This is a genomic window from Streptomyces sp. NPDC007907, assembly GCF_042959365.1.
GTDB lineage: Bacteria > Actinomycetota > Actinomycetes > Streptomycetales > Streptomycetaceae > Streptomyces > Streptomyces indiaensis.
In genome coordinates this window covers 160,981-216,968 of sequence record NZ_JBIBKR010000008.1, presented here as the reverse complement: position 1 = coordinate 216,968, position 55,988 = coordinate 160,981, and the positions used below count along the sequence as shown (strand labels likewise).

Genomic DNA, 55,988 nt, shown 5'->3' with positions numbered 1-55,988 from the left:
GCAGCCGGTGCAGCCACTTCGGCAGGTACCAGTTGCGCTCGCCGAGCAGCGCCATCACGGCCGGCAGCAGCACGCCCCGGATGATCGTCGCGTCGATGAGCACCGCGGCCGCCAGGCCGACGCCCATCTGCTTCATGGACTGCATGGACAGCGTCCCGAAGATCGCGAACACGGCGACCATGATGACCGCGGCGCTGGTGACCACCCCCGCCGTGGTGACCACGCCGTGCCGGATCGCGTCCTTCGTCGTCAGGCCCCGCAGCCGCGCCTCACGGATCCGGGAGACCACGAACACGTGGTAGTCCATCGACAGGCCGAACAGGATCACGAAGAGGAACAGCGGCAGCCAGGTGATGATCGCGCCGACGCCCTCCGCGCCCACCAGGGACGCGCCCCAGCCGTGCTGGAAGACGGCGACGAGAATGCCGTACGCGGCGCCCACCGACAGCAGGTTCAGCACGATCGAGGTGACCGCGATGGTCAGGGAGCGGAACGACAGCAGCATCAGCGCGAAGGCGAAGACCACGACGAACGCGAACACCGGGACCACGGCGCCGGCCAACTGGTCGTTGAAGTCCTGGGAGCCGGCCACCTGCCCGGTGATCGGCGCCTCCACCCCGTCGACCTTGCCCAGCGTGGCCGGCCGCACCTCGTCGCGCAGCTTGTCCAGGCTCGCGCCCGCCTTGTCCAGGTCGGAGCCGCCGATCAGCGGGACGTAGACGAAGGCGACGTTCTGCGCGTCGTGCAGCTTGATCTCCACCGGGCCGCGCGAGGCACCCGAACTGATCGCCCGGTCACGGAAGTCGGCGAGCGCGGACTTCACCTCCGGCGCGTTGATGTCACGCGCCCTGACGATCACCTCGGCGGGCTCGGAACCCCCGGGGAAGGCGTCGTTGAGCCGGTTGTACGTCTGCACGATCGGCAGCGAGTCGCCGAACTCCTGGTCCAGGGTCAGTTGCTGGGTCTTCATGCCGAGCGCGGGGGCCGTGATGGCCAGCAGCGCACCGGCCGCCACGACCACGGCGACCACCGGCTTGGCGAGGACCCGCCGCAGCACCGCCGTCCAGAACCGGCTGTCCTGACCGCCGCTGCCGCCGCCCCGCCTGCGCCGCCGCAGGAACGGAATGCGGCCCTTCTCGACGCGCCCGCCCAGCAGCGACAGCAGCGCGGGCAGCACGGTCACGGACCCCACCATCGCCACGGCCACCACCATCAGCGAGGCCAGGCCCATCGCCTCGAACTCGGCGAGACCCGTGAAGAGCATGCCCGCCATGGCCACGCACACCGTGACACCCGAGACCACGATCGCCCGGCCACTGGTCGCCGCGGCGATCCGCAGGGCCGTCTGCGCGTCCCGTCCGGCCTCGCGCTCCTCGCGCTCGCGGCGCAGGTAGAACAGGCAGTAGTCGACACCGACCGCCATGCCGACCAGCAGCATCACGGAGTTGGCCGTCTCACTCATCGGCTGGAAGTGGCTGACGACGCCCATCAGACCCATGGTCGCCATGATCGCGGTGATCGCCAGCGCCACCGGCAGCAGCGCCGCGACCAGCGCGCCGAACGCGATGAGCAGGATGCCGAACGCCACGGGCACCGCGGAGTACTCGGCCTTCTTGAAGTCGTCGCCGAACGCGTCGTCGAACGTCTTCATCATGCTGGCGCCGCCGATCTCCTCGATCCGCAGCGCCTCGTGGTCCTGCTGGACGCCCTCGACGGCCTTCAGCACCGGCTCGATCCGCTCGCCTGCGGTGTCCGGCTCACCGCGCACGTCGAACTGCACGAGCGCGCTGCGGCCGTCCTTCGAGATCGTCTTCGTGTCGTACGGCGAGGTCACCTCGCTGACCCGGCCGGTCCCCTCGACCGCTCGCACGACGGCCTCGACGGCGTCCCGGAACTTTCCGTCCGTCGCCTTGAGATCACCGCCCCTGGCCTGGATGAGCACCGTCTCACTGGCCGGCTCGTCGATCCCGGCGTCCTCGATGATCCGCGCGGCGGTGTGCGTCTCGCCCTTCAGCTGGTCGCTGTCCTTGACGTCGACCCGGCCCGCCGCCGAACCGAGCCCCATCGCCAGGACGACGAACAGCACCCAGATACCGACGGCAGCCCATCGGTGCCGGGCGCTCCAGCCGCCGGCCCGGGCGGCGAGACCCCGCACCCGTATGTCTCCGTTCCCCATGACGGGCTTGCCCCCTCGTGATGCGGCGACGGCCCCTGCCGCCCCCTTCCGCTTCGAAGGTATGGGCCGGATAAAGCCATCTCGTCGTGCTGTCCGGTGAAGTGATGGGGCCGGAACTCATCCCCATGGAGCGACGCCTCTCCCCACTGGGGAGGACTCCGCGGGATGTGGCCCCTTACACCTATCGCCCGACATTTCGGGCTCCCTGGGTGTGTGGATCCTGAGCAGACGGTTGTGCCCCGCAACGACCGGTGAGTAATTTACGGGGCCGGGCAGCTGTCCGGAGCGGCCGTCGTGCCCACCCCCACGGGGCACGACGGCCGCCTTATCGTGTGCGGATGACCACGACATACGCGGCCCTGCTGCGCGGCATCAACGTGGGCGGCAGCAGGAAGATCCCCATGGCCGACCTGCGCACGCTCCTGACGGACCTCGGCCACGACGACGTCCGCACCTATCTGCAGAGCGGCCAGGCCGTGTTCTCCTCCGGCCGCGGCGGCGAGGACGCGCTGGCTGCCGAGATCGCGCAGGCCCTCGAGAAGCGCTTCGGCTTCGGCGTCGACGTGATCGTGCGCGACCACGCCTACCTCAGGGCGATCGCCGACGCCTGCCCCTTCCCGGCCGCCGACCTGGAGCCCAAGCAGCTCCACGTCACCTACTTCTCCGCCCCCGTCACCCCCGACCGTTTCGCGGAGATCGACCAGGACGCCTGCCTCCCCGAGGAGTTCCGCCTCGGCGACCGGGCCCTGTACCTGTACGCCCCGAACGGCCTGGGCCGCTCCAAGCTGGCCGAACTCCTGGCGAAGCCACGCGTCAACAAGGGCGTGATCGCCACGACCCGCAACTGGAACACCGTCGTCAAGCTCGTGGAGATGACGGGTGCCTGACCACAACCCCGCCGTCGAGGCCGCGATGGAGGGCGAACTCGCCCTGCTCACCCCGGAGATCCGCTGCTCGCCCGAGCGGGTCGGGGCGCTGCTCCACCCCGAGTTCCACGAGTTCGGCGCGTCGGGCCGGCACTGGGGCCGGGCCGCCATCATCGCCTCCCTGGCCGCCACCACCGAGCAGGGGGCCCGCCCCGTGGCCGTCTCCGCCCTGCGCGGCGTCCAGCTCGCCCCGGACTGCGTCCACCTCACGTACGACACGGAGTACGACGGCAGCCGCGCACACCGCAGTTCGCTGTGGCGGCGCACGGAGGGCCGCTGGCTGCTCTGGTTCCACCAGGCGACCCCGTTCAGCGAGCGGCTCACCTAGGCCGAACCGGCGCGCCTTCACATGAACACCACCGACGCCCCCTGCGTACCTAGGGACGGACGGCACGAGAACGGAGTCTCGCGAGGAATCGCACGGTCACCGACAGGAGCCCGCAGTCATGAGTGACACGAACCTCGTCTACGCCTACGCGGTCCTGCGCCGCACCCCCGAAGCCGCGGCGGCCGCGGCCCACCTGCGCGGCGTCGCCGGAGAAGCGATCCATCTGGTCGCCCCGGCGGTCACCGGCTCCCAGCTCGCCTTCGCCATCGGCCACGTCCCGCCCGGGGACTACGACGACATCCCCCTCCAGGCCCATCTCCACGACGTGGACTGGCTGGAGTCCACGGTGCGTTCCCACCACGCCGTGGTGGCCGCCCTGGTCGCCTCCGGCGCCCCCGTGCTGCCGCTGCGCCTGGCCACCGTCTACCGCGACGAGGACCGCGCCCGCCAGGCCCTGGACACCCGTCGTGGCTACTTCCTGTCCCTGCTCGACCGCCTCACGGGCCACGTCGAACTCGGCGTCAAGATCTACGCCGCCCCGGACATCACCCCGCCCGACACGGTCACGGAGCCCGCCCCGGACCCGGTCACGGGCCTCGGGGTCGGCCGTGCCTACCAGGTCATCCGCCGCCGCAGACAACGCAGGAACGAGGAGGCCTGGCACACGGTCGTGCAGGCCGCCGCCCGCCTCACCGACACGGCCGGCACGCTCGCCGTGGGCCGCGTCGCCCACACCCCCGAACGTGGCAGCCTGGCGGGCTCGTCCCCCGGCACCAACATCGGCAACGACGCCTACCTCGTCCCGGCCGACCGCGTCCAGGCCTTCCGCACCGGAATCCTCGCGACCGCAGAAGGCGTCCCCGGCCTCCGCGTGGAGATCAGCGGCCCCTGGGCCCCGTACTCCTTCGCCCTCCAGCCGGAACCCCACGAGGAACCGGCCGCGTGAGGCGCACCGCGCCCCGCTGAGTCAGGCGCTCGCCGCCGCGGGCAGTGGCATCCGGGCCGCCTCGTACCGCTCCAGCACCACCCGCGCCACCTCCGGCGCCGCCCCCAGGACGTCCGCCAGCACGTCTGCCTGAGCCGCGCCGCGGGCGATGCGGTCCGGGAGGAAGCCGGGGGCCAGGACGTACGGGGCGACGGCGACCCGGGAGCAGCCGAGAGCGCGCAGTTCGCGGACGGCGTCCTCGGTGCGGGGGAGGGATGCGGAGGCGAACGCAGGCCGCACGGCGCACCAGCCGGTGTGCCGCCACTCCCGCGCGATTTCTGCGATCACTGCGATCGCCTCCGGGTCGGTGGACCCCGCCGAGGCCAGGACGACCCCGGTCGAGGACTTGTCGGCGGGGGTCAGGCCCGCCTCGTACAGGCGCCGTTCCAGCGCCGCCATGAGCAGCGGGGAGGGGCCGAGGACGTCCGCCTGGTGGATGCGCAGCTGCGGCGGCGCGTCGGCGAGGACCGCGGGGATGTCCGCCTTCGCGTGGAACGCCCGGGTGAGGAGGAGGGGCAGGGCGACGACGTCCCGGACGCCCTGCACCGCCAGGGACTCCAGGACCCCCTGCACCGAGGGGACGTTGAAGTCCAGGAAGCCCGTCTCCACCCGTACGTCGGGGCGCGTCGCGCGCACCCGGCGTACCAGGGCGTGCACCGTCGCGGCGTGCCGCGGGTCGCGGCTGCCGTGGGCGATGACGAGGAGGACGGGCTTGTTCGTCATGGGAGTCAGTTCTTCACCAGCAGGCCGCGGCTGCGCAGCACCCACCGCTCCAGCGGACTGAAGATCAGCAGGTCGATGGCGATGCCGACGATCAGGATCAGCAGGATGGCCTCGAACACCATGGCCATGTCGCTGGCGTTGCGGCCGTTCTCCAGCAACTGGCCGAGGCCCACGCCCAGGTCGGGGAAGGACGCGATGATCTCGGCGGCCATCAGCGAACGCCAGGAGAAGGCCCAGCCCTGCTTCAGGCCCGCCACGTAGCCGGGCAGGGCGGCGGGCAGGACGATGTGCCAGGTGCCCTTCAGACCCGTCGCGCCGAGCGTGCGGCCCGCCCGCAGGAACAGCGGCGGCACCTGGTCGACGCCGGAGACCAGACCGTTGGCGATCGAGGGGACCGCGCCGAGCAGGATCACCGCGTACATCATCGAGTTGTTCAGGCCCAGCCAGATCACCGCGGGCGGCACCCAGGCGACCGACGGCAGGGACTGCAGGCCCGACAGGATCGGGCCGATCGCCGCGCGGACGAACTTCACCCGGGCCACGATCAGGCCCAGCGGCGTGCCGATCAGCAGGGCGAAGAGGAACCCGAGCAGACCGCGCGAGACGCTGGTCCAGATGTAGCCGAGCAGCTCGCCCTGGAGCCACGCGGTCTGGACGACGTCCCACACCGCGGAGGGCGCGGGCAGCTTGCTCGGGTCGTCGACGACCTTGAACGAGACGAGCGCCTGCCAGACCGCCAGCACCAGGACCACGGCGAGGACCGGCGGCAGGATCTTCTCGGTGAAGGTCTGCCGGAACGGGGTCCGGCCCGTCTGCCGCGTCTCCAACGCGTCGAGGCCCGCCTCCAGCCCGGCGAGATCGTTGCCGTCCTTGGCGACGGTCGTCGAATCAGTGCTGGCCATGACGGCGGATCTCCCCACGCAGTTCTTCGGTGATCTCGACGGACAGCTCCGCCACGGCGGTGTCCTCGATACGGCGCGGATGCGGGATGCCGACGGTCCACTCCCGGGCGATCCGCCCGGGGCGGGACGACAGCAGCACCACACGCTGTGCGAGCCGGACCGCCTCGCGTACGTTGTGCGTGACGAACAGGACGGACACCTGCGTCTCGCGCCAGATGCGGGTCAGCTCGTCGTGCAGCACGTCCCGCGTGATGGCGTCCAGCGCCGCGAACGGCTCGTCCATCAGCAGCAGCTTGCTCTCCTGCGCGAGCGCACGCGCCAGCGCGACCCGCTGACGCATACCGCCCGACAGCTCGTGCACCCGCTTGCCGTGCGCACCCTTCAGCCGGACCAGTTCGAGCAGTTCCCCGGCCCGCTCCCGGCGCTCGGCCTTCGGCACGCCCCGCAGCTTCAGGGCGAGTTCGATGTTCTTGCCCGCGGTCAGCCACGGGAACAGCGCGTGCTCCTGGAACATCAGCGCCGGGCGGCCGTCCGTGGCGATCTCGCCGGCGGAGGGCCGGTCCAGGCCCGCCACCAGGTTGAGCAGGGTGGATTTGCCGCAGCCCGAGGCCCCCAGGAGGGTGACGAACTCTCCGGGCGCGACATCGAGGGTGATGTCGTCCAGGACGAGCTGCTGCCCGGCGGGTCCCGGATACGACTTCGACACGTGCTGGATCCGGGCGGCGTGCGTGAGCGACGCGGTGCCGTCGGCGGCCTTGGCGAGGGTCGTGGCCATGGTCGTCACCTCCTGGGAACTCTTCACAATGCGGCTTCGGTTGCGGGCTTACTTCGCGCCGAGACCGGCGTCGTCGACGGCGGGCTCACCCTCGGACTTGAGGACCTTGTTCAGCGGAACGAGGTCGTAGATGCCCTTCAGGTTCGGCTTGTCCAGCAGTCCCGCCTTGACCGCGTGCTCCGCCTCGGTGTTGAGGGTGGAGGCCAGCGGGTCGTCGGTGAACCGGATCGACTTCCACGCCGGGTCCAGCACGTCGGCCGGCAGCGCCTTGCCGGTTTCCTGCTCCAGCAGCTTGTTCGCCGCTTCCTTCGCCGCGTCCGGGTTGGCGTTGATCCACTTGTTGGTCTCGACCGAGCCCTTGAGCACGGCTTCGACGACCTTCGGGTGCTCCTTGAGGAAGTCCTGCCGCACGATGATGTTCGTGATCACGAACTTCTTGTCCGGCCACAGCGTCGACTCGTCGAGCAGCACCTTGCCGCCCTCGGCGACCAGCTTCGACGCGGTCGGCTCCGGCACCCACGCGCCGTCGATCGACCCGGCCTTGAAGGCGTCCGGGGTGACCTTGTTGTCGCTGCGGACGACCGTGACGTCGCCCTTGCCGCTCTGCGGGTCGACCTTCCAGCCCTGGTCCGCGGCCCAGTTGAGGAACGCCACGTCCTGCGTGTTGCCCAGCTGCGGAGTGGCGATCCGCTTGCCCTTGACGTCCTTCAGCGACTTGACCTTGTCCGGGTTGACCACCAGCTTCACGCCGCCGGACGCCGAACCGCCGATGATGCGCAGGTTCTTGCCCGCGGACTTGGTGTAGCCGTTGATCGCCGGGGACGGGCCGATCCAGCCGATGTCGATGGACTTGGAGTTGAGCGCCTCGATCTCCGAGGGACCGGCGTTGAAGACGGCCGGCTCGACCTTGGTGGCGCCCAGGGCCTTCTGGAAGAAGCCCTTCTGCAGGCCCACCAGCGCGGTGCCGTGCGTGAGGTTGCCGAAGTAGCCGATCTTGACGGTGTCGAGACCCTCGATCTTCTTGGCACCGGCGGCGACCTTGGCGGCGCCGTCGTCCTCGGCCTCGGAGCCGTAGCCGCAGGCGGCCAGCGTGAGCAGGGGAAGTGCGGCGATGACCGCGAAACCGCGGCGAAGAGCGGATGAAGCAGGCACGGGAGGTGGTCCTCTCGCCAGGCCCGGCGGTCACGGTCTTTCAGGTCGTGGCCGGGAGGTCGGCAGGTTTTCGTCTACGGCGGTGGGGGGTGAGGGCGCGCAGGCAGTGCGCGTACGTCAGCGCACACATCGCGCCACTCCGCCCTGCCCGCTGCCGAGAGCACCGCTGCCGACGCGGCCGCCCTCCTTGGCGAACGTGGAGTAGAAGTCGGGGGAGGTCATGTCAGAAGTCCCACCCGTCGTCCTCGGACTCGTCCTTGACCGGCTCGGGGGCCGCGAAGGACTCGCCGACCATGCCGGCGGTGAGGGTCTGGCCGTCGTTCGGGTCGATCAGGATGAACGAGCCGGTGCGGCGCGAGTCGGCGTAGGAGTCGACCGGCAGCGGCTCGGCGGTACGGACCTTCACCCGGCCGATGTCGTTGGCGACGAGCTGTCCCGGGTGCGGGTGCAGGGACAGGTCGTCGAGCGTGAGGCGGGACGGGATGTCCTTGACGATCGCCTTGACCGTGCGGGTGCCGTGCTTGAGGAGCACCCGGTGGCCCACCGTCAGCGGGGCGTCGGCGACATGGCAGACCGTCGCCTCGATGTCCTGCGTGGTCGCGGGCGCGTCCTTGCTCGGCACGATCAGGTCGCCGCGCGAGATGTCGATGTCGTCCTCCAGCAGGAGGGTCACCGACTGCGTCGTCCACGCCACGTCGACCGGCTCGCCCAGCAGGTCGATGCCGGAGATCTTCGAGGCGCGGCCCGACGGCAGCACCGTGACGGATTCGCCGACGCGGAAGGAACCCGCCGCGATCTGACCGGCGTAGCCCCGGTAGTCCGGGTGCTCCGGGCCCTGGGGGCGGATCACGTACTGCACGGGCAGCCGCGCGTGGCAGTGGCTCAGGTCGTGGCTGACCGGCACCGTCTCCAGGTGCTCCAGCACGGTGGGGCCGCCGTACCAGTCCATGGTGGCGGAGGGCTCCACCACGTTGTCGCCGACGAGCGCCGAGATCGGGATCGCGGTGACCTCGGGGACGCCCAGCTCGGTCGCGTACGCCGTGAACTCCTCGGCTATGCCGGCGAACACCTTCTCCTCGTAGCCGACGAGGTCCATCTTGTTGACGGCGAGGACCACGTGCGGCACGCGCAGCAGGGCGGCGATGGCCGCGTGCCGGCGGGTCTGCTCGACCACGCCGTTGCGGGCGTCGACCAGGACCACCGTCAGCTCGGCGGTCGAGGCACCGGTGACCATGTTCCGCGTGTACTGCACGTGGCCGGGGGTGTCGGCCAGGATGAACCGCCGCCGGGGCGTGGCGAAGTAGCGGTAGGCCACGTCGATGGTGATGCCCTGCTCCCGCTCGGCCCGCAGACCGTCGGTGAGCAGCGCGAGATCCGGCGCCTCCTGGCCGCGGCTCGCGGAGACCCGCTCCACGGCCTCCAGCTGGTCGGTGAGGACCGACTTGGAGTCGTGCAGCAGCCGCCCGACGAGGGTGGACTTGCCGTCGTCGACGGAGCCGGCGGTGGCGAACCGCAGCAGGGTCGTCTCCGCGAGTTCCTCGGTGGTGATCGTGCTCATCTCTAGAAGTACCCCTCGCGCTTGCGGTCTTCCATCGCGGCCTCGGACATCTTGTCGTCGGCGCGAGTGGCGCCGCGCTCGGTGAGCCGGGAGGCGGCGATCTCCACGATCACCTTCTCGATGGTGTCGGCGTCGGAGTCCACCGCGCCGGTGCAGGACATGTCACCCACGGTCCGGTAGCGCACCAGGCGCTTCTCGACGGTCTCGCCGTCCTTCGGCCCGCCCCACTCGCCGGCGGTCAGCCACATGCCGCCGCGGGAGAACACCTCACGCTCGTGCGCGTAGTAGATCTCCGGCAGTTCGATGCCCTCGCGGGCGATGTACTGCCACACGTCCAGCTCGGTCCAGTTGGACAGCGGGAAGACGCGGACGTGCTCGCCGGGCGCGTGCCGGCCGTTGTACAGGTTCCACAGCTCCGGGCGCTGCCGGCGCGGGTCCCACTGGGAGAACTCGTCGCGCAGGGAGAACACCCGCTCCTTGGCCCGGGCCTTCTCCTCGTCGCGGCGGCCGCCGCCGAAGACGGCGTCGAACTTCTCCGCCTGGATCTTCTCGGTCAGCGGCAGCGTCTGCAGCGGGTTGCGGGTGCCGTCCGGGCGCTCCTTGAGGACCCCGCGGTCGATGTAGTCCTGCACGGAGGCGACGTGCAGCCGCAGCCCGTGCCTGGCCACCGTGCGGTCGCGGTAGTCGAGGACCTCCGGGAAGTTGTGCCCGGTGTCCACGTGCAGCAGCGAGAACGGCACCGCCGCCGGCCGGAAGGCCTTCAGCGCCAGGTGCAGCATGACGATGGAGTCCTTGCCGCCGGAGAACAGGATCACCGGCCGCTCGAACTCGCCCGCCACCTCGCGGAAGATGTGCACCGCCTCGGACTCGAGGGCGTCGAGGTGGGAGAGCGCGTACGGGCTTTCGGTCCCCTCGGAAACGGTGGCGACGGTCGTCGTCATGCCAGTCCCCTTTCGCTGAGCAGGGCGTACACGGACGCCGCGGACTCCTGCACGGTCTGGTTCTGCGACTCGATGCGCAGGTCGGGCGCCTCGGGCGCCTCGTACGGGTCGTCGACGCCGGTGAGCCCCGTGAGCTCGCCCGCGGCCTGCTTGGCGTACAGGCCCTTCACGTCACGCTCGCTGCACACCTCGACCGGCGTGGCCACGTGCACCTCGACGTACGCGGTGCCGTTCGCCTGGTGGCGCTTGCGCACCGCCTCGCGGCTGTCCTGGTACGGCGCGATGACCGGGACGAGGGCCAGCACGCCGTTGCGTGCGAGCAGTTCGGCGACGAAGCCGATGCGCTGCACGTTGGTGTGCCGGTCCTCGCGGCTGAAGCCGAGGCCCGCCGAGATGAACTCGCGGATCTCGTCGCCGTCGAGCACCTCGACCCGGTGGCCCTCCCCGCGGAGGCGGCCGGCCAGTTCGTGGGCGATCGTGGTCTTGCCGGCGCTCGGCAGACCCGTGAGCCAGACGGTGGCTCCGGTCGTCACGTCACTCTCCTGAATCGTCGTCGTCATCCGTGCAGCCCGCACTCCGTCTTGCTGCGGCCCGCCCAGCGGCCGGCGCGCGCGTCCTCGCCCTGAAGGACCCGGCGGGTGCAGGGGGCGCAGCCGACGGAGGCGTAGCCGTCCATCAGCAGCGGGTTGGTGAGCACCCCGTGTTCGGTGACGTAGGCGTCCACGTCGTCCTGGGTCCAGCGGGCGATGGGGGAGATCTTGACCTTCTGCCGCTTCTCGTCCCAGCCGACCACCGGGGTGTTCGCCCGGGTCGGGGACTCGTCGCGGCGCAGCCCGGTCGCCCAGGCCTGGTAGTCCTTCAGGCCCTCTTCCAGCGGCTGCACCTTGCGCAGCTTGCAGCACAGGTCGGGGTTGCGGTCGTGCAGCTTGGGGCCGTACTCGGCGTCCTGCTCGGCGACCGTCCGGCGCGGGGTCAGGGTGATGACGTTGACGTCCATCACGGCGTCGACCGCGTCCCGGGTGCCGATGGTCTCCTCGAAGTGGTAGCCGGTGTCGAGGAAGACCACGTCGACGCCGGGCATCGCCCGGGAGGCGAGGTGGGCGACCACCGCGTCCTCCATCGACGAGGTGACGCAGAAGCGCTTGCCGAACGTCTCGGCCGCCCACGTGAGGATCTCCAGCGCGGAGGCGTCCTCCAGGTCGCGGCCCGCCTGCTCGGCGAGCTTCTTCAGGTCCTCGGCGGTGCGCTCTTGCTGAGCCGTCGTCATATCTGTGCCCCTCCGGAATCGGATCGCTTCAGTCCCTGGGCCAGCAGCCCGAGGAACTTCAGCGAGAAGGCCCGGCTGCACGCCGCGCATTCCCACGCGCCGTGCCTGCCCTCGGCGGCCTCGCTCGGACGCAGGTCCTCGTCGCCGCAGTAAGGGCAGTAGAACGGTGCCGCGCGCTCGCTCACGACAGCGCCTCCTCGCCGGCCCGGGCCGCCCAGGCGGCGAATCGCTCGCCGTCCTCGCGTTCGGCCTGGAACCGCTTCAGGACGCGCTCGATGTAGTCCGGCAGTTCGTCGGAGGTGACCTTCAGACCGCGCACCTTGCGGCCGAAACCGGCCTCCAGGCCCAGCGCGCCGCCCAGGTGCACCTGGTAGCCCTCGACCTGCTCGCCCTGGTCGTTGAGCATGAGCTGGCCCTTGAGACCGATGTCCGCCACCTGGATACGGGCGCAGGCGTTCGGGCAGCCGTTGAGGTTGATGGTGAGCGGCTCGTCGAAGTGCGGCAGGCGGCGCTCCAGTTCGTCGATCAGCTGCGCACCGCGCTGCTTGGTCTCGACGATGGCCAGCTTGCAGAACTCGATGCCGGTGCAGGCCATGGTGCCGCGCCGGAACGAGGAGGGCCGGGCGGTCAGGTCGAGGGCCTCCAGGGCCTCGACGAGCGAGTCGACCTTGTCCTCCTCGACATCGAGGACGATCATCTTCTGCTCGACGGTGGTGCGCACCCGGCCCGAGCCGTGGGCCTCGGCGAGGTCGGCGATCTTCGTGAGCGTCGCGCCGTCGACGCGTCCCACACGCGGGGCGAAACCGACGTAGAAGCGGCCGTCCTTCTGCCGGTGCACACCGATGTGGTCGCGCCACTGCTGGGACGGCTGCTCGGGGGCCGGGCCGTCGGTCAGCTTGCGCTTCAGGTACTCGTCCTCCAGGACCTGCCGGAACTTCTCCGCGCCCCAGTCGGCGACGAGGAACTTCAGGCGGGCGCGGTTGCGCAGCCGGCGGTAGCCGTAGTCGCGGAAGATCGAGATGACGCCCTCGTAGACGTCCGGAACGTCGTCGATCGACACCCAGGTGCCGAGCCGCACGCCCAGCTTGGGATTGGTGGACAGGCCGCCGCCGACCCACACGTCGAAGCCCGGGCCGTGCTCGGGGTGCTCGACGCCGACGAACGCGACGTCGTTGATCTCGTGGACCACGTCCAGCAGCGGCGAACCCGAGATGGCCGTCTTGAACTTCCGGGGGAGGTTCGAGTACGCCGGGTTGTTCAGGACGCGGCGCTTCATCTCCTCCAGGGCCGGGGTCGCGTCGATGATCTCGTCCTCGGCGATGCCTGCCACCGGCGAGCCGATCATCACACGCGGGGTGTCACCGCAGGCGGTGACCGTCGACAGGCCCACGCCCTCCAGCCGGTTCCAGATCTCGGGCACGTCCTCGATCCGGATCCAGTGGTACTGGACGTTCTGCCGGTCCGTGATGTCGGCGGTGCCGCGCGCGAACTCCTGCGAGACCTCGCCGATGACCCGCAGCTGCCGCGTGGTCAGGGCCCCGCCGTCGATCCGGACACGCAGCATGAAGTACTCGTCGTCCAGCTCCTCCGGCTCCAGGACGGCCGTCTTGCCGCCGTCGATGCCGGGCTTGCGCTGGGTGTACAGACCCCACCAGCGCATGCGGCCGCGCAGGTCGTTGGGGTCGATGGAGTCGAAGCCCCGCTTGGAGTAGATCGTCTCAATGCGTGTCCGCACATTGAGACCGTCGTCGTCCTTCTTGAACTGCTCGTTGCCGTTCAGCGGGGTGTGGTGCCCCACGGCCCACTGACCCTCACCGCGGTGACGGCTCACCTTGCGGCGGGGAGTCGCGGCAGCAGGGTTCTGCGGGGTGGCGGCCATGGTTGATACGTCCTTCGGGACAGGCGAGAATGCGGCTCTGACCTGCGCATGCGTGCGCATGGGCATAGGGCGCGTCATTGCGCAGGGGTGAGGCAGGAAAGGAAGATGTCGGGCGCGGGCTGAGTACGCTCAGTGCGCCGGACAGATGGCGCTGGACATGCGGCCGAGGTCGACGTGCCGCCGACTCACCAAGGCAATTCCAGTTCCAGACATGACGGAAGCGTGTCACGGCGATCTGGACACAGTCCAGCTTCGTCCAAGATGCGGACACCCTTGTCTCGCAGAGCGAGACAAGAGTGTCGTTGGTCACATCGGGCGTCGTTGAGGTGTCCGACCAGGTCAGACGGGGAACGCTCCAGGCCACGGTCCCGGAGCGGCGACTTCCGCCTCCTCCTCGACCTTGGTGTCGAACAGCTTGAAGCCTCGCCGCTGGTAGTTGTCCATCGCGTGCTCGCCGTCCTTGCTGCAGGTGTGCAGCCAGACCCGCTTGGTCGGGGTCAGTCCCGCCCAGCGGTCGGCGAGGTCCCAGGCCCGGGCCGTGCCGTACGACAGCAGGTGCCCGCCGATGCGCCGGCCGCGGAAGGCGGGGAGCAGTCCGAAGTAGACGATCTCCACGACGGCGTCGTCCTGCGCCTCCAGCTCCACGAACCCGGCCGGCGTGCCCCGGTCGTACGCCACCCATGTCTCCACGCCGGGCCGCTGAAGGTACTCCACCCACTGCGCGTAGGACCAGCCGAGCCGGTCCGTCCAGCGGATGTCGCCGCCCACCGACGCGTACAGGAACCGGCTGAACTCGGGCGAGGGCACCTCGGAGCGGACGACCCGGACGTCCCCGTCCGGCGCGAGGGCCGGCAGCAGGTCGGTCGGCGCGGTCTGCTCCAGGGACCAGGTGGTCACGGCGATGGTGGTCATACGGGTCAGAAAATCACCTGACCCACTCGTCTGTCGATCGTCGGCCCGCTCCGTGGACAGCGCCGGTCAGCGCAGCGCCCGGTCGACCGACGCCAGCGGCAGCGCGAACAGCATCCGCCCCGACTGGGACCAGACCTCGCCGGTCTCCTCCCAGTAGGACAGGGAACCCGACCCGCCGCTCCAGCACTGCCGCGTCTCGTCCGTACCGCACTCCGCGGCCCGCGCGCCCTCGGTGTCCTGGCGCCACAGCGTCCCGTGCCCGCCCTCGGTGCCCGCCGCCCGGTCCAGGTACCAGCCCGACCGGTACGCCAGCACGCCCCGCACCTCGGCCGTCTTCGTCTCGTACGCCTCCACCGGGGCCGCCCTCCCCGAGGAGTCGGTGGCGAGCAGACCGGACCGGGCCGGGTCCCGGCTCAGCGCGTAACGCCACAACCGGGTGCGCCGGTCGTCGTCCGCCGGTGCCCACGCGCTCGCGACCAGACTGTCGGGGGAGGTGCTGCGGTCCAGGGAGACGGTCGCCGGACGGGCGCCGCCCTCCCCGCCGGGCAGGGCGTACGCGCCGACGGCCGGCAGCACGAACCGGTAGCCGTGCGCCGCCCAGCCGCCCCGCACCCGGCCGACCGCGTCGGATTCGACGGTGGCGCGCTGGATGCGGTCCAGGTCGTACACGTACAGCGCGTCCCGGTCGCCCTCGCGGGTCGTCACCAGCAGCTTGTCCTGGTACCAGGCCATGCCCGACAACGGGGAGACCAGCCCCCGGTAGTCCCGCCCGCCGTCCACCGGGACGGCCAGCAGCGCCCAGGTGTAGCGCGGCGCGCGGGGGTCGTTCGCGTCGACGAAAGCGACCTTGGCCAGGCCCTGCCCGGGGGCCGGGCCGTCCAGGGAGCCGCCCTCGGCGCCCCGGGTCCAGCCGGAGAGGATCACGCGGTTGCCACCCCAGCGGCCGTCGTCGTCCGCGTCGCCCGACGTCGTGACCGCGCCGGCGCGCCAGCCCCGGGTGTCGGAGCCGCTGAAGCAGTACGCGCGCGTGGCCGCCGGTTCCACCGGCAGGCTGTGCCGGTCGGCGGCCGGGCAGCCGGCCGCGTCCCGCAGCGGGAGGTCGGCGCCCTCCAGCACCGCGCTCACGCCGACCGGCCGGCCCATCTTCGAAGCGAGCCGGTCCAGCCACCGCCCGGGCACCCGGTGCTCGGCCAGCGCCGGCTGCCCGGCCCCGTCGGACGCGGCGACCTGCTTGAGAGCCCCGGGGGCGTCGGCGACGGTGGCCTGCGAGGCGCTGATCAGGGTGGCTGCGGCGGTGAGCGCGAGGGCCGTCCCGGCGAGGGTCGCGCGCAGCGCCCTGCCCCGTCTGCGCCGCCGGTGTCTGCCGCGATGCTTCATAACGTCCTCCCGGTACGGACCAACTGCGCCTGTTGATCCGCACGTTGACGGAGGAGCAGGTGGGGTGGTCCGTAGAGGGATGCTACGGCAGGTGAGGGGTGCCGCGGACGAAGACCCCGCAAATATGCGAAAGATGCACCCCTGAGGGCGTCGATGCGGCTTGTGCGGCAGGCGCGGTGAACTTCAGGGCGGCTTGTGCGGCACGCGCGGTGAACCTCAGGGCGTCGGTGCGGCTCTGCGTTGTCTGCTCACCGCCGGCGCGGTCGAGTGGGGCAGCAGGTCCCGGGGATCGTCCGGAAGCAGCACCTCGACCTCGGCCTCCTCGGCGAACCGGTACGGCCGGTGCTCCAGGAACGCCCCGAGATACCGCCGTACCCGCGACATCTCGGCCCGTATCGTCACCGTGCGGGCCGGATCCCCGAACACGTCCGCCGCCAGGCCCGAGGCGCTGCGGCCGGAGCGGTGGAGGGCGAGGAGGTACAGCAACTCCGCGTGCCGGGGACTCACTTCCCGGGTCCAGGAGCCCGCCCCGCCGTGCACCTGCACCGACCAGTGCCGCGCAGGCCGAAGGTCCAGCACGATCCGGGCCGGGCCGTGCGGCACCGGCTCGTCGGCGACCGCCCGCACCAGCCAGCCCCCGCCCAGCGGCTCCAGCGTGCACGGCCCGAGCGCCGGCAGCCGCGCCGGGCCCGCCGACAGCGACTTCGGCAGGGCCACGCGCCGCACGTACGGCATCCCGCTGACCGCCGCCGTCCAGCCGTCCGGGTCGACGACCAGGGCACGGCCGCCCAGCCGGGCCAGCACCGGCGCCGCCACCGCCCGCAGCCGCTCCAGCGACTCCACGTGCATCTCCCGCAGCCGGGCCTCGGCCAGTTTGGCCACCGAACCGACCCAGGCGAGCGTGGCCGGGTGCATCGTCTCCAGTGGCCCGCTCACGTCCACCACACCGAGCAGCCGGCCGTCCCGCGGATCCGTCAGGGGAGCGCCCGCACAGGTCCAGCCGGCCTGGGAGCGCACGAAGTGCTCCGAGGCGAAGACCTGCACCGGCCGGCGCACCACGGCCGGGGTGCCCACGCCGTTCGTGCCGACGACGTCCTCACGCCAGTCAGCGCCCAGTTCGAAGCCGAGCCCGTCCGCCTTGCGCAGCACCGGCGGGCTGCCCTCGCGCCACAGCACCCGGCCGTCCTCGTCGGCCACCACCATGATGTGGTGGGCGACGTCCGCCGCCGCCAGCAGACCCTCCCGCAGCACCGGCAGCACATGGCGCAATACCGACGTCTCGCGCCGCCGCTGCACCTCCTCACGGGAGAGCGGGTCCATCCGCACGTCGTGGTCCGGGTCGATGCCGCCGCGCAGCATCCGCTCCCAGGACCGCTCGATCACCGGACGCGGTGACACCGGGGCGGGCTGCCCGGACAGCCGCGCGGCGCGGACCTCGCTGAGGACCCGGGCCGCCCGGGTGCTGTCGACGGCGGCCAAGTGCGTGACGTCCATGCGCGTGCGCCCCCCCGGAGTCGCTTTTGACTGTCCGTCTCATAGTGCCGCCTGCGCCGTGAGGGCGTGCACAGTCCGCACACAGTCAGCAGCAACTTGCAACCCCCTGCAACCCTGGTGGACGGCCCGGCCGTGTCCGAAACTTGATCCGCGCCGTCCCGAGCGGCGTTCAGCGGCTCGAACGGGCCAGTACGGCGGGGGTGGTGCCGTGTCGGCGCAGCACCACCCCCGCTCCTCGCCCACACCGACCCCGCGCGTGCGCGCAGCGGCCTCCCGGGTCAGGACACCGGCCGGGCACGCTCCACCACGGAGGCCAGATCCAGCGTGTGCGGCAGCGTGCCGAACGCCGCGCCCCCGTCGCCGCCGAGCCGCCCCGCGCAGAACGCGTCGGCGACCTGCGGCGGCGCGAAACGCACCAGCAGCGACCCCTGGAGCACCAGCGCGAGCCGCTCCGCCAGCCGCCGCGCCCGCCCCTCCACGCCCTCCAGGTCGGCGAGTTCGGTCAGCAGGCTCTTGATGGCCCCGTCCAGCCGGTGATCGGCGCCGCGCGCCTGCCCGACCTCCCGCAGATAGGCGTCCAGCGCCCCCGGCTCCCGCTGCAGCGCCCGCAGCACGTCCAGCGCCTGGACGTTGCCCGCGCCCTCCCAGATCGAGTTGAGCGGCGACTCCCGCACCAGCCGTGGCATCTGGGACTCCTCGACGTACCCGTTGCCGCCCAGGCACTCCGCCGCCTCCACGGCGACGGGCGGGCACCGCTTGGTCACCCAGTACTTGGCGGCCGGCACCGCGATCCGCAGCAGCGCCCGCTCCTGCTCACCGCCGTCGTCGTAGGCCGCCGCCAGCCGCAGCGCCAGCGTCGTCGCCGCCTCCGACTCCAGCGCCAGATCGGCCAGCACGTTGCGCATCAGCGGCTTGTCGGCGAGCTTCCCGCCGAACGCCTCCCGGTACGTGCAGTGGTGCACCGCCTGCGCCACGGCCTGTCGCATCAGCCCCGCCGAGCCGAGCACGCAGTCGAGCCGGGTCGCCGCCACCATCTCGATGATGGTGCGCACCCCCCGCCCCTCCTCGCCGACCCGGCGCCCCCACGTCCCGTCGAACTCGACCTCGGCGGAGGCGTTCGACCGGTTGCCCAGCTTGTCCTTGAGACGCTGGATCCGGAACACGTTGCGCGTGCCGTCCCGCAGCACCCGCGGCACCAGGAAACAGGTGAGCCCGCCCGGCGCCTGCGCCAGCACCAGGAAGCCGTCGGACATGGGCGCCGAGCAGAACCACTTGTGGCCGGTCAGCTCGTACGTCCCGTCCTCGGCGAGGGGCCGTGCCGCCGTGGTGTTCGCCCGGACGTCGCTGCCGCCCTGCTTCTCCGTCATGCCCATCCCGAACAGCGCCCCGGCCTTGAGGCGCGCGGGCCGCAGCTCACGGTCGTAGATCATGGACGTCAGCCGGGGCTCCCACTCGGCCGCCAGGTCCGGGTCGGTGCGCAGGGCGGGCACCGCCGCGTGCGTCATCGACAGCGGGCAGCCGTTGCCCGCCTCGACCTGCGTCCACACCAGGAAGGCGGCGGCCCGCCGCAGATGCCCGGCCGGCCGGTCCCACGCGGCCGTCAGTCCCGCCGAGACGCCCTTGCCGAGCAGCCGGTGCCAGGAGGGGTGGAACTCGACCTCGTCGACGCGGTTGCCGTACCGGTCGTGCGTGAGCAGCCGCGGCGGGTTCTCGTTGGCCAGCCGCCCCCACTCCTGCACCTGGGCCGAGCCGGAGGCCCGGCCGAGTGCCGCCAGCTCGCCGAGGACGTCGTCGCGCAGTTCCGGATCGAGATGCCGGTCGACCGCGTCGGTCAGAGACCGGTCGGCGGAGAAGACGTCGTACCCGACCAGCGGCGGGACCTGGTTCGTCACGGTGTGGGTGCTGCCTGCCATGGTGCGAACGTACCCCGGGGTAGCACCTTGGCACCCGGTGAAACCGGACCGGTCGGCGAAGACCCGGCCTGTGGGTGAGTGGGCCCGGCCTCGGCGGATACCGTTAGGGGGTGCAGCCAGCAAGTGAAACCTCCGACACGCCGTCCGGGCGCCTCCACCGGGCGCGGGCCCTCTACCGGAACGTCTCCAAGCGCAGGACCGCCTGGCTGCTGGTCAAGGACACCGTCAACTCCTGCGTCGAGTACCGCATCCTGGGGCTGGCGGCCGAGGCCGCGTTCTTCACTCTGCTGTCGGTGCCGCCACTGCTGCTCAGCATGATCGGACTGCTCGGCTACGTCGACGCCTGGACCGGCGCCGACACCATCCAGAGCCTCCAGACCAACCTCCTGGAGGCCTCCCGCACGGTCCTGTCCGACCAGGGCGTCCGCGAGATCGCCCAGCCGATCCTGCACGACGTGACGAAGGGCGGCCGGCCCGACGTCATCTCCATCGGCTTCCTGTTCGCCCTGTGGTCGGGCTCCCGCGCGGTGAACGTCTTCATCGACACCATCACCGTGATGTACGGCCTCGACGGCGTCCGGGGCATCGTCAAGACCCGTCTGATGGCCTTCCTGCTGTTCATCGTGGCCCTGCTGATCGGCTCGGTCGCGCTGCCGCTGATGGTGGCCGGGCCGGACGCCGTGGTGCGGATCGTGCCGTGGTCGACGACGCTCGTCCAGATCCTCTACTGGCCCACGGTGATCCTCCTGTCGATCGCCTTCCTGACGACGCTGTACCACGTGTCCGTCCCGGTCCGCTCCCCGTGGATCGAGGACGTCCCCGGCGCTCTGGTCGCCCTCGGCATGTGGGTGCTCGGCAGCTTCCTGCTGCGGATCTACCTGACCAGCACGGTCGAGGGCCCCACGATCTACGGTTCCCTCGCCGCGCCCGTCGCCGTGCTGCTGTGGATCGGTGTGTCCGCGTTCGCCGTGCTCGTCGGGGCCGCGGTCAACGCCGCCATCGACCGGGTCTGGCCGGCCGCCGCGACGGCCGCGGCCCGCGAGGCCAACGAGCGGCTGCGGCAGGCCCAGGTGGCCGAGTACGTCGCCCGCGCCACCGCCACCGGCGAGTCCGACCCCGACATGCCCTCGGAGTTCCCCGAGCGCTGGTCCCGCTTCTTGCCCCCCGAGGACCTCTCTGCCCGGCTGCGCACCCATGTGAAGAGCACCCACGTGAAGCACAGCCACGTGAAGAGCACGCAGGTCAACGGGGAGGGGCAGCCGCCCGAGGAGAAGTGACCGCACGCGGCTCTCAGGCCGTCCAGGTCCCGGCCGCGGCCTCCTCGCGCACGAAGTCGCCGAAGTCCCTGGGCGCCCGGCCCAGCACCTCCCGCACCCCGTCACAGACGTACGCGTTGCGGCCGTCGAGCAGGGTGTCGAAGATCTCCGTCAAACCCGCCACCTCGTCCGGCGGCACACCGAAGCCCGCCAGTGCCTCTCCGTAGTCACGCGTCGAGACGGCCCGGTACACCAGCGGGCGCCCCGTCGCCCCGGCGATCTCCGCGACGGCCTCCCCGAAGGTCAGCAGCCGCGCCCCGGAGAGCGTCAGGGTCCGCCCCGTGTACCGGTCGCCGGACGTCAGCGCGGCCACCACCACGTCGGCGACGTCCCGCACGTCGAGGAACGGCTCGGGTACCTCGCCAGCCGGGAACACCAGCTCCCCGCGCTCCCGCAGCTCCGCCACCAGCGGCCCCTCGCTGAAGTTCTGCGCGAACCACGCGGCCCGTACGACCGTCCAGTCCGCGCCCGAGGCGTGCAGCGCCTCCTCGGTGGGCAGGGCCTGGTCCTCGCCCCGCGCCGACAGCAGCACCAGCCGTCGCACCCCGAGCCCGACCGCCTCACGCCCGAGCGCGGCGACCGCCTCCGCGGCGCCCGGAGCGCCGACGTCCGAGGGGACGGCCAGATAGGCGGCGTCCGCGCCGCGCAGGGTGTCCGTCCAGGTCGAGCGGTCCCACCAGTCGAACCCCGTGGCCCGTGACGCCGCCCGCACGGTCAGCCCGGCCGCCTCGGCGGCCCTCGCCACCCGGCTCCCGGTACGCCCCGAGGCACCCGTCACCACCACCGTCGCGGCCCGCGGGACCCGAGCGGACGTCGCTGTCGTGCTTTCTGTCGCGTTCTCTGTCGTGTTCTGCGCCGTGTTCGTCATGCCGTCGAGTCAACTGCCGTGCGCCGCACGGAACCATCGCTGAACGGCTCATTCCCATACGACCGCGTCTACGCTGGCCGCATGGACGCTCTCGCAGGTCTGCTGGAAGGTCCCCGCGCGCGGGGCGCGTTCATGATCAGGGCCTGCTTCGACCCGCCCTGGGCGGTGCGGGTGGAGGACCGGGCCCCGCTCACGGTGATGCTGGTCGTCCGCGGCGCGGCCTGGATCGTGCCGGACACCGGCGAGCACACGCGGCTGCGGGCCGGGGACCTCGCCATCGCCCGCGGCCCGGACCCCTACACCTGCGGCGACGCCCCCGGCACGGCACCGCAGGCGGTCATCCTGCCGAACCAGGAGTGCCGCTACCCCGACGGACGGCCCCTCAACGGCTCCATGGACCTGGGCGTCCGGACCTGGGGCGACCGGCTCGACGGGCAGACCGTGATGCTGATCGGCACCTACCCGGTGCAGGGCGAGGTCGGCGGGCGGCTGCTGGACGCCCTGCCCCCGCTGCTCAGCCTCCCGTCCGACGTGTGGCACTGCCCCTTCACGCCGTACGTCACCGAGGAGATCGTCCGGGACGAACCAGGGCAGGAGATCGTCCTGGACCGGCTGCTGGACCTGCTGGTCATCGCCGCGCTGCGGGCCTGGTTCGCTCGCCCCGAGGCGGAGGCACCGGCCTGGTACCGGGCCCTGGCCGACCCGGTCGTCGGTGGTGTCCTGCGGCTCCTCCAGGACGACCCGGCCCACCCCTGGACCGTCGCCGCGCTCGCCGCGAAGGCCGGGGTGTCCCGCGCCGCCCTCGCCCGCCGCTTCACCGCCCTGGTGGGCGAACCCCCGATGTCCTACCTCACCGGCTGGCGCCTCGCCCTCGCCGCCGACCGCCTGCGCGACTCCGCCGACACCCTCGACGCGGTTGCCCGCACGGTGGGCTACGGCAGCGCGTTCGCCTTGTCGACGGCGTTCAAGCGGGTGTACGGGGTGAGTCCGGTGGAGTACCGGGGGAGGGTGGCGTAGCGGCACCGGACTCCGGGCGGGCCGCAGCGGCGCGAGTACCGGACGGGCGGCACGGCGCGGCGCCGGCCCCGTGCCCGGTTCACACGACCTGGCCCCCTGCGCCTGGCCCTGCGCCCGGTCTGTGGGCCCGGCCCACGCGCCCGTCCCCGAACTCCGTGGCGCGGGGCCGGGAGCCCCGCGCCCGGCCCCCGCGCCCGGCCCTGCGCCCGGCCCTGCGCCCGGCCCTGCGCCCGGCCCTGCGCCCGGCCCTGCGCCCGGCCCTGCGCCCGCCCCTGCGCCCGGCCCTGCGCCCGCCCCTGCGCCCGGCCCCGCGCCCGGCCCCGCGCCCGGCCCCGCGCCCGGCCCCGCGCCCGGCCCCGCGCCCGGCCCCGCGCCCGGGCCGCAGCTCCGGCGTAGCCTGGCCCTCGTGTACGTGGAGCGGGCGTCGCGGCTGCCCGGGGCTGTGGCGTGGACCAACACCCCGTCCGGGGACGGGGTGGTCCGGGTGCTGCCCGACGGATGCATGGATCTGCTCTGGCACGACGGACGCCTGATGGTCGCCGGGCCCGACACCCGCGCCCACCTCCCGGACGGCGGGACGGGCCCCTGGGCCGGAGTCCGCTTCCCCCCGGGCACCGCCCCGGCGCTCCTCGGCGTACCGGCGCACGAGCTGCGTGACCGGCGCGTCGAGCTCGCCGACCTGTGGCCGGCCGCGCGGGTGCGGCGTCTGGCCGGCGCCGTGAACGCCGCCGCCGACCCGGCCGGCGGTCTGGAAGAGCTGGCGCTGCGGCGGGCGGGCGATGCCGACCCCCCGGACCCGCTGCTCCGGCAGGTCGTCACCGCCCTCGACGCGGGCCGCCCCGTGGCCGCGATCGCCGACGAACTCGGCTTCGGGTCACGGCAGTTGCACCGGCGCTCCCTGTCCGCGTTCGGCTACGGCCCGAAGACCCTGGCCCGCATCCTGCGGCTGCACCGGGCCCTGGCACTGGCTCGGGCCGGTGTGCCGTTCGCGGAGACGGCCGCCCGGGCCGGTTACGCCGACCAGGCCCATCTGGCCCGTGACGTGAGGGAGTTGTCGGGGCTTCCACTGGGGCGGCTACTCGCCGGCTAGCGGGGCGAACAGGTCCACCCCGTTGCCGTCCGGGTCGTGCACGACGGCGTACCGCTGCCCCCAGAAGGCGTCCCACGGCTTGAGTTCACCGTGGTACCCGGAGCCGACCAGCCGGTCGTACAACGCGTCCACCTCCTCCGGTCCGTCGCAGCGCAGGGCCAGCGAGGCCCGGCCCCCGTCCGCGGGCGGCCGCCACCCGGGCAGGAAGGAACGGACCGTCTCCTCGGTGTCGAACATCAGCCGCAGCCCGCCGGGCAGTGCGGCCTCGGTGTGCGGCTGCTCCTCGGCGCCGTGCGGGAAGACGAGCCCGAGCCGGCGGTAGAACGCGACGGAGGCGGCCATGTCGGAGACGACCAGGCCGATGGCATCGAATCGTGCAGTCATGGAGCCACCGTAGGGAGGACCACGAGGCCCGGTCTTGAAGAAAACGGACGCCGCACGCCCAGGACCCGATGGCCGGACGCCGGGCACCCGGCCGCCGTCACCGCCGGCCTCGCCCCGGGTGCTCGTCAAGGGAGCCGGCCCCGTGACCCGTGGCGGGCCCCGGTGACCCGGCCCCGGGCCGGGACGCCCGGAGCCCCGGGCGTGGACCGTCCCAGGACGGTCCGGGGACGCCGGAAAGGCTCGCCGCGGGCGCCTTGGGCCCCGAGGCTGTGCCGTGCCAGACGAGACGAGCCGCCCCAGGGGAAACCCGCCGGGGGACGGCGGTTCGGAAAGGACAACCGCATGAGCAAGCGCAATCGGGCCGTGGCGCTGATGACGGCCGTGATGCTGGGCGCCGGGGGGACCGGCATCGCCCTGGCACCGGCGGCGAACGCCGCGCCCGCCTACTTCGGTATCGACGGCAAGGGCGCCGTCGCCAACGACTGGGAGGACGAGGAGAACCTCGGCGTCGAGGCCTACGCCAGGGGCAACGCCGTCGCCCTGTGGGAGACCGTGCTGTGGGCGGACGGCGCCCAGTGGGAGGACGACGAGGGCGAGTGGCAGCCCTTCCGGAAGAGCCAGATCGACGGCTCCTTCGGACCGGAGACCGAGTCGGCCACCCAGTGGTGGCAGAGCCGGCACAACCTGCCCGAGACCGACGGCGTCGTCAACAGCGAGAGCTGGGACTTCGCCCAGACCCTGCTGCAGAGCCAGCCGGGCAACATCGTCCAGTACAAGGGCCTCGTGCGAAACGTCAACTTCAAGCGTGTGAGCGGCAAGTACCAGGTGAAGCTGCGGAACGTCGGGTCGTGGAAGTACGCCTACTACCGCACGCTCGGCTGAGCGACACCACCGCCGGGGAGCGGCCGGCCGTGACGGTCACCCGCTCCCCACCGGCAGCACCCACAACAGGCCGGCCAGCAGTACGGCGATGACGGCGAACGACACCAGGGCCGCCGCCCGCCAGCGCCGGTAGTCGGCACCGGCCGGCGGCGCGTGCGCCGCCGGCTCCGCCGGCCCGGCCGCCGCCCCGTGCGGCCATGTCAGGTCGGCCAGGTCCCACAGCGCCAGCAGCCGCGCCTGCTCCGTCCCCGCCATCCGGCACAGCGCCTGTACCGCACCGCGCGGTGGCTGTTTGGCCCCGCTGAGGTACCGCTGCCACGACGACTTGCTGTACGCGGTCCGCCGGGCCAGCTCCGCGAGGCTCCAACCGGTGCGGTCCTTCAGGGTCCGCAACTGCTCCACCAGGTCTCGTGCCTCCTTCGGCAGTGCGTCCGGAAGCGGCCGCCAGCGCGTCATGGTCGTCCCCCCACTGCTCGCCGAGCGCCCCGCCCCCGGACACCGGCCCCTCCCCACCGCATCGTTCGACGTCGGGCCGTCCCGGCTAGTTCCCCCCAATGGCGGGCGCGCGACGCGCACAAGGGGAGTGCGGCAAACTCCCGCACGACCCGACCGGTGGTCCGCGCGCCCCGGGGACATGGGGGAGACGTCTCGGCGTGCTCCGGGCCCTGAGAGGGCGTCCTCAGGGCGAGGGCGTGCCCCTCAGGCCGATCCGTCGGCCCCGGCCGGTCGCACCGCGACCGCGTCGACCTCGAACAGCATCCCCGGCAGCGCCAGCGAGGCGACCCCGCTCAGCGTCTGCGCCGGGAGCCGCTCCCCGAAGCGGGCGTGCAGGGCCCTGCCCAGAATCTCCAGCTTGCCCAGGTCGTGGTTCACGATGAACGTGCCGAGCCGTACGACGTGTTCATAGCCGAGACCGACCCCCTCCAGTGCCGCACGCAGCCGGTCGAAGGCCAGGTCCACCTGCGCGGCGAAGTCGCCCGCCACCGGCGCACCGCCGGCGTCCGAGGCGTACTGGCCACCGATGAAGACGGTCTCACCGGGGGCCGATACGGCGTGGCTGTAGCCGAAGGGCGTGGGGTCGTGGAGTGTGTCCGGGTTGGTGATCGTGCGCGAGTCGCGCGTCATGGCCGGCGGTCCTTTCGCGGAGTCGGCCCGCCCCCACACCGGCGGCGGTCATGGCACTCCGTCAACTCCCGTACGTATGAGCGCATTCCTCACCGCACCGACACAACTCCCGGTGCTAGAAGGCACCTTGGATGTCCGCCCCGCACCTTCTACGCGCGCGGCGCCGCCGTGCTCGCCCGTTCCACCAGCCGGGTCGACAGCTCCGTCCGTGTGCTCTCCGGGCGATGGCCGTCCATCAGGCGCAGCAGCGACCGCAGGGCCGTCGCGGCCATCTCGGACAGCGGCTGGCGCACGGTGGTCAGGCCGGGGGAGGCCCAGCGCGCCTCGGGCAGGTCGTCGAAGCCGACCACACTGATGTCGTCCGGCACCCTCAACCCCCTTTCGGCCAGGGCCTCGTAGACACCGAGCGCCATCCGGTCCGAGCAGACGAAGACAGCGGTCGGCGGCTCGGACAGGTCGAGGAGCTCCCGCATGCGGCGGTGGGCCACGCTCTCGTCGAAACCGGCGTACCGCACGTACTCGGGGCGGTGCCGGACCCCGGCCGACGCGAGGGCCGAGCGGTACCCGGCGACCCGCGCGCTGCTGCACAGCGTCCGCCGGGGGCCCGCGATGACGGCGATCCGCTCGTGACCGAGGGACAGCAGGTGTTCCGTGGCCGTCAGGCCGCCCCGCCAGTTCGCCGCCCCCACCGAGACCACGCCCGCCGGCGGTTCCTGCACCGGATCGATCATCACGAAGGGGATGCGGTGCTGTTCCAGCCACGCGTACTGCGAGTCGCTGAGCTCGGCCAGGTTGAACAGGACCCCGCAGGAGCCCCGGGCGACGAGTTTGTCGAGCCAGCCGCGCTCGGGGCGGCCTACGCGGGAGCGGACCAGCGCCGCCGACACCACGACCTCCAGGCCCGCGTCGTGCGCCGCCTCCTCCACGCCGTGCAGGACGGCACCGGACCAGGAGCTCTCCAGCGAGTGCACGACCAGATCGACCAGCCGGGGGGCCTTCGCCGCGTCGAAGCGGGGTCTGCGCACGTACCCGAGCCGGTCGAGCGCCTCGGTCACGCGGCGGCGGGTCTCGGGTGCCACGTCCTCGCGGCCGTTGACCACCTTCGAAGCGGTCGGCACCGACACCCCCGCCTCGCGCGCCACGACCGCCAGCGTCGGACCGGCCGCCACGTTCGCACTCGCCGTACGGACCATCGGGAACCCACCTCTCCGGCCCGTCCCAGGGCCGTGGAAAGTTTCGACCAACGCTGCACACGGCGGTCACGGTGCCCGGCCGGGCGGAAAGCGCTTCCTACTCTAGGTGGGGGCGCAGGGCGGCGGGAAGGAAAAGTGAATTCACCGTCGCCCGCCGGTCACACCTTTCGAAACCGCGAACAGCGCCCTCGACCGGATGCGCGGGCCGGTCGAAACCCGGAGAAGCCCGCCGTGAACGCCGTGCACGCGGCGTCGAGGCTCGGCTGCGGCAGCTGCGGCACGCCGACCGACGCCGAGTAACCCGAACGGACCTCACACCCGCCCCCGCACCGGAATAGCGGGCCAGAATGAGTTGCTCTGATCTTCACGGTGCACGAGCGCGGTGAGGAGGCTGGTGGACGTATGACGGCAGACCAGACGGGACCGCGGGCGGACCCCGTGGTGCGCACGCCCTACGGCGCCCTGCGGGGCCGGTACGAACGAGGCGTCGCGGTCTTCCGCGGCATCCCGTACGCCGCCCCTCCCTTCGGCCCCCGGCGCTTCCGGCCCCCCGTACCCCTGCCTCCCTGGGACGGTGTCCGTGACGCCGGTGAATTCGGCCCCACCTCGCCGAAACCGCCGTACTCGGACGCCTTCGCCCACTACCTGTCCGACCCCGTCGTGCCCGGCGACGACTGCCTCAACCTCAACGTGTGGACCCCGCAGCCCGACCCGCAGGCCCGCCTGCCCGTCCTCGTCTGGCTGCACGGCGGTGCCCTGACCAGGGGTTCCTCGGCCGTACCCGTGTACGACGGGCATGCCTTCGCCCGCGACGGCGTGGTCTGTGTCTCCCTCAACTACCGCCTGGGTGTCGAGGGCTACGGCCTGTTCCCGGACACACCCCCGAACCCGGGCCTGCGCGACCAGATAGCCGCCCTGACCTGGGTGCACGAGGCCATCGAGGCCTTCGGCGGCGACCCCAGCCGCATCACTCTCTTCGGTCAGTCGGCCGGGGCCATCAGCATCGGCGCCCTCATCGCCGCCCCGCAGACCCAGGGGCTGGTCCGGCGGGCCGTCCTGCAGAGCGGGCCGCCCGAGGCGTCCGAGCGGGCCAAGGTGCGGCGGATGGTCCGCCGCATGGCGTCCCGGCTGAAGATCCCCGCCACCGCCGAGGCCTTCGCCGCCGTCGACCGCGATCTGCTGCTGCGCACCCAGGCCGAGGTGGGCAAGCTGAGCAGCCCGGTGGTCGGCGGTCCCGCCTTCGGCCTCGTCATCGACGGCGACGTCGTCCCGCGCGACCCCCTGGAGGCCCTCACCGACGGCGGCGCGGCCCCCGGCGTCGAACTGCTGCTGGGCTGGACCCGCGACGAGTACCGGCTGTGGCTGGTGCCGGGCGGACTCCTGGAACGCGTCGACCGCCTCGGCGCCGTCGCCCTCGCCGGAGCCATGGCCCGCTGCCACTGCGGCAGCGAGGTCCCGCGCGGCTACCGCACCCTGCACCCCGAGGCAGGTACGGCGGAGACCGTCGGCCAGCTCGTCACCGACCACCTGCTCCGCATCCCCCTGCACCACCTGGCCGACGCCCGTACGGACCCCTCGTACGTCTACGAGTTCGCCTGGCCCTCCAACCTGCCCGGCCTCGGCGCCTGCCACGCCCTGGAGCTCGGCTTCGTCTTCGACACCGGAGACGTCCCCGAGTCCCGGAAACTCGCCGGGGAGGGCGCCCCGCAGGAACTGGCCGACGCGATGCACGGGGCATGGGTCCGCTTCGCCGCCGACGGCGACCCCGGCTGGCAGCGCTGGGACGAGACCCACCCGGTGCGCGTCTTCGGCGACCGGGCGCCGGAAGCCGAGGACAAGGTGGCCTACACGGCGTACGGACCCCGGGACCGTGAACTGGCCCTCTGGAAGACCGACTCCGCCGCACCCCCGGACACCGCACCCGCACCGGTCCCCGCGGAGGGATCACCCACGCGCAGCGCGGAACTCCGGTCCGCCGTACGCCGACTCCGCCGCTCCGGCGCGCTGCGCCACCACTGAGAACCGTCCGCGCCCTCCGGTCACGGGCTCAGGGCGTCGTCATGGAGGGTTCCACCGGCTCCCGGCCGGGCACCGTGACTGCCCGGTCCACCGTGTACGTCTGGCCGCCGCGCCCGATATTGGCCTGGGCGTGTTCGTCCGGGGTGCCGGGGCTGAGCTCCAGGGCCGTGTGGACCGCCGGGCTGTCCGGTTCCTCGTGGGGGACGGGGCCGGCTCCCGCGTCTGCCGCGTGATCCGAGGGGCGGGCCCTACGCCGCCCCCAGCGCCTCCGTGATGCCCGCGATGCCGTCCGGGCCCACCCGGCAGCAACCCCCGATCAACCGGGCTCCCGCCTGCTGCCAGCCCTTCACCTGGTCGGTGGTGAAAGTCGAACGGCCGGTCCAGGCGCGCGCCTCGGCGTCCCAGGTCTCGCCGCTGTTGGGATAGACGACGACCGGCTTGCCGGTGACCCGCGCCGCCGTCGCGGCCGCGGCGTCCACGTCCTGCGGCGCGCAGCAGTTCACACCGACCGCGATCACCTCGTCCGCCTCGGCGGCCAGTGCGAAGGCCTCCTCCAGCGGCTGTCCGGCACGAGTACGGCCCCCGGCGACGGAGTACGTCAGCCACGCCGGCACTCCGAGCCCGCGCACCGCCCGCAGCAGGGCCATGGCCTCGTCGGCGTCCGGGACCGTCTCCAGTGCGAGGACGTCCGGACGGGCCGCGGCCAGCACCTCCAGGCGCGGCCGGTGGAAACGCTCCAGCTCGTCGACGCTCAGTCCGTAGCGCCCCCGGTACTCCGAGCCGTCCGCGAGCATCGCTCCGTAGGGACCGGCCGAGGCGGCCACCCACAGGGGCCGCGGGGCATGGGCCCGACGGGCCGCCTCCCGAGCCAGATCCACGCTCAGCGCCATGAGTTCGGCAGCCCGGTCATGGTCGATCCCGCGCCCCGCGAACCCCTCGAACGTGGCCTGGTAACTGGACGTGATCGCCACGTCCGCCCCGGCCCGGAAGTAGGCGAGGTGTGCCTCGGTCACAGCCTCCGGCTGTTCGGCGAGCAGCCGCGCCGACCACAGCTCGTCGCTCAGGGCGTGCCCGGCCGACTCGAGCTGGTTGGACATGCCGCCGTCGAGGACGACCGTCCCGGCGGCGAGCGCTTCGGCGAGAGGGAGGGTGCTGGTCATGCCGACGACGGTAGTCGACGTTCCGCTTCCCGCCCCAGCCGCAACTACACGGCGGGACCGGACACCACGTTCCGCGTCCTCGTCCTGATCACCACCTTCACCGGCTGCGTGCCCTACCTGCTGTCGGCGGCGGCCCAGCTGTACTGGCCGGCCCGCGGCACCCGCAACCGGGTCCGCCCCGCCGGGCTGGCCCGTGACCTGAGCGTCGCCGTGCTCTCCTTCGGCGTCTCGTTCCGGCTGATCGCCGGCGCCGGGTATGCGGCCGTGTACCGGGGCGTGCTGTTCCTCTTCGCGGGGATCCCGGTGTACGTGTGGCTGCGGGGACGCAAGGACAGGGCCGGGGCGGAGGCATAGCATCGGGGGATGCCCGAGGTCGCCGCAGCGCATGCCGAAGTACGTGAGGTCCTGGGAGTTCCCACGGACCGGGCGGTGTTCGAGCCGCTCACCCACAACCCGGCGAACGGCGTCACGGCCGGCGTGTGGCGGGTTACCGGCGGCGACCGGTCGGCCGTCCTGAAGGTGCTGACGCGGACGCAGGAGACCGGCGTCGCCTGGTCGGCGTCCAACGACCCGCGTCACTGGAACTTCTGGCGCCGTGAGGCCTACGTCTACCGGACCGGGCTCGCCGGGGTGTGGCAGCGGCACGGCATCCGCGCCCCCCGGCTGCTGGAGTGCGTCGAACGCCCGGACGGTGACGTGGCGTTGTGGCTGGAGGACGTGCCGGGCCAGCCGGCCACCGCCTGGCCCCTCACCGGCCACGTCGACCACGCCCACCGCCTGGGCGCCGCCCAGGGCGCGGTCGGCCCGGGGGAGGACGCCCCCTGGCTGTCCCAGTCCTTCCTGCGGGACCGCACCTCGGGGAAGACGACCGGTGAGGAGCTGCTCGACGACGACGCGGCATGGCGACACCCGCTGATCCGGCGGCACTTCCCACCCGGCCTGCGCGAGGACATGCTCCGCCTCCACCTGGACCGCGAGTGGTTCCTCACGGTCATGGAGGCACTGCCCCGGGCCCTGTGCCACCTCGACCAGTGGCCCGCGAACGTCGTCTCCGGCGGTCCCGGCACCAGCGTCCTGCTCGACTGGGCTTTCGCCGGCGACGGCGCCCTCGGTGAGGATCTCGGCGCCTACCTCCCGGAGTGCGTCCTCGACCTGTTCGTCCCGGCCGCCGACCTGCCGGGCCTGGCCAAGGCGGCCTACGACGCCTACGTGCACGGGCTGCGCGGAAGCGGCTGGCGGGGCGACGAACGCCTCGTCCGGCTGGGGGTGTGCGCGTCCGCGGTGAAGTACGACCGGCTCACCGCGCTGATGCTGGCGCGGGCGGACGAGGAGCCGGTGGCCTACGGCGGTGAGGGCACGGTCCCGGCCGAACTCCGTTACCGGGAAGGGGGCCTGGCGCTGGCGTTCCTGGCCGAGTGGGCGGCCGAGGCGCGGATGCTGGCTCCCCTGCTCGGCTTTTCCGAAGCCCCCAGTGGCCGTTGAACCGCGGAACGGAACGAGAGGTCATGGCCCGGGTCGTCGAGCTGTCGTACTACCCCGTCAAGGGTTGCGCCGGTACGCCGGTACGCGAGGCGCTGCTGACGCCGGCCGGCCTGGCGCACGACCGCAGCTTCATGGTGGTCAGCGAGGAGGGCGTGTACCGGACGCAGCGCAGGGATCCGCTGCTGGCCGTCATCCGCCCCCGCGTCACGCCCGACGGTGACCACCTCACGCTCACCGCGCCCGGGACGGAGTCCCTCCACCTCCGGGTGGACACCTCCGGCACCCGGCGGAAGGTGGACCTGTTCGGAACCGCCTACCAGGGCATCGACCAGGGGGACGACGCAGCGGACTGGCTCTCGGACCTGCTCGGGGCCCCGAGCAGGCTGGTACGGGTCCCGCCGGAACACGACCGGGTGACCGACGGCCTGACCCCCGGCACCTCCGGCTACGCCGACAGCTGTGCCCTGCACGTCATCTCCCGCTCCACCCTCGACCTCCTCGACCGGCGGATGACCGAACGCGGTGCGGGCCCCCTGCCGCACGACCGCTTCCGCCCCAACCTCGTCGTCGACGGCTGGGACGACCCCCACACGGAGGACCGCGCACACCGCCTCCGCATCGGCGGAACGGAACTGGGCTTCGCCAAGCTCGCCCTTCGCTGCGCGGTCACCCTCGTCGACCAGCACACCGGCACCCGAGCGGGCCCGGAACCCCTCCGCACCCTCGCCACCTACCGCCGCACCCACCAGGGCGGCATCGCCTTCGGCACGAAGTACGCCGTCCTCCGACCCGGCACGGTGGCGGTGGGGGACGAGGTGGAGGTGGGGGTGTGGGGGGAGTCCGAGCTGTGAGGCCGGAGTTCAGGCCGACCGGGCGGGGTCGCCCCGGCGGACGGTCCGCACGGCGCACACCGGAGCGACGGGCTTGACCAGCTGCTCGACGGCCACCGCCGCAAGAGGGGCGGGGACCTCACCGTCCAGCAAGCCGCCGACGTAGGCGACGGCCTGGGCGGGAGACAGCGCCGGCACCGTCTCGCGCAAGGTGCGCACCGCACGCATCCGGCCGTCTGCGGCGGCAGTTTCGCGGATCTCGTCGTGCAGATCGTCCACGGCGGTCCTCACGGGCAGCCGACGGATGCGTGCGCGGTAGTCACGCTCCCACTGCCCGCCCAGCACGGATACACCGATCTGATGCAGCCCGCCGTCGACACGGTCGACCAGATAGGGGCCGTTGCCGCCGAGCGCGGCGACAGGGCTCCGGGTGCGGAGGCATGCCTCGGACGTCCAGGACACGATCCACACCAATTCGTGCTTTTGGACGGTTGCCACGACCATGCGGCTGAAAACCGTGCCGGCAGCCGACCTGACGGGGTAGGAGCGGTCCAGCTCGGCCTGGACGATGCGAACCGCCTCTTCTCGCTCGATCACACGTGCAGCATCCCCGAAGACACAGCAGCGGGCGAGTCACTTGCGTGCACCCCGCCCGCCCCCTCGCTCCCCCCGCCCGCCCCCGGTTCACCCTGGCCCCGCCCCCTCGGCGGCGCCGGTCTCGCGAGGCCGGTGATCTGGGCTGAGTCGGAAACGGTGAACTACTCGGCTCGTCAGACCCGTTGACCTCCTCGTGGCACACCCTTACCTTTTCGGCGTTCGTAATGACAGATGACGTTCGAGATATCGGACGGCGTGGTGTGTTCCCCCCACCCATGAGAGGCAGGCCGCATGAGCCGCGACCCTGTTCTGCCCGACTCCCCCCGCCGCAGACTGCTGCTGAAGGGCGCCGCAGCCGCCGGCGCCCTGGCCGCCGTCCCCGCCCTCCCCGGTGTCGCCCAGGCGGCACCCACGGCGGACACCGCTGCCGAAGCGCCCGGCAAGAGCCTGAAGCCCGCCCCCGTCGTCAACCCGCTGGTCCGCAACCGCGCCGACCCGCACATCAACCGTCACACGGACGGCTTCTACTACTTCACCGCCACCGCCCCCGAGTACGACCGCATCATCCTGCGCCGTTCCCGCACCCTGAACGGACTCGGCACGGCCGACGAGTCCGTCATCTGGCGCGCCCACGCCACCGGCCCCATGGGCGCCCACATCTGGGCGCCCGAACTGCACCGCATCGGCGGCAAGTGGTACATCTACTTCGCCTCCGCACCCGCCGAGGACGTCTGGGCGATCCGCATCTGGGTGCTGGAGAACGCCCACCCCAACCCCTTCCGCGGCACCTGGGTGGAGCGGGGCCAGATCAAGACGGCGTGGGAAACCTTCTCCCTCGATGCCACCACCTTCAGCCACCGGGGCAAGCGCTACCTCGTCTGGGCCCAGCACGAGCCCGGCCTGGACAACAACACCGGCATCTTCCTGTCCGAGATGGCGAACCCGTGGACCCTGAAGGGCCCGCAGGTGCGGCTGTCCACCCCGGAGTACGACTGGGAGTGCATCGGCTTCAAGGTCAACGAGGGCCCGTACATCCTCAAGCGCAACGGCCGCCTCTTCATGACGTACTCGGCCAGCGCCACCGACTTCCACTACTGCGTGGGCCTGCTGACCGCCGACGCCGACAGCCACCTCCTGGACCCGGTGAGCTGGACCAAGTCGCCGACCCCGGTCTTCACCAGCAACGACACGACCAAGCAGTACGGCCCCGGCCACAACTGCTTCACCGTCGCCGAGGACGGCCGCACCGACGTCCTCGTCTACCACGCCCGCCAGTACAAGGAGATCAACGGCGATCCCCTGAACGACCCCAACCGCCACACCCGTGTCCAGAAACTCGGCTGGAAGCCCGACGGCACCCCCGACTTCGGCATCCCGGTGGCCGACTCGGCAACGGCAGGGGCGTGACATGAGACGGGCCCACGCCGCCCTCCTCGCCCTGTGCCTCGCCCTGTTCGGCACCCTCGCCACCGCCGGGGCCGCCCAGGCCGCGCCCCGGACCGTCACCAACGGCACGCAGTTCACCGACACTTCGGGCAACCCCGTCCACGCGCACGGCGGCGGAGTCCTCAAGGTCGGTTCCTCTTACTACTGGTTCGGCGAGCACCGCAACGCCGACAACACCTTCCGCTACGTCGACGCCTACCGCTCGACCGACCTGAAGAACTGGGAGTTCCGCAACCACGTCCTCACCGAGGCGAGCGACCCGGAACTCGCGACCGCCAACATCGAGCGGCCGAAGGTGATGTACAACGCCGCCACCGGCATGTTCGTGATGTGGATGCACAAGGAGAACGGCACCGACTACAGCGAGGCCCGCGCCGCCGTAGCCGTCTCCGACACCGTCGACGGGAACTACACCTGGAAGGGCAGCTTCCGCCCGCTCGGCCGGCACATGTCCCGGGACATCACGGTCTTCACCGACACCGACGGCGCCGGGTACATGATCTCCGCCGCCCGCGAGAACTACGACCTCCAGATCTACCGCCTCACCGCCGACCACACCGGCGTCGCGAGCCTCCTCGCCAACCCCTGGCCCGGAGGTCAGCGCGAGGCCCCGGCCCTGTTCAAGCGCAACGGCGTGTACTTCATGCTGACCTCGGGCGCCACCGGCTGGAACCCGAACCAGCAGCAGTACGCGACGGCCACCAGCATCGCCGGACCCTGGTCGGCGATGAAGAACGTCGGTGACTCGACGGCGTACGGCTCGCAGACCGCGTTCGTCCTGCCCGTGCAGGGCACCTCGGGTACGTCGTACCTCTACCTCGGCGACCGCTGGGGCAACTCCTTCGGCGGCACCGTCGACGACTCGCGCTACGTGTGGCTGCCGCTGGCCTTCTCCGACGCGACCACCATGTCGATGTCCTGGTCGCCGGAGGTCACGGTCGACACGGCCGCCGGGACCGTCACCGGCACCGGCGCCACGTACAGCACGCTCATCGCCCGCCACTCCTCCAAGTGCGCTGACGTCACCAGCCAGTCGCTCTGGCCCGGGACCCAGATCAAGCAGTACGACTGCAACGGGGGCGCCAACCAGAAGTACTGGTTCAAGTCGGTCGGCAGCGGCTTCTACCAGCTCATGGTCAGGAACAGCAGCCTGTGCGTGCAGGAGAACGCGAGCACGATCACACAGGAGAACTGCGCTTCCTCCGCGACGGGCCAGCAGTGGTCACTGACCACCACCGGCTCGTACGTGCACGTGAAGTCCCGCGCGAGCGGCGGGTGCCTCGACGTGAACGGGGCGTCCACGGCCAACGGCGCCGCACTCATCACGTACACGTGCAACGGCGGCACCAACCAGCAGTGGAAGCTCGCTACTTGACCGGATCAGGCGTGCGAGACCGGCGTGCTCAAGGGACATGGCGTGTGCCGGGAGGAGCCGGGAGTGAGACGTTTCAGCATCGCCGTCGCCGCGGCGGTGGCCCTGGGGACCGCGCTGTCGTCCGCACCCGCCCACGCGGGCGGACGGCACGCGGCCCCGGCCCGGCCCGCCCGCCGGATCCTCCTGATCGGCGACTCCACCGTCTGCGCCAACTACGCCGATTCGGGGGAGAGTACGGTCACCTGTCCGGGGAACCCGCAGCTGTGGGCCACCGTACGGCCCCTGATCCGCCCCGGCGACCCGGTCCTGGTCCAGCTCGCCCACAACGACAAGACCACGGACGAGACCACCTACCGGGCCAACCTGGAAACCCTGGTGGAGGGTGTCCGGGAGCGGGGCGGACAGCCGGTCCTTGTCACTCCCTTCGTGCGGCGCTGGTTCACCACCGACGGCACGCTGAACAACGGAACGGCGCTCCTGGTCGACGGCCTCGGTGTCGACCACCCGGCCGTCATCCGCTCGGTCGCCGCGGCCCGGCGCGTCCCGCTGATCGACCTCACCGCGAAGACCAAGGCGCTGGTCGAATCCCTCGGCGTGGAAGGCTCCACGGCGCTCTACCTCACCCACGAGGCGCGGGACAACACGCACACGTCCGTGCGCGGGGCGACCGCCTACGCGGGCCTCGTCCGCGACGAACTCGTCCCCCGGCATCTGGTGCCCAAGGGCATCCTCCGGGTGGGATGAACCCCTGGGGCGCCCCGACCGGAACCGGGGCGCCTCAGGTCCGATCCGTTCCGACCGGCCTGAGCACGAAAGACACCCGATGCAGCTGCCCCCCGCCGACCGCACGACGTCCCCGATCACCGGTTACACCCGCGCCCACTGGGAGGCGGCGGCCGACTCCCTGCTCACCGCCGTCGAGCCGTACGCCACCGAGGACCGCGCGCTCTACCACCTGCCCGGCGACCGGGCCAGCTGGACGGGCCGCCTCTCCGACGGCCTGGAGGGCTACGCGCGCACCCTGCTGCTTGCCGCCTTCCGCCGCGACGAGAAAGCCCTGGAACGCTACGCGACCGGCCTCGCCGCAGGCGTCTCGGGCGTCTGGCCCCGCATCGAGGACCGCCACCAGTCCCTGGTGGAGGCGGCGTCCATCGCCCTGGCCCTGCGGCTCACCCGCGACCTGCTCTGGGACCGCCTGGACGAGGACGTACGCCATCGGACGGCCGCCTGGCTGTCCGACGCCCTCACGGCCGAACCCTGGCCCTGCAACTGGGAGCTGTTCCCGGTCACCGTGGGCGGCTTCCTGGCCGAGGTCGGCCACGAGCCGGAGGCTTCCCGCGCGGCGATCGACCGGGGCCTGGAACGCATCGAGCAGTGGTACGCCGGCGACGGCTGGTACACCGACGGCGACGGCCGCAAGTACGACTACTACAACGGCTGGGCGATGCACCTCTATCCGGTGCTGCACGCCTGGCTGGAGGGCGACGAGCGACTGCTGGCCCTGTACGGCGGCCGCCTCCACCGGCACCTCGGCGACTACGCCCGGCTGTTCGGCGGCGACGGCGCCCCGATGCACCAGGGCCGCTCCCTGACGTACCGCTTCGCCACGACGGCCCCGCTGTGGCTCGGCGCGCTGACCGGCCGTACGCCCCTGCCGCCCGGCGAGACCCGGCGCCTGGCCTCCGGTGCGCTGAAGTACTTCCTGGACCGGGGCGCGGTGGACGACCGGGGCCTGCTCTCCCTCGGCTGGCACGGCTACGACGAGTCCGTCCTGCAGGGCTACTCCGGCCCGGCCTCCCCCTACTGGGCGAGCAAGGGCTTCCTCGGTCTGCTCCTGCCGCCCGACCACGAGGTCTGGACGGCACCGGAGGAACCGGCCCCCGCCGAACGCGCGGACTTCGTCACCCCCGTCGGACCTCCCAACTGGCTGCTCCAGTCGACCCGTTCCGACGGTGTGGTCCGCCTCCACAACCACGGCAGCGAGGACGTCCGCTACGACCCGTACTACACGCGGCTGGCGTATTCCACCGCGACGACACCCGCGGCCTCGTACGACAACAGCGTCCTGGTCGGCGGCGATCCGAGCCGCACCGGCATCGAACCGCTCGGCGTGGGCGAGGGCTGGGCGGCCTCCCGGCACGACGCGGGCGGGGGAGCGCGGGTGACGAGTGTGGTGCTGGCGCGCGGGGCGGTGGAAGTGCGGGCGCATCTGGTCTCGGGGACGGAGCAGGGCACGGAGGTGCGCGTGACCGGCTGGGCCGCGCCGGAGGGTGCCCGGGCGGAACTGCTGCCCGCGCTCGGCCTCGACGACGACCTCACGGGCGTCACCGCGGGGGACTCCACCCTCTTCGTGGCCCTGGCCAGGCTCACCGCCGAGGCGGATCCGGTTCCGCTGACGGAAACGGTCTCGGTGACCGCTTCCGGGGAGGGGGAGCTGCGGGTGCGCTGGAGCGAGGGGCCTGAGGTGCGGGTCCGGCTGGACGCGTCGGGCGTGCACGTCGACTGAGGTATCCGCCGCGAGCCCGAACGAGTCGGCTGGGGCGGTCGCACTTCGGCCGACGCCGAAGCGAGTCGGGCCTAGCGTGGCGGGATGACCGCAGATCCGCAGCCGCTGCCTTCGTTTTCGCGGTCCCGGTGGGCCGCCACCGCCTTCGCCGCTCTTCACCACGGAGAGGAGCCCCTGCTCCTGCCCAACGCCTGGGACCACGCCTCCGCCCGGGCCCTCGCGGGGCAGGGCTTCCGGGCGGTCGGTACGACGAGCCTTGCCGTCGCCGCGGCGGCCGGTCTGCCCGACGGGGCGGCGGCGACCCGTGAGGAGACGCTGCGGCTGGCCAGGACTCTCGGGTCCGAGCCGTTCCTGTTGTCCGTCGACGCGGAGGCCGGATTCAGCAACTACCCGTACGAAGTGGGTGAGTTCGCATGTGAGTTGTGCGCGATCTGGCCGAGGGCGCCCCGGGTGACGGGTGCCATGGTCCAGGGGCCGGCGCCGAGGGAGTAGCGCTCGGCCATGACACCGGCGGCGTCATGGGGCGGGGTGTGTTCCGCCATCGGAAGTTCCTTCCTCTCCGGGCCAGTTCAACAGAAGCGCGTGCAGGGCGTCGATCGCTCTGTCCCAGGAAACCTGGACGTCCCGGGGCGCGCCGAAGGCACCGGTGGACTCCAGGGCGCAGTAGCCGTGGAAGGTGCTGCGCAGCAGGCGCACGGCGTCGGTGAGGTCGGGTTCTTCCAGGCCGTAGGCGCCGAGCATGCCGTAGGTGACGTCGGCCGTGCGGCGCATCGCGGGGGAGTCGGTGAGGAGTTCCTGGTCGATGCGGATCTGGGTCGCCGCGTACCGGCCGGGGTGTTCCAGGGCGTAGGCGCGGTAGGCGGAGGCGAAGGCGCCGAGCGTGTCCCTGCCGGCTTCCCGCCCCTCGACGGCTTCCGCGATCCGGTCGATCATCTCGCCACCGCAGAGCAGGGCCATACGGGTCCGCAGGTCCCTGAGGCCCCTGAGGTGCGTGTACAAACTGGCGTCCTTCACCCCGAAGCGACGGGCCAGGGCGGAGAGCGTGACGCCTTCGAAGCCGACCTCGTCGGCAAGCTCGACGGCGGCCACGACAAGACGCTCGGGGGTGAGACCGGCTCTGGGCATGGGAGTTCGGGTTACCTCTCGAAGAGAGCCGGGCGGGAGGCGGGGTCCCCCGCACGCACCGGGTGATCGTAGCCGCCGGTGCGCGCACGGCGGTGTCGTATCCCGTCGGTCACGTCAGCCCCCCGGCGACCGCCCGGCCCGTCTCGGAGGCCGTCAGGCAGCGCAGCGGCTGTGGGGGTTTCAGGCCGTCGTCGAGGGACTCGTCGACCACCGCGCCGAAGGTGATGTCGGAGACGGCGTGCTTGGCGACCCCTGCGGACCTCGATGGCGACACTCGACTGACCCACCGGCTTCCTTGCGGTGAACACAGCGGCGGCCGGTCGGCTGGGGGCCGACCGGCCGCGGATGACACTCCGCCAGTGTCGGAATGTCGATCAATCGGCCCATCGATTGATCAGTTTCCTACCTGGTGGACGAGAACACGAACGAGAACTCCGCCGGCTCCGCCTTCAGGAAGTACTGCGGGAGCGGACCCGGACCGCAGGACTGCGAGCCGATGCCGTGCAGCCCGTGGTCGAGGTTGACCCACACCGTGTCGCCGGCCGTGAGGTCGGTGCGGTGCCGGGCGGCGTCGAGCTGCTCGGTCGTCCAGCGCCGTGCCGTGAACCAGAATTCCGGCTCACCCTCGACCCGGAGACCGCCGAGCTCCACCCAGCGCACGTCGGCCCGGGCACCGTTCTCCTGCGGACGGACGTACGGCGTCTGCAGCCCGTCCACGGTCGACCGCCAGCGGCCCACCATGGACGCCGTCGCGGTGTCCGGGTACGCCTCGCCGGGACCGCCGCCGAACCACTCCACCGCGTCGGCCTGCGGCAGCCCGAAGCGCACGCCGAGCCGGGGCAGCGGCACCGTCCAGTCGCCCTCCGGCGTCACCGACACGCTCAGCCGCAGCCGCTCGCCGTCGGACGTCCAGCGGTACACCGTGTCCAGGCCCGCCTCACGGGCGGCGGGCGCCACCCGGGTGCGGACCATCAGCGCGTCGTCGCCGGCCTCGACCGAGACCAGGCGGTGCCGCATCCGGTGCAGGCCCAGCGTGCGCCACAGCACCCCGAAGCGGGTGTCGGTCTGCCATTCGGCGCCGTCGTCGTTGTCGGTCGTCGCCCGCCACACGTCCAGCCGCGGCGTCGCGCCGACCTCCACCCCGCCGATCGACAGCAGCGCACCGGTGCGGGCGTCGAACCGGGCCGGGCCGAGCGTGATCCGGTTCCCCTCCGGCACGGGCCGGTCGGTCGCCGGGAACGAAGGCAACGGCCGCGCCCCCACCGCGAACTGGCCCCAGGCCACCACGTGGCCCTTCGCGGCCCAGGACGTGTCGTCCGCGAGCAGGGCCCGCACCGTCCACTGCCGTTCGCCGCCCCGCCCGTCCGCGGGCGGCTCGGGCAGCTTGACCTCGGCGCTCTCGCCCGGCGCGAGCGCCGGTACCGCGAGCGAACCCGACTCGACGGTCTCGCCGTCCACCTGGCACGACCACTCGAAGGCCAGCGCCGACAGATCGGCGAAGTCCTGCTTGTTGGTGACGTGCACGGTGCCGTTGGCACCGTCGCCCTCGATCCGGACCGGCTCGATGACCTTCTTGTATTCGATCAGCCCCGGCGACGGCGTCCGGTCCGGGAAGACCAGCCCGTCGCACACGAAGTTGCCGTCGTGCAGCTCCTCGCCGAAGTCACCGCCGTAGGCGTAGCCCAGCTCGGCGTGCCGGACGCCGTGGTCGATCCACTCCCAGACGAAACCGCCCTGGAGTCTGTCGTACGTCTCGAACAGCTCCTGGTAGTCGGCGAGGCCGCCCGGGCCGTTGCCCATGGCGTGCGCGTACTCGCACTGGATGAACGGCAGCTCGCGGCGCTTGCGGGTGCCGCCGTCGAGCTGCCGGCCGATCTTCTCGACCTCGTCGTGGAAGGCGTACATCCGCGAGTACACGTCGGTGTCGCGGCAGTTCCAGTCGCCCTCGTAGTGCACCAGCCGCTCGGGGTCGCGGCCGTGGATCCACTCGGCCATGGCGGTCAGGCCGCGTCCGGTGCCGGCCTCGTTGCCCAGCGACCAGAACACGATCGACGGGTGGTTCTTGTCCCGCTCCACCATGCGCGCGGCGCGGTCCAGCAGGGCCGGGGTCCAGCGGTCGTCGTCGACCGGGTTGTCCCGCCAGTCCTGCTCGGTGAAGCCGTGGGTCTCCAGGTCGCACTCGTCGATGACCCACAGGCCGTACTCGTCGCACAGGTCCAGGAAGGCCGGGTGCGGCGGGTAGTGCGAGGTGCGCACGGCGTTGAGGTTGTGCCGCTTCATCAGCAGCACGTCCTCGCGCATGGTCTCCAGGTCCAGGGCACGGCCCTTCTCGGGGTGCCACTCGTGCCGGTTGACGCCCCTGAACAGGATCGCCTTGCCGTTGACCTTGATCAGCCCGTCCTCGAGGGCGACCGTGCGGAAACCGATCCGCAGCGGCACCCGCTCCCCGTCCGTGGCCAGTGCCCCGTCGTACAGTCTCGGCGTCTCCGCGGTCCACGGTTCGACGGCGACCGTGACCGGCTCACCGGTCGCGACATCGATGTCCAGGGCGGGTACGGTCACCCGCCCGGCGACGTCGGAGTCGACGCGCAGGGTGCCCTCGCCGGTGGCGTGGTCGTAGGAGGCGTGCACGAAGAAGTCGCCGACGCCGCCCGCCGGGCGGTGCAGCAGCGTCACGTCACGGAAGATGCCCGGCAGCCACCACTGGTCCTGGTCCTCCAGGTACGACCCGGCCGACCACTGGTGCACCCGCACCGCCAGCACGTTGCGGCCCGGCTTCAGCAGCTCGCCGACCGCGAACTCGTGCGCGAGGCGGGAGCCCTTGAACTCGCCGAGCTCCGTGCCGTTCAGCCAGACCCGGGCGCAGGACTCGACGCCGTCGAAGCGCAGCACCGCCCCGCCGTCCGACGGCCAGTCGGACGGCAGGTCGAAGACGCGCAGGTGGTCACCGGTCGGGTTCTCCGTCGGGACGTAGGGCGGGTCCACCGGGAAGGGATAGAGGTGGTTGGTGTAGATCGGGGAGCCGAACGCCCCGTCGCCCTGAAGGACCCAGTGCCCGGGGACCGTGACCTCGGCCCAGGTCCCGGCGTCGTGGCCCTCTTCGGCGAACGAGTCGTCCTCGGCGCCGGCGGTGGCCGAGAGCCGGAAGCGCCAGCGGCCGTTCAGCGACAGGGACCGCGCGTCCGAGGACGCGTACCAGGCGCGGGGCGGCAGGACACCGCTGCCCGGCGAGACGTCCTCGACGTAGTCGACGGATGGGGTCGTGCGCAATGACATCGGTCTCCTAGCTCAGCCCTTGATGCCGGTCTGTGCGATCCCCTGCACCAGCCAGCGCTGGAGGAAGAGGAAGACGAGGACCAAGGGCAGGATCGAGATGGCGGTGGCCATGAAGATCAGGTGGTAGTTGACGGTCTGGTTCGTCATGTACGACGACAGCGCCACCTGGACTGTCCAGGCACTCGGATCCTGTCCGATGACCAGGGGCCAGAGGAAGGCGTTCCAGCCGTTGATGAAGGTGATCGTGGCGATGGCCGCGAAGAAGTTCAGCGAGTTGGGTACGACGATCCGCCAGTACGCGCCCCAGTAGCCGAGCCCGTCCACCCGCGCCGCCTCCTCGAGCTCCTTCGGGAACCCCAGGAAGTACTGCCGGAACAGGAAGCAGGTGAAACCACTGAAGAGGCCCGGGATGATCAGCCCCCGGTAACTGTCGACCCATCCGAGGGACGAGACCAGCACGAAGCTCGGCACGAAGGTGACCGCCGTGGGAACCATCAGGGTCACCAGGACGGCGTAGAACACCGTGTTGGCGTGCTTGTACGGGATGCGGGCGAGGCCGTATCCGGCCATCGAGCAGACCAGCAGGATTCCGGCCGTGTGGAGGACGGCGACGACCACGGAGTTCCACAGGGACTGCGCGAAGTCGACGGTGACGTCGTCGAACGGCTCGGTGATGTTGCCCCACTGGATGGACGTGGGGAACCACTTCCACGTCTCGCCCGTGATCTCCGGGTCCGTCATCAGCGCGTTGCGGACGATCAGATAGAAGGGGATCAGGAAGAGGAGGGCGGCGACGCCGGTCGCGATGTACAGACCGGTGCTGCCCATGACGCCGCCGCGCCTGGCCTTGGCCGGTTTCGTCGCCTTGGTGATGTCGGGTGCCGTGGTGGTCACTTGGACTCCTCACCCCTTCCGAAGCCCATGATCTTGCCCTGGAGCAGGGTGACGACGCAGATGAGCAGGGTCAGCACGACCGCGCCCGCGCTGCCCGCGCCGTAGTTCTGGTTCTGGCCGAGGGCCATCTTGTAGAGCTCGACCAGCGGGGGCTGGCCCCACGTGGCCTTGCCCAGCAGGTTGAAGAACTCGTCAAAGGCCTGGTACGCGGCGACCAGCAGGAGCAGGATCACCGCGGTGGAGGTGGCCCTGAGCTGGGGCAGGGTGATGTGCCGGAAGGTCTGCCAGCCCGGCTTGGCGCCGTCGATGGAGGCGGCCTCGTACAGCTCCCGCGGGATGTTCTGCAGCGCCGCGATGAACAGGATCATGTAGAAGCCCGACTGGAGCCAGAGTCGGACGGTCACGATGACCAGCCAGTACCAGGGCGGATCGGGGTTGGCCAGCCAGGCGATGTTGTCGACGCCGAACCAGCCGAGGACGGTGTTGGCCAGACCGAAGCGCACGCCGTTGAAGAGGGACATCTTCCAGATCAGCGCGGCGGCGACATAGCTGACCGCGGTCGGCAGGAAGAACACCGACCGGAAGAACGCCCGCATGAACCGCAGCCGGTTGACCAGCAGCGCGAGACCCAGCGAGAGGGCCCAGGTGGCGGGCACGATGAACGCGGCGAACACAGTGAACGTGACCAGTGAGTTCCGGAAGTTCGCGTCCGTCAGGATCTGCTGGTAGTTGTCGAAGCCGACGAACTCGCTCGGCGTCACGGTGAAGCGCGCCTCGAAGAAGCTGAGCCAGATGCTCCAGCCGATCGGCACGAAGACGAAGATGATCAGGCCGATCAGGAACGGCCCTGTGAACAGCCAGAAGTTGAAGGTGCTGCTCGCCCTCAGGCTCCGCCGCGGCCGAGGCCGGGAGACCTTGGCCGGGGCGGGCTGGGCGACCCCGCGCGTAGTGGTGGTCGACATGTCGAGATCCGTCCGGTGGTCTATCCGAAGAGCTTCTTGAGTTCGGCGTCGACCTTCTTCTCACAGGCGTCGAGCTGGGCCTTCGGGTCACCGTCCTTGCGGACGGTGTTGGCGATCACGTCCCAGAACGCGGCGATCATGGCCTGGGTCCAGCCGATGTTGTCGAAGTGACCGAACTCGTTGAAGAGCTTGACGCCCTCGGCCGGCAGACCGGACTTCAGCTTGGTGGCGGACTGGGCGAGCGAGGTGCGCGGCGGGATGTGGAAGCCGTAGGAGGTGGCGAAGTCCTCCTGGTACTTCTTCTGGTCGATCCACAGCCACTTGACGTATTCCTTGGCCGCCTCGACGTTCTTGCTCTTGGCGTTGACGAACATCGACCAGCCGCCGTTGTAGACCGACTGCTTGCCGGCCGAACCGACCTTCGGGAAGGGGAAGATGCCGATGTCGTCGCCGAGCGCCTTCTGCATGGCGGGCATGGCCCACATGCCGCACCATTGGATCGCGGTCAGGCCCTGGATGAGGGCCGACGGGTCCCACGAGTCGGCGGGGGCGTCGAGCAGCAGGTTGCCACTGGTGAAGAGGCCACGCAGCTGCTTGAGGCCGTCGGCGACGGCGTTGGTGTTGAAGGCGGGCTTGTTGTCCGCGGTGAGGGTGTCGGCGCCGGCCGACCAGATCAGCGGGCGGTCGATCGAGGTCAGGTCGTTGCCGAGGAAGATGCCCTTGACCTTGCTGGTGGTCAGCTTGTCGGCGGCCTCGATCAGCTCTTCCAGCGTGGTCGGCACCTCGACTCCGGCCTTCTTGAACAGCGAGGGCCGGTAGAAGAGGAACTGCGGGTCGTCGATCATCCGGACGCCGTATATCTTGCCGTCGACCGTGTGCGACGTGATGTCGGCCTGGTTGAAGTCGTCCTTGACCGGCTCGATGATGTCGGTCAGATCGGCCACCTGACCGCTCTTGACGAGCTGGATCTGCGGGTGGAACTCGAAGACGTCGGGCGCGTTCTTGGTGAGCAGCGCGGCGAAGAGCTTCTGTTCGTAGTTGTTGCCGGTGATCCACTGCGTGGTGACGCCGGCGTCCTTGTACGCCTTCGCGTACCGCTTGAGCGCCTGCTCGACACCGGCCTCGCCGTACGCGTGGAAGTACTGGACGAGGCCGTCGCCGGACCCCCCGCCGCTGCGTCCGGTGTTGCTGCCGCACGCGGCGAGTCCGCCGGCGGCGGCCAGGCCCATCGCGGCCCGCAGTACGTTCCGGCGGTCCCAGTTCATGTTGCTCGATGCCGACATGCTGACGTCCTTGTCTCGAGTACGGCTGCGGCTCTGCGGCTCAGTGCCTGATGGCCCACGGCCCGTGGGCGCGCGCCAGGTGGCTCAAAGAGAGGTGCGGTGCGGGACGCTAGAGCTTCGGCTAAGGCTTCGGCAAGGGGTTGGACGAAGTCTGTACGAAGCGTTGTGCGCGGTTCGCCATTTCGAACACGCGGGCGGAGCGGAGGAGTTGGTTCCCGCTACGAGGGCGGGGTGGTGGTACGGCTCCTCACGGGGGTCGCGCGTTTGCCGCTCTTCTGCCCGACGGTCTGCAGCGCGCCTTCGAGCGCGAACGTCGCCGCGCCGAGGCACACCGGGTCGGTGGGGATCGGGGAGAGCACGACCTGCGTGGCGGCCAGCGGCCGTGGCAGCGCGTGCCGGGTCACGGCCTCGCGCACCTCGTGCAGCAGCGGCTCGCCCAGGGCGCGGGCGACCCAGCTGCTCAGCACGACGATCTCGGGGTTGAACAGGTTGACCAGGTCCGCGACGCCGGCGCCCAGATAGCGGGCGGTCTCGTGGACGACCCGGCGCGCCACGGGATCGTCCGCCGCGACCCCGCGGGCCAGGGCGTCGATGGTCGCGGTCTGGTCCTCGGCGTGCAGCAGCGCGCTGCCGGGGTCGAGTTCGCGCAGGTTCAGCATGATGCCGCGCGCGCCGACGTACGTCTCCACGCATCCGTGGTTGCCGCAGCGGCACGGGCGCCCGTCCAGCACCATCGTGGTGTGGCCCCATTCGCCGGCGCTGTTGCTGACCCCCCGGTGCAGTCCGCCGCCCAGGACGAGGCCGGCGCCCACGCCGGTGCCCAGGTTGACCACCACCGCGTTCCCGCGTCCGCGCGCGGCCCCGAACCACAGCTCGGCGACCGCGCTGGCGCGCAGCGGGTTGTCCAGGTACAGCGGATAGGCGATGTGCTCGGTGAGCAGGTCCAGGAGCGGTACGTCGTGCCAGTCCCAGTTCGGCGCGTACTCGGAGATGCCGGTCGCGCGGTCGACCTGCCCCGGCACGCTCACCCCGACCCCCAGCACCCGGGCGCCCTCGATGCCGGCCTGGGTGACGACCGAGCCGACGGCTGCGGCCACATGGCCGACCACGTGCTCGGGCAGGCTCTCACCGGGCCGGACGTCCTCCTCGGCGCGGGCCAGCACGTTCAGTCCGAGGTCGAACAGCTCTACGTGGACGTACGTCTCGGCGATGTCGACGCCGATCAGCGCGCCGCCGGAGGTGTTGACCGCGACCAGGCCCCGGGGACGGCCGCCGGCCGAGTCCTCGAAGCCGACCTCGGTGATCATGCGCAGGTCGAGCAGCTCGCCGACGAGGGTGGCGACCGTCGCGAGGCTGAGGCCGGTGGCCGCTGCCAGCTCCTGCCGGGAGGTGGGTGACTCCGCGATGATCTGGCGCAGCACCTCGTAGCGGTTCGCGGTGCGGATGTCACGTGAGGTGCGCTTCACCGGGGTGCCCCATTCCTTCCCAGACCGGCCGGGCCGGGGCGAGTCGGCACCGGCGCGGCGCAAGGCTATGGGCTGCCGGGACTTTCGACAAGGGGTTTGGAAATGGGCTGTATAAAGTGCACGCCTGGTGAGGGCGGCGGTGGCCGGTCATGGCTCGCCCATCATGCCTCAGTGCGGGGCCGACGGCCCCCGGGGTGTCATTCCCACTCTGCAGCGGCGGGAGCACGGGCGGGACGGGCCGGCGCCTCGCCCGGGCGGCTCGCGTCGGCGACCGCGGCGGACAGCTGTCGCCGCACCTGCTCCGGCAGTGTCGTGCCGCCTACGGTGCCCACCAGGTCCCGGGCCAGGTCGTGCAGTTTGGTGTTGGTGTTCTGCGAGGTCCTGACCAGTACGCTCCAGGCCGCCTCGGGGGTCAGGCCGAAGGAGGCCATCAGGATCCCGCGGGCCAGGTCGATGGTGGGCCGGGTCTGCATGGCGCGGCGCAGCTGGGTGACTTCGGCCCGCAGGTCCTGGCCGTCCTCCCGGGGCGGGGCCGTGCCGGACGGGGCCGGGGGTGCGGCGGCCTCCGCGGGGCGGGAGTCCGTGAACAGCTCCCGGGTGCCGGTCAGGTCGAGAACGCGGTCGACCGCGACGCCGCAGGACCGGACGGTGACCGACTTGCCCTGGCCGACGGCGCGATCGTGCAGGTCCAGCAGGCAGGCGAGGCCGGAGCAGTCGCAGAATCCGACCGCGTCCAGACGCAGGTCGATTCCGCCGCCCGACAGGGTGAGCAGGTCGTACAGCTCGGGCAGCAACCGGCGGCTGCCCAGGTCCAGTTCACCCCACATCGTCACGGTCATCCGGTCGCCGTCCGGAACGACGTCCATGGTCGCCATGCAGGGCGGGATCTCCGCCGTCGCATGGTCGGTGGCCGCGGGTGCGGCGTCTTCCGGTGGGTGAGACCGCGCAGAGTACGCAGGCTCCGGCATGGCTCTGTTCTCCCTCTTCCGTTCGCCCTGCCTCCGCTTCCAGCGTTGCCTCCTACCCCATGCACGTCAACCAATACATGAAACGCCGTACGTGTTTTTGGGTGCGTGAATATTCTGTCGCTAGAGTTGGGGCATGGATGGAGTGCCCGAGCCACACACCGGATGGACGTTCTTCACCAACCACGCCCGCGTGCTGGCCGCCATTGCCGACAATCACAGTGCCCGTATCCGGGACATCGCCGCTCACTGCCGGCTCACCGAGCGAGCCGTGCAGAAGATCATCGCCGACCTGGAGCAGGACGGGTACCTCTCCCACACCCGGGAGGGACGCACCAACACGTACCGGATCGACCCCGGCAAGGTGCTGCGCCACCCCGCCGAGGCGGGACTGACCGTGGCGTCCCTGATGTCCCTGCTCGTCAAGGACGAGGCCGACCGCGCCACGACCTCCGCCCCCCGCGGCACTCAGCCCGCTACCTGACCGTCCGGCCCCCGTCCGTCTACGCCCGCGCGAGCACCTCCCGCACGAAGGTGTTGGCGAACTTCCCGCTCGGGTCGAGCTCCTGCGTCAGTGACCGGAAGTCATCGAGGCGCGGGTACGACGCACGCAGGGCGGGAGCGGGCAGGGTGAACACCTTCCCCCAGTGCGGGCGGGCCCCGAAGGGTGCCAGCGCCGCCTCGACCCGCCGCACCACCGGCAGCACCGCCCGCGTGTCCTCGATCCAGGTGAAGTGCGCTGCGACGGTGTCCCGCCCGTAGGACGGGCTCAGCCACTGGTCGTCGCCGGCGACGGTGCGCACCTCGCAGGTCTGCAGGACGGGCGCGACGCTCTCCCGGATCGCGTCGAGCGCGTGCAGCATCTCCACGGCGCGCCCGCGCGGCAGCAGGTACTCCGACTGCAGCTCCGCCCCGCTGCTCGGGACGAACTCCGCCCGGAAGTGCGGCAGCCGCTGGTGCCACGGCCCCGGAACACCGAACTGCTCGGTGCAGTTGACCGCCGGCATGCCCGGCACCGGGTGCATCTTCTCCGTCGCGGGTGCGGCCCAAGGGAACGCGGGCAGCGGCTGGTCCGTGCGCCGCTTGAGCCACACCTGCCCGAAGCCCGGCTCGCGCCAGTCGGTGAACAGGCTGACGCTGTACCCCGTCGCCATCACCGTCTCGAACACCCCGGAGTCCAGGCCCTCCAGGGGCAGCCCGGTGAAGACATGCTGCTCGACCTCGTACGCCGGCTCCAGATCCAGGGTGAGCGCGGTGACGACGCCGAGCGCGCCCAGTGCGGTGACGGCCCCGCCGAACCGCTCCTCGTCCCGCCCCAGGGTCACCACCGAGCCGTCGGCCGTGACCAGTTCGACCTCGCGCACGGACACGGAGAGCGGGCCGTTGAGCACCCCCGAGCCGTGTGTGCCGGTCGCGACCGACCCGGCCACCGAGATGTGCGGCAGGGACGCCATGTTGTGCAGCGCCAGCCCCTGCCCGTGCACCCGGCGGGCCAGTTCCGCGTAGCGCACACCGCCGCCGACCCGGACCGTGCGGGCCACCGTGTCGATCTCCACCTCGGGGGGCAGGTCCGCCAGCGACAGCAGGACGCCCTCGGGGCCCGGCTCGGCGATCTCGTTGAACGAGTGCCCGCTGCCCAGGACCCGCACCCGGTCGCTCCGCGCGACGAGCGCGCGCACCGCGGCCGGCGAGCCGGGCCGGTGCATTTCCTTCGCCGCGTAGGTGATGTTGCCCGCCCAGTTGGTCACGGTCCCGTTCATCCGACGTCCTTCCCCGAGGCGGCGGGGACAGGAAAGCCCCCGCGGGAACCTACCCCCGGTCCGTCTGTCATTGCCGCCGCTGCCGGCTCGACCTAGGGTGGAGCCGTAGAGAGCGGTTTCTGCGTGTGGTGCGGAACCCGTCCGGAAACGTCCCGAGCAGGAAGGGCACCTCCTTGAGCCGGCGCCCCCAGGCACTGTTCGCCCTGGCCGCGGAGAACGTGCCGCTGGTCTTCCCGCCCGAGGTGCTGGCGCGACTGCGCGAGTCGGTCGACATCGACCCGGACCTGGTGGTCCAGGACTTCGCCGACCCGCGGGCCCGCGACGCGCTCACCCGGGCCGAGGTCCTGGTGACCGGCTGGGGCTGTCCCCGGATCGACGAGACGGTGCTTGACGCTGCGCCGCGGCTGCGGGCGGTGCTGCACTCGGCCGGCTCCGTGAAGTCCTTCGCCACGCACGCCCTGTGGGAGCGTGGCATCGCCGTCTCCTCGGCGGCGTTCGCCAACGCGCTGCCGGTCGCCGAGTACACCCTCGCCATGATCCTGCTCGCCGGGAAGGGCGTCCTCGCCGCCCGTGACCGGCTGCGCACCACCCGCACCTCCGCGGGCTGGGGTGTCATCCCCGGCATCGGCAACCACGGCCGCCGGGTCGGCGTCATCGGCGCCTCCCGCATCGGCCGCCGCGTCCTCGAACTGCTCCGCCCCTTCGACCTGCGGCCCGTCCTCACCGACCCCTACGTCGACGAACGCGGAGCCGCCGCGCTCGGCGTCCCCCTGCTGCCGCTGGACGAGCTGCTGCGCACGTCCGCCATCGTCACCGTGCACGCCCCCGAGACGCCCGAGACCCACCACATGATCGGCCGCCGCGAACTGGCCCTCATGCCCGACGGGGCGGTACTGATCAACACCGCGCGCGGAGCGCTCGTCGACCACGACGCCCTCGTGGCGGAACTGCGCACCGGGCGCCTCACCGCCGTCCTCGACGTCACCGACCCGGAGCCGCTCCCCGTCGACTCGCCCCTCTACGACCTGCCCGGCGCCTTCGTCACCCCGCACCTGGCCGGCTCCCAGGGCAACGAGCTGGCCCGGCTCGGCCTGGCGGTCGCGCAGGAGGCGGAACGCCTGGGGAGCGGCGAGGAGCCGGCGCACGCGATCGACTGGGCGGTGCTGGCGCGCGAAGCCTGAGCCGAACGGTGCGGTGAGCCCCGGCCGACGGCCCGGTACCCGACCCGGCCCGGGGGAGCCCGGCCGTCACGGCCGCCGCCGCTCACCCCCGGCCGTGTCCCGGGCGACCCGGGCGCGTGTGCGGCCCGACTTCCGCACGTCCAGGCGAAGCATGACGAACGGGGCATTTCGTCGGCTCCGGGGGGACCCGGTACCCGTCCCGCGCAGCCGGGGGCATACCGTGAGGAGTCGTACGTCCGAACCGGGAGGAGAGACGGGATGGGCAGCCGTACCGCGCTGGTCGAGGATCTGATGGAGCGGTTCCCGCACGTGCCGCGGGAGGCCGTCTTCAAGGAGGACCTGCTCCGCGGCGGCGTCGCCTTCGACCCGTCCGCGCTCAGCGACAACGAGGGCGGCGAGGTCAAGCCGAAGTCGTACTTCATCTTCTCCTTCGACCACGGCACCCTGCCCGAGCTGGGCGAGGCCGCGCTGCGCCGCCCGCCGGAGGAGATCATCCTCACCGGCGGCCCCTACGACCTGCGCCGCACGGTCGTCTCGGTCCGGGTGAACCCCGCCTCCCCCTACCGCGTCGCCGCGAACGAGGACGGCGTCCTCGGCCTCTACCTCGACGGCAAGCGCATCTCCGACGTCGGCGTGCCGCCGATGCCCGAGTACTACCGGCACACCCTCGCCAACGGGAAGTCGGTCATGGAGGTCGCCCCGACCATCCAGTGGGGCTATCTGATCTACCTGACCGCGTTCCGCGTGTGCCAGTACTTCGGCGCCAAGGAGGAGTGCCAGTACTGCGACATCAACCACAACTGGCGCCAGCACAAGGCGGCGGGCCGCCCGTACACGGGCGTGAAGGACGTCGACGAGGTCCTCGAGGCGCTCGACATCATCAACAGGTACGACACCGCCAAGGTGTCCACCGCGTACACGCTCACCGGTGGGGCGATCACGTCGAAGGTCCAGGGCCTGGACGAGGCGGACTTCTACGGGCGGTACGCCAAGGCCATCGAGGAGCACTTCCCGGGCCGCTGGATCGGCAAGGTCGTCGCCCAGGCCCTCCCGCGCGACGACGTCCAGCGCTTCAAGGACTACGGCGTGCAGATCTACCATCCCAACTACGAGGTGTGGGACGAGTACCTGTTCAAGATGTACTGCCCGGGCAAGGAGCGCTACGTCGGCCGCGACGAGTGGCACAAGCGGATCCTGGACTCGGCGGAGGTCTTCGGCGCGCGCAACGTCATCCCCAACTTCGTGGCGGGCGTGGAGATGGCCGAGCCCTTCGGCTTCAAGACGGTCGACGAGGCCATCGACTCCACCACCGAGGGCCTGCGCTTCTTCATGTCGCACGGCATCACGCCCCGCTTCACCACCTGGTGCCCGGAGCCCACGACGCCGCTCGGCAAGGCCAACCCGCAGGGCGGGCCCCTGGAGTACCACATCCGTCTGCTCCAGGCCTACCGGCAGACCATGGAGGACTTCGGCCTCTCCTCGCCCCCCGGCTACGGCCCGCCCGGAGCCGGCAACGCGGTCTTCTCGGTGAGTTCCTTCATGGACAGCCTTCCGGCGGACGCACCCACCGCCGTTTGATAACGCTTCGATGACAACGCCCCTCGGGGCGACACGGAGTTGAGTCGCAGGGCGGCCGCACCCGTATGGCACACCGAGGCCGGAGCCAGGGGGTGCGGCCGCCCTGCCGTGATATCTGAACAGGGCGCTTGTCAGTTGTGCGGGAGGCGTGAAAAGCTCTTGCACTGCCGTGAGGTTCCCCCCAACTCCAACACCGATGTGGTGAGTTGACCTCGCTCGTGGATGCAGGAGACTCATGCCCGACCTGCCGACCCCTCAGGACGCCACCGAGGCCGCGCTGTTCTCCGAGTGCTGGGACGCGGTCCTCGCGTACGCGGACCTGTGCACGTCCGGTTCCGCGGCCGCCGCACAACTCGGCCGCGAGGCGTTCGCGCACGGCATACGCGAGGCCCGTGACGCCGAGACCGGCCTGGTCCGCGGCGCCGCCCGCCGCCCGGCTCGGCTACCCCGCATACCCCTGCTGCTGACCTCCGTGCGCACCACCGCCGCAGCCTGGGAACAGCAGGGGCAGGGCCACAAACTCGACCCCGACCTGCGCCTGTGGCTCAATTCGGACAAGGCCGCCCGCTACACCGGCCCGCCCCTGCAACGCCCGCTCGCCCTGCGCGGCCTGCGCGATCTGCAGCAGGCCGACGCCGAACTGCTCTGGTTCGCCGAGGTGGAGGCGCTTCCGCTGCCCCTGGTCGCACGCCGCCTGGGACTCGATCCGGCCGGCGTCAGCGAGGAACTCCAGCAGGTGCGCACCCTCTTCCGGGACCGCTGCCACCGCAACCACCTCGACACGCCGATGGACCCCCAGTGCCGCAGTTACGCCCGGCTGCTGGACGCCGTCACCCGCTCCTCCGCCGCCGAGACCCCCGGCGACCTGTCCCGGCACCTCGCCACCTGCGTGCAGTGCGCCGAAGCCGCCGCCTGTCTGCGCCTGCACGGCGGGGCCCTGCCCGGGGCGCTGGCCGGCGGGGTGATCGGCTGGGGCGGCCTCGCCTACCTGGAGCGCCGCCGCCGCGCCGCCGAAGTACGCCTCGGCGCCGGCCGCCCCGGCTCCGCGGACAAGGGCGCCGGAGAACCGGAGGACGGCGAGCAAAAGGCCCGCGTCGCCCGCAACGGCCTCCTCGTCGCCGCCGTCCTGGTCTCCGTGCTGGCGCTCGGCGTCTCCCTCATGCCCTTCGGCGGCGACGGCGACGACCTCGGCGCGCGCAGCGGCGTCGACCGCCAGCCCGTGGCCGACAGTGCTCCGCCCCTGCCGTCCGCCCCGTCCCTGACGCCCGCGACCTCGAAGCCGGCCGCCGACCGGACGACGCATGACACCGAGCAGCCGGAGAAGTCCGGCAAGCCGCAGGACGACAACCGCCACACCGAACCCCAGGGCACCTCCTCGCCCACGCACCGGACCGAACCCGAGGAGAGCGCCGACCCCCTCTGCCGCGTCGAGTACGACCTGGTCAACCAGTGGCCCGACGGCTTCCAGGCCACCGTCACCGTCACCAGCACCCGTTCCCTCGACACCTGGCGCGTCGCATGGTCCTTCCGGGACGGCCAGCAGGTCGGCCAGATGTGGGACGCCTCCGTCGCCCAGGACGGCTCCCGCGTCACCGCGACGGCCGCCGACTACAACAAGAAGGTCCCGGAGGGCGGCGACCTGTCCTTCGGCTTCCTCGCCTCCTGGCGCGGCAAGAACTCCCCGCCGTACGACTTCGAGCTGAACGGCCACGCCTGCGCGAAAAACAGTTGACGCACCCGCGCCGGGGCGGGATATCGTCACCTCGGTTCCGCGCACACCGCGGTTCCGTGACCTGAAGTGCCGTGCGAGAAGGAGGTGTTGACCGATGGCTGTCCTTGCGATGAGCGCTGCCCGCATCCAGTCCGTGAAGTCCACCTCCATGGCCGCCGGCTGATCCGACCGACCGTCGGGCCGGGGCCGACCTCGGAAGGGTCACCCTTGTCTTCCTCCTCTGCTTCATCCGCTTCCTCCGCGCTCGCTCCCTACGGCTGGGACGAGTCCTGGGCCGAGGCGTTCGCCCCGTACGAGACCGAAGGGCTGCTGCCCGGCCGGGTCGTGCGGGTCGACCGCGGGCAGTGCGACGTCGTCACCGCCGACGGGCCGCTGCGGGCCGACACCGCGTTCGTCACCCCGCACGACCCCCTGCGGGTGGTGTGCACCGGCGACTGGGTCGCCGTCGAACCCGGCGGGAACCCGCGCTACGTCCGCACCTGCCTGCCGCGCCGCACCGCCTTCGTCCGCTCCACCTCCTCCCAGCGGTCCGAGGGACAGATCCTCGCGGCCAACGTCGACCACGCCGTCATCGCCGTGTCCCTCGCGGTCGAGCTCGACCTCGGGCGCATCGAGCGTTTCCTCGCGCTCTCCTGGGAGTCCGGGGCCCAGCCCGTCGTCGTCCTCACCAAGGCCGACCTCGTGCCGGACGCCGTGACCCTCGCGCACCTCGTCCAGGACGTGGAGACGAGCGCGCCCGGCGTGCCGGTCGTGCCCGTCAGCTCCCTGGGCGGGGACGGTCTCGACGCGCTCGCCGCGATCGTCGGCGGCGGGACGTCGGTGCTGCTGGGCCAGTCCGGCGCGGGCAAGTCGACCCTCGCCAACGCCCTGCTCGGCGAGGACGTCATGGCCGTCCAGGCCACCCGCGACGTCGACGGCAAGGGCCGCCACACCACGACCACCCGCAACCTGCTCGTGCTGCCCGGCGGGGGCGTCCTCATCGACACCCCCGGGCTGCGGGGAGTCGGCCTGTGGGACGCCGAGACCGGCGTCGGCCAGGTGTTCTCCGAGATCGAGGAACTGGCCGAGCGGTGCCGTTTCCACGACTGCGCCCACGAGGCGGAGCCGGGCTGCGCCGTGCTGGCCGCCATCGACAGCGGTGAGCTGCCGCAGCGGCGGCTGGAGAGCT

General features: G+C 71.8%; 50 protein-coding genes and 3 pseudogenes (2 of these 53 only partly in view). 21 read left to right on the top strand and 32 right to left on the bottom strand.

The features are described 5' to 3' along the window. On the bottom strand, nt 1–2,176 hold the 5' portion of the coding sequence (locus ACFZDI_RS30540; protein ID WP_391254844.1) for an MMPL family transporter. Its footprint begins 83 nt before the window's first position; 2,176 of the gene's 2,259 nt are visible here — the first part of the coding sequence; its start codon is at nt 2,174–2,176; its stop codon lies beyond the left edge, outside the window. A 338-nt stretch (nt 2,177–2,514) separates the two neighbouring features. On the opposite strand from ACFZDI_RS30540, the gene ACFZDI_RS30535 reads away from it, so the two are divergent. The 3 genes from ACFZDI_RS30535 (at nt 2,515) to ACFZDI_RS30525 (ending at nt 4,376) form a co-directional block, all read left to right on the top strand. Next, complete coding sequence (locus tag ACFZDI_RS30535) at nt 2,515–3,063, top strand: DUF1697 domain-containing protein (protein WP_234846414.1); 549 nt, start codon at nt 2,515–2,517, stop codon at nt 3,061–3,063. Then, nucleotides 3,056–3,430, top strand: a complete 375-nt coding sequence (locus ACFZDI_RS30530; RefSeq protein WP_234846413.1) for a DUF4440 domain-containing protein — start codon at nt 3,056–3,058, stop codon at nt 3,428–3,430. Before ACFZDI_RS30535 ends, ACFZDI_RS30530 begins: the two co-directional genes overlap by 8 nt. A gap of 118 nt (nt 3,431–3,548) precedes the next feature. After that, nucleotides 3,549–4,376, top strand: a complete 828-nt coding sequence (locus ACFZDI_RS30525; protein WP_234846412.1) for a GvpL/GvpF family gas vesicle protein — start codon at nt 3,549–3,551, stop codon at nt 4,374–4,376. Nucleotides 4,377–4,397: 21 nt separating this feature from the next. Here the strand turns inward: ACFZDI_RS30525 and ACFZDI_RS30520 are convergent, their stop codons facing one another. The 15 genes from ACFZDI_RS30520 to ACFZDI_RS30450 form a co-directional block, all read right to left on the bottom strand. Beyond that, nucleotides 4,398–5,138: a sirohydrochlorin chelatase gene (locus tag ACFZDI_RS30520; RefSeq protein ID WP_234846411.1), complete on the bottom strand. Its 741-nt coding sequence runs from the start codon at nt 5,136–5,138 to the stop codon at nt 4,398–4,400. Nucleotides 5,139–5,143: 5 nt separating this feature from the next. Then, entirely contained in the window at nt 5,144–6,040 is an 897-nt protein-coding gene (locus ACFZDI_RS30515) for an ABC transporter permease (protein WP_234846410.1), read from the bottom strand. Further along, nucleotides 6,027–6,815 carry an ABC transporter ATP-binding protein gene (locus ACFZDI_RS30510; protein WP_234846409.1) on the bottom strand — a complete coding sequence of 263 codons (789 nt, stop codon included), beginning with the start codon at nt 6,813–6,815 and terminating at the stop codon, nt 6,027–6,029. Before ACFZDI_RS30510 ends, ACFZDI_RS30515 begins: the two co-directional genes overlap by 14 nt. 48 nt (nt 6,816–6,863) lie before the next feature. Next, the gene (locus ACFZDI_RS30505; protein WP_391254838.1) at nt 6,864–7,967 is read right to left on the bottom strand and encodes an aliphatic sulfonate ABC transporter substrate-binding protein; all 1,104 of its coding nucleotides are present in this window, start codon (nt 7,965–7,967) and stop codon (nt 6,864–6,866) included. Nucleotides 7,968–8,190: 223 nt separating this feature from the next. Further along, a complete protein-coding gene (locus ACFZDI_RS30500) occupies nt 8,191–9,525 on the bottom strand; it encodes a GTP-binding protein (RefSeq protein WP_391254834.1) in 1,335 nt (444 codons plus the stop codon). 2 nt (nt 9,526–9,527) lie between these two features. Further along, a complete protein-coding gene (cysD, locus tag ACFZDI_RS30495; protein WP_234846405.1) occupies nt 9,528–10,466 on the bottom strand; it encodes a sulfate adenylyltransferase subunit CysD in 939 nt (312 codons plus the stop codon). Beyond that, nucleotides 10,463–10,999, bottom strand: a complete 537-nt coding sequence (cysC, locus tag ACFZDI_RS30490; RefSeq protein WP_234846404.1) for an adenylyl-sulfate kinase — start codon at nt 10,997–10,999, stop codon at nt 10,463–10,465. Before cysC ends, cysD begins: the two co-directional genes overlap by 4 nt. A 23-nt stretch (nt 11,000–11,022) precedes the next feature. After that, a complete protein-coding gene (locus ACFZDI_RS30485) occupies nt 11,023–11,733 on the bottom strand; it encodes a phosphoadenylyl-sulfate reductase (protein ID WP_234846403.1) in 711 nt (236 codons plus the stop codon). Then, on the bottom strand, nt 11,730–11,918 hold the full coding sequence (locus ACFZDI_RS30480) for a hypothetical protein (RefSeq protein WP_031133932.1): 189 nt from the start codon (nt 11,916–11,918) through the stop codon (nt 11,730–11,732). The genes ACFZDI_RS30485 and ACFZDI_RS30480 overlap by 4 nt, the downstream gene beginning before the upstream one ends. Next, nucleotides 11,915–13,612 (bottom strand): nitrite/sulfite reductase, encoded by a 1,698-nt coding sequence (locus tag ACFZDI_RS30475; protein WP_234846402.1) that lies wholly within the window; start codon nt 13,610–13,612, stop codon nt 11,915–11,917. The genes ACFZDI_RS30480 and ACFZDI_RS30475 overlap by 4 nt, the downstream gene beginning before the upstream one ends. A 129-nt stretch (nt 13,613–13,741) precedes the next feature. Then, the gene (locus tag ACFZDI_RS30470; RefSeq protein ID WP_311241247.1) at nt 13,742–13,825 is read right to left on the bottom strand and encodes a putative leader peptide; all 84 of its coding nucleotides are present in this window, start codon (nt 13,823–13,825) and stop codon (nt 13,742–13,744) included. 126 nt (nt 13,826–13,951) lie between these two features. Next, on the bottom strand, nt 13,952–14,524 hold the full coding sequence (locus tag ACFZDI_RS30465; protein WP_234846401.1) for a GNAT family N-acetyltransferase: 573 nt from the start codon (nt 14,522–14,524) through the stop codon (nt 13,952–13,954). A gap of 66 nt (nt 14,525–14,590) precedes the next feature. Continuing rightward, nucleotides 14,591–15,901, bottom strand: a complete 1,311-nt coding sequence (locus ACFZDI_RS30460; RefSeq protein WP_391254828.1) for a hypothetical protein — start codon at nt 15,899–15,901, stop codon at nt 14,591–14,593. 216 nt (nt 15,902–16,117) lie between these two features. Further along, nucleotides 16,118–17,395, bottom strand: coding sequence for a GAF domain-containing protein (locus ACFZDI_RS30455; RefSeq protein WP_391254825.1), 1,278 nt, complete (start codon nt 17,393–17,395; stop codon nt 16,118–16,120). Between the two features lie 278 nt (nt 17,396–17,673). Next, nucleotides 17,674–19,308 (bottom strand): acyl-CoA dehydrogenase family protein, encoded by a 1,635-nt coding sequence (locus ACFZDI_RS30450; protein ID WP_391254822.1) that lies wholly within the window; start codon nt 19,306–19,308, stop codon nt 17,674–17,676. Nucleotides 19,309–19,418: 110 nt separating this feature from the next. Here ACFZDI_RS30450 and ACFZDI_RS30445 point away from each other — a divergent pair, with 110 nt between their 5' ends. Continuing rightward, nucleotides 19,419–20,585 (top strand): YihY/virulence factor BrkB family protein, encoded by a 1,167-nt coding sequence (locus ACFZDI_RS30445; protein WP_234846397.1) that lies wholly within the window; start codon nt 19,419–19,421, stop codon nt 20,583–20,585. Between the two features lie 13 nt (nt 20,586–20,598). On the opposite strand, the gene ACFZDI_RS30440 is transcribed toward ACFZDI_RS30445, so the two are convergent. Then, nucleotides 20,599–21,492: an NmrA family transcriptional regulator gene (locus ACFZDI_RS30440; protein ID WP_391254819.1), complete on the bottom strand. Its 894-nt coding sequence runs from the start codon at nt 21,490–21,492 to the stop codon at nt 20,599–20,601. 81 nt (nt 21,493–21,573) lie between these two features. On the opposite strand from ACFZDI_RS30440, the gene ACFZDI_RS30435 reads away from it, so the two are divergent. Both ACFZDI_RS30435 and ACFZDI_RS30430 read left to right on the top strand, forming a co-directional pair. Then, nucleotides 21,574–22,509, top strand: coding sequence for a cupin domain-containing protein (locus tag ACFZDI_RS30435; protein WP_391254816.1), 936 nt, complete (start codon nt 21,574–21,576; stop codon nt 22,507–22,509). A 406-nt stretch (nt 22,510–22,915) separates the two neighbouring features. Next, nucleotides 22,916–23,599, top strand: coding sequence for a helix-turn-helix domain-containing protein (locus ACFZDI_RS30430; RefSeq protein WP_391254813.1), 684 nt, complete (start codon nt 22,916–22,918; stop codon nt 23,597–23,599). On the opposite strand, the gene ACFZDI_RS30425 is transcribed toward ACFZDI_RS30430, so the two are convergent. Continuing rightward, nucleotides 23,585–23,983, bottom strand: a complete 399-nt coding sequence (locus ACFZDI_RS30425) for a VOC family protein (RefSeq protein ID WP_234846393.1) — start codon at nt 23,981–23,983, stop codon at nt 23,585–23,587. The genes ACFZDI_RS30430 and ACFZDI_RS30425 overlap by 15 nt on opposite strands. Nucleotides 23,984–24,325: 342 nt before the next feature. Here ACFZDI_RS30425 and ACFZDI_RS30420 point away from each other — a divergent pair, with 342 nt between their 5' ends. Then, nucleotides 24,326–24,865, top strand: coding sequence for a peptidoglycan-binding domain-containing protein (locus ACFZDI_RS30420; protein WP_361110123.1), 540 nt, complete (start codon nt 24,326–24,328; stop codon nt 24,863–24,865). A 36-nt stretch (nt 24,866–24,901) separates the two neighbouring features. On the opposite strand, the gene ACFZDI_RS30415 is transcribed toward ACFZDI_RS30420, so the two are convergent. The 3 genes from ACFZDI_RS30415 to ACFZDI_RS30405 form a co-directional block, all read right to left on the bottom strand. Beyond that, entirely contained in the window at nt 24,902–25,321 is a 420-nt protein-coding gene (locus ACFZDI_RS30415; RefSeq protein ID WP_234846391.1) for a helix-turn-helix transcriptional regulator, read from the bottom strand. A gap of 243 nt (nt 25,322–25,564) precedes the next feature. After that, entirely contained in the window at nt 25,565–25,990 is a 426-nt protein-coding gene (locus ACFZDI_RS30410; RefSeq protein WP_391254808.1) for a Rid family hydrolase, read from the bottom strand. 149 nt (nt 25,991–26,139) lie between these two features. After that, nucleotides 26,140–27,183 carry a substrate-binding domain-containing protein gene (locus ACFZDI_RS30405; protein WP_391254805.1) on the bottom strand — a complete coding sequence of 348 codons (1,044 nt, stop codon included), beginning with the start codon at nt 27,181–27,183 and terminating at the stop codon, nt 26,140–26,142. 402 nt (nt 27,184–27,585) lie between these two features. Between ACFZDI_RS30405 and ACFZDI_RS30400 the strand changes: the two genes are divergently transcribed. Continuing rightward, the gene (locus tag ACFZDI_RS30400; RefSeq protein WP_391254802.1) at nt 27,586–29,202 is read left to right on the top strand and encodes a carboxylesterase family protein; all 1,617 of its coding nucleotides are present in this window, start codon (nt 27,586–27,588) and stop codon (nt 29,200–29,202) included. Nucleotides 29,203–29,450: 248 nt separating this feature from the next. Here ACFZDI_RS30400 and mmuM read toward each other — a convergent pair whose 3' ends face one another. Continuing rightward, complete coding sequence (gene mmuM / locus ACFZDI_RS30395) at nt 29,451–30,362, bottom strand: homocysteine S-methyltransferase (protein WP_391254800.1); 912 nt, start codon at nt 30,360–30,362, stop codon at nt 29,451–29,453. A 42-nt stretch (nt 30,363–30,404) separates the two neighbouring features. On the opposite strand from mmuM, the pseudogene ACFZDI_RS30390 reads away from it, so the two are divergent. From ACFZDI_RS30390 to ACFZDI_RS30380, 3 genes and pseudogenes are all read left to right on the top strand, one after another. Further along, nucleotides 30,405–30,716 (top strand): annotated as a pseudogene (locus ACFZDI_RS30390) (amino acid permease); the annotation flags it as partial. A gap of 9 nt (nt 30,717–30,725) precedes the next feature. Next, entirely contained in the window at nt 30,726–31,844 is a 1,119-nt protein-coding gene (locus tag ACFZDI_RS30385; protein WP_391254797.1) for an aminoglycoside phosphotransferase, read from the top strand. Between the two features lie 23 nt (nt 31,845–31,867). Further along, the gene (locus ACFZDI_RS30380) at nt 31,868–32,695 is read left to right on the top strand and encodes an MOSC N-terminal beta barrel domain-containing protein (RefSeq protein ID WP_391254794.1); all 828 of its coding nucleotides are present in this window, start codon (nt 31,868–31,870) and stop codon (nt 32,693–32,695) included. 9 nt (nt 32,696–32,704) lie between these two features. Here ACFZDI_RS30380 and ACFZDI_RS30375 read toward each other — a convergent pair whose 3' ends face one another. After that, entirely contained in the window at nt 32,705–33,271 is a 567-nt protein-coding gene (locus ACFZDI_RS30375) for a YrhB domain-containing protein (protein WP_391254791.1), read from the bottom strand. A 291-nt stretch (nt 33,272–33,562) separates the two neighbouring features. Here ACFZDI_RS30375 and ACFZDI_RS30370 point away from each other — a divergent pair, with 291 nt between their 5' ends. The 5 genes and pseudogenes from ACFZDI_RS30370 to ACFZDI_RS30350 all read left to right on the top strand — a co-directional run. Beyond that, nucleotides 33,563–34,678, top strand: coding sequence for a family 43 glycosylhydrolase (locus ACFZDI_RS30370; RefSeq protein ID WP_391254788.1), 1,116 nt, complete (start codon nt 33,563–33,565; stop codon nt 34,676–34,678). Nucleotide 34,679: 1 nt separating this feature from the next. Further along, nucleotides 34,680–36,092 carry an RICIN domain-containing protein gene (locus ACFZDI_RS30365; protein WP_391254785.1) on the top strand — a complete coding sequence of 471 codons (1,413 nt, stop codon included), beginning with the start codon at nt 34,680–34,682 and terminating at the stop codon, nt 36,090–36,092. 120 nt (nt 36,093–36,212) lie between these two features. Next, nucleotides 36,213–36,836 (top strand): annotated as a pseudogene (locus ACFZDI_RS30360) (carbohydrate esterase); the annotation flags it as partial. Between the two features lie 79 nt (nt 36,837–36,915). Then, the gene (locus tag ACFZDI_RS30355; protein ID WP_391254783.1) at nt 36,916–38,598 is read left to right on the top strand and encodes a DUF2264 domain-containing protein; all 1,683 of its coding nucleotides are present in this window, start codon (nt 36,916–36,918) and stop codon (nt 38,596–38,598) included. An 84-nt stretch (nt 38,599–38,682) separates the two neighbouring features. Then, nucleotides 38,683–39,030, top strand: a pseudogene (locus ACFZDI_RS30350) (isocitrate lyase/phosphoenolpyruvate mutase family protein); the annotation flags it as partial. A gap of 84 nt (nt 39,031–39,114) precedes the next feature. Here ACFZDI_RS30350 and ACFZDI_RS30345 read toward each other — a convergent pair. From ACFZDI_RS30345 to ACFZDI_RS30310, 8 genes are all read right to left on the bottom strand, one after another. Further along, nucleotides 39,115–39,723 carry a WHG domain-containing protein gene (locus ACFZDI_RS30345; protein WP_391254780.1) on the bottom strand — a complete coding sequence of 203 codons (609 nt, stop codon included), beginning with the start codon at nt 39,721–39,723 and terminating at the stop codon, nt 39,115–39,117. A 109-nt stretch (nt 39,724–39,832) separates the two neighbouring features. Further along, nucleotides 39,833–39,997 carry a hypothetical protein gene (locus ACFZDI_RS30340; RefSeq protein ID WP_391254777.1) on the bottom strand — a complete coding sequence of 55 codons (165 nt, stop codon included), beginning with the start codon at nt 39,995–39,997 and terminating at the stop codon, nt 39,833–39,835. Between the two features lie 128 nt (nt 39,998–40,125). Further along, on the bottom strand, nt 40,126–42,999 hold the full coding sequence (locus ACFZDI_RS30335) for a glycoside hydrolase family 2 TIM barrel-domain containing protein (RefSeq protein WP_391254774.1): 2,874 nt from the start codon (nt 42,997–42,999) through the stop codon (nt 40,126–40,128). A 12-nt stretch (nt 43,000–43,011) separates the two neighbouring features. Further along, entirely contained in the window at nt 43,012–43,893 is an 882-nt protein-coding gene (locus ACFZDI_RS30330) for an ABC transporter permease subunit (RefSeq protein ID WP_391254771.1), read from the bottom strand. After that, nucleotides 43,890–44,855 carry a carbohydrate ABC transporter permease gene (locus ACFZDI_RS30325; RefSeq protein ID WP_234850309.1) on the bottom strand — a complete coding sequence of 322 codons (966 nt, stop codon included), beginning with the start codon at nt 44,853–44,855 and terminating at the stop codon, nt 43,890–43,892. Before ACFZDI_RS30325 ends, ACFZDI_RS30330 begins: the two co-directional genes overlap by 4 nt. A 20-nt stretch (nt 44,856–44,875) precedes the next feature. Further along, the gene (locus ACFZDI_RS30320) at nt 44,876–46,138 is read right to left on the bottom strand and encodes an extracellular solute-binding protein (RefSeq protein WP_391254767.1); all 1,263 of its coding nucleotides are present in this window, start codon (nt 46,136–46,138) and stop codon (nt 44,876–44,878) included. Between the two features lie 218 nt (nt 46,139–46,356). Then, nucleotides 46,357–47,604: an ROK family protein gene (locus ACFZDI_RS30315; protein WP_391254765.1), complete on the bottom strand. Its 1,248-nt coding sequence runs from the start codon at nt 47,602–47,604 to the stop codon at nt 46,357–46,359. 197 nt (nt 47,605–47,801) lie between these two features. After that, on the bottom strand, nt 47,802–48,479 hold the full coding sequence (locus ACFZDI_RS30310; RefSeq protein WP_391254762.1) for an ANTAR domain-containing protein: 678 nt from the start codon (nt 48,477–48,479) through the stop codon (nt 47,802–47,804). 226 nt (nt 48,480–48,705) lie between these two features. Here ACFZDI_RS30310 and ACFZDI_RS30305 point away from each other — a divergent pair, with 226 nt between their 5' ends. Continuing rightward, nucleotides 48,706–49,053 (top strand): helix-turn-helix domain-containing protein, encoded by a 348-nt coding sequence (locus tag ACFZDI_RS30305; protein ID WP_234850570.1) that lies wholly within the window; start codon nt 48,706–48,708, stop codon nt 49,051–49,053. A gap of 19 nt (nt 49,054–49,072) precedes the next feature. On the opposite strand, the gene ACFZDI_RS30300 is transcribed toward ACFZDI_RS30305, so the two are convergent. Continuing rightward, complete coding sequence (locus ACFZDI_RS30300; protein WP_391254759.1) at nt 49,073–50,329, bottom strand: D-arabinono-1,4-lactone oxidase; 1,257 nt, start codon at nt 50,327–50,329, stop codon at nt 49,073–49,075. Nucleotides 50,330–50,502: 173 nt separating this feature from the next. Between ACFZDI_RS30300 and ACFZDI_RS30295 the strand changes: the two genes are divergently transcribed. The 4 genes from ACFZDI_RS30295 to rsgA all read left to right on the top strand — a co-directional run. Then, entirely contained in the window at nt 50,503–51,510 is a 1,008-nt protein-coding gene (locus tag ACFZDI_RS30295) for an NAD(P)-dependent oxidoreductase (RefSeq protein ID WP_391254756.1), read from the top strand. Between the two features lie 258 nt (nt 51,511–51,768). Then, nucleotides 51,769–53,088 (top strand): radical SAM protein, encoded by a 1,320-nt coding sequence (locus tag ACFZDI_RS30290; RefSeq protein ID WP_391254753.1) that lies wholly within the window; start codon nt 51,769–51,771, stop codon nt 53,086–53,088. 235 nt (nt 53,089–53,323) lie between these two features. Further along, on the top strand, nt 53,324–54,820 hold the full coding sequence (locus ACFZDI_RS30285; protein WP_391254750.1) for a cellulose binding domain-containing protein: 1,497 nt from the start codon (nt 53,324–53,326) through the stop codon (nt 54,818–54,820). 207 nt (nt 54,821–55,027) lie between these two features. Further along, nucleotides 55,028–55,988, top strand: the 5' portion of a protein-coding gene (gene rsgA / locus ACFZDI_RS30280; protein WP_391254747.1) for a ribosome small subunit-dependent GTPase A. Its footprint extends 146 nt past the window's final position; 961 of the gene's 1,107 nt are visible here — the first part of the coding sequence; it begins with the start codon at nt 55,028–55,030; its stop codon lies beyond the right edge, outside the window.

Coding starts and splice junctions, on each gene's coding strand:
- ACFZDI_RS30290 (WP_391254753.1), top strand. CDS start 51,769: ATGGGCAGCCGTACCGCGCTGGTCGAGGATCTGATGGAGCGGTTCCCG.
- ACFZDI_RS30460 (WP_391254828.1), bottom strand. CDS start 15,901: ATGAAGCATCGCGGCAGACACCGGCGGCGCAGACGGGGCAGGGCGCTG.
- ACFZDI_RS30515 (WP_234846410.1), bottom strand. CDS start 6,040: ATGGCCAGCACTGATTCGACGACCGTCGCCAAGGACGGCAACGATCTC.
- ACFZDI_RS30440 (WP_391254819.1), bottom strand. CDS start 21,492: ATGACGAACACGGCGCAGAACACGACAGAGAACGCGACAGAAAGCACG.
- ACFZDI_RS30405 (WP_391254805.1), bottom strand. CDS start 27,183: ATGGTCCGTACGGCGAGTGCGAACGTGGCGGCCGGTCCGACGCTGGCG.
- ACFZDI_RS30345 (WP_391254780.1), bottom strand. CDS start 39,723: ATGCCCAGAGCCGGTCTCACCCCCGAGCGTCTTGTCGTGGCCGCCGTC.
- ACFZDI_RS30485 (WP_234846403.1), bottom strand. CDS start 11,733: ATGACGACGGCTCAGCAAGAGCGCACCGCCGAGGACCTGAAGAAGCTC.
- ACFZDI_RS30425 (WP_234846393.1), bottom strand. CDS start 23,983: ATGACTGCACGATTCGATGCCATCGGCCTGGTCGTCTCCGACATGGCC.
- ACFZDI_RS30510 (WP_234846409.1), bottom strand. CDS start 6,815: ATGGCCACGACCCTCGCCAAGGCCGCCGACGGCACCGCGTCGCTCACG.
- ACFZDI_RS30500 (WP_391254834.1), bottom strand. CDS start 9,525: ATGAGCACGATCACCACCGAGGAACTCGCGGAGACGACCCTGCTGCGG.
- ACFZDI_RS30285 (WP_391254750.1), top strand. CDS start 53,324: ATGCCCGACCTGCCGACCCCTCAGGACGCCACCGAGGCCGCGCTGTTC.
- ACFZDI_RS30335 (WP_391254774.1), bottom strand. CDS start 42,999: ATGTCATTGCGCACGACCCCATCCGTCGACTACGTCGAGGACGTCTCG.
- ACFZDI_RS30305 (WP_234850570.1), top strand. CDS start 48,706: ATGGATGGAGTGCCCGAGCCACACACCGGATGGACGTTCTTCACCAAC.
- ACFZDI_RS30385 (WP_391254797.1), top strand. CDS start 30,726: ATGCCCGAGGTCGCCGCAGCGCATGCCGAAGTACGTGAGGTCCTGGGA.
- ACFZDI_RS30475 (WP_234846402.1), bottom strand. CDS start 13,612: ATGGCCGCCACCCCGCAGAACCCTGCTGCCGCGACTCCCCGCCGCAAG.
- ACFZDI_RS30365 (WP_391254785.1), top strand. CDS start 34,680: ATGAGACGGGCCCACGCCGCCCTCCTCGCCCTGTGCCTCGCCCTGTTC.
- ACFZDI_RS30435 (WP_391254816.1), top strand. CDS start 21,574: ATGGACGCTCTCGCAGGTCTGCTGGAAGGTCCCCGCGCGCGGGGCGCG.
- ACFZDI_RS30535 (WP_234846414.1), top strand. CDS start 2,515: ATGACCACGACATACGCGGCCCTGCTGCGCGGCATCAACGTGGGCGGC.
- ACFZDI_RS30370 (WP_391254788.1), top strand. CDS start 33,563: ATGAGCCGCGACCCTGTTCTGCCCGACTCCCCCCGCCGCAGACTGCTG.
- ACFZDI_RS30450 (WP_391254822.1), bottom strand. CDS start 19,308: ATGGCAGGCAGCACCCACACCGTGACGAACCAGGTCCCGCCGCTGGTC.
- cysD (WP_234846405.1), bottom strand. CDS start 10,466: ATGACGACGACCGTCGCCACCGTTTCCGAGGGGACCGAAAGCCCGTAC.
- ACFZDI_RS30355 (WP_391254783.1), top strand. CDS start 36,916: ATGCAGCTGCCCCCCGCCGACCGCACGACGTCCCCGATCACCGGTTAC.
- ACFZDI_RS30400 (WP_391254802.1), top strand. CDS start 27,586: ATGACGGCAGACCAGACGGGACCGCGGGCGGACCCCGTGGTGCGCACG.
- mmuM (WP_391254800.1), bottom strand. CDS start 30,362: ATGACCAGCACCCTCCCTCTCGCCGAAGCGCTCGCCGCCGGGACGGTC.
- ACFZDI_RS30410 (WP_391254808.1), bottom strand. CDS start 25,990: ATGACGCGCGACTCGCGCACGATCACCAACCCGGACACACTCCACGAC.
- ACFZDI_RS30520 (WP_234846411.1), bottom strand. CDS start 5,138: ATGACGAACAAGCCCGTCCTCCTCGTCATCGCCCACGGCAGCCGCGAC.
- ACFZDI_RS30525 (WP_234846412.1), top strand. CDS start 3,549: ATGAGTGACACGAACCTCGTCTACGCCTACGCGGTCCTGCGCCGCACC.
- ACFZDI_RS30380 (WP_391254794.1), top strand. CDS start 31,868: ATGGCCCGGGTCGTCGAGCTGTCGTACTACCCCGTCAAGGGTTGCGCC.
- ACFZDI_RS30325 (WP_234850309.1), bottom strand. CDS start 44,855: ATGTCGACCACCACTACGCGCGGGGTCGCCCAGCCCGCCCCGGCCAAG.
- ACFZDI_RS30415 (WP_234846391.1), bottom strand. CDS start 25,321: ATGACGCGCTGGCGGCCGCTTCCGGACGCACTGCCGAAGGAGGCACGA.
- ACFZDI_RS30310 (WP_391254762.1), bottom strand. CDS start 48,479: ATGGCGACCATGGACGTCGTTCCGGACGGCGACCGGATGACCGTGACG.
- ACFZDI_RS30300 (WP_391254759.1), bottom strand. CDS start 50,329: ATGAACGGGACCGTGACCAACTGGGCGGGCAACATCACCTACGCGGCG.
- ACFZDI_RS30320 (WP_391254767.1), bottom strand. CDS start 46,138: ATGTCGGCATCGAGCAACATGAACTGGGACCGCCGGAACGTACTGCGG.
- ACFZDI_RS30455 (WP_391254825.1), bottom strand. CDS start 17,395: ATGGACGTCACGCACTTGGCCGCCGTCGACAGCACCCGGGCGGCCCGG.
- ACFZDI_RS30465 (WP_234846401.1), bottom strand. CDS start 14,524: ATGACCACCATCGCCGTGACCACCTGGTCCCTGGAGCAGACCGCGCCG.
- ACFZDI_RS30470 (WP_311241247.1), bottom strand. CDS start 13,825: ATGTCTGGAACTGGAATTGCCTTGGTGAGTCGGCGGCACGTCGACCTC.
- ACFZDI_RS30420 (WP_361110123.1), top strand. CDS start 24,326: ATGAGCAAGCGCAATCGGGCCGTGGCGCTGATGACGGCCGTGATGCTG.